48 protein-coding genes (2 of these 48 running past the window's edge) are annotated in these 56933 nt (G+C 73.1%); 15 read left to right on the top strand and 33 right to left on the bottom strand.

Features of this window, described 5'->3' with window-relative positions; all coding sequences use genetic code 11:
• The 4 genes from R7226_RS04785 to R7226_RS04800 form a co-directional block, all read right to left on the bottom strand.
• A protein-coding gene (locus R7226_RS04785; RefSeq protein WP_318595897.1) for a hypothetical protein crosses the window boundary here: on the bottom strand, positions 1-571 show its 5' end (the start). Its footprint begins 1136 nt before the window's first position; 571 of the gene's 1707 nt are visible here — the first part of the coding sequence; its start codon is at positions 569-571; its stop codon lies beyond the left edge, outside the window.
• 207 nt (positions 572-778) lie between these two features.
• Positions 779-1621 carry a WecB/TagA/CpsF family glycosyltransferase gene (locus R7226_RS04790; protein ID WP_318595898.1) on the bottom strand — a complete coding sequence of 281 codons (843 nt, stop codon included), beginning with the start codon at positions 1619-1621 and terminating at the stop codon, positions 779-781.
• A 191-nt stretch (positions 1622-1812) separates the two neighbouring features.
• Positions 1813-3291, bottom strand: coding sequence for a glycosyltransferase family 39 protein (locus R7226_RS04795; RefSeq protein WP_318595899.1), 1479 nt, complete (start codon positions 3289-3291; stop codon positions 1813-1815).
• Positions 3292-3322: 31 nt separating this feature from the next.
• Entirely contained in the window at positions 3323-4159 is an 837-nt protein-coding gene (locus R7226_RS04800) for an FkbM family methyltransferase (RefSeq protein WP_318595900.1), read from the bottom strand.
• Positions 4160-4244: 85 nt separating this feature from the next.
• Here R7226_RS04800 and R7226_RS04805 point away from each other — a divergent pair, with 85 nt between their 5' ends.
• Positions 4245-5390, top strand: a complete 1146-nt coding sequence (locus R7226_RS04805; RefSeq protein WP_318595901.1) for a glycosyltransferase family 4 protein — start codon at positions 4245-4247, stop codon at positions 5388-5390.
• Between the two features lie 33 nt (positions 5391-5423).
• Positions 5424-6395, top strand: coding sequence for a GDP-mannose 4,6-dehydratase (gene gmd / locus R7226_RS04810; protein WP_318595902.1), 972 nt, complete (start codon positions 5424-5426; stop codon positions 6393-6395).
• On the opposite strand, the gene R7226_RS04815 is transcribed toward gmd, so the two are convergent.
• From R7226_RS04815 to R7226_RS04830, 4 genes are all read right to left on the bottom strand, one after another.
• The gene (locus R7226_RS04815; RefSeq protein WP_318595903.1) at positions 6392-7231 is read right to left on the bottom strand and encodes a methyltransferase domain-containing protein; all 840 of its coding nucleotides are present in this window, start codon (positions 7229-7231) and stop codon (positions 6392-6394) included. The genes gmd and R7226_RS04815 overlap by 4 nt on opposite strands.
• 62 nt (positions 7232-7293) lie before the next feature.
• Entirely contained in the window at positions 7294-8430 is a 1137-nt protein-coding gene (locus R7226_RS04820) for a glycosyltransferase family 4 protein (protein ID WP_318595904.1), read from the bottom strand.
• Complete coding sequence (locus tag R7226_RS04825) at positions 8415-9404, bottom strand: GDP-mannose 4,6-dehydratase (protein ID WP_318595905.1); 990 nt, start codon at positions 9402-9404, stop codon at positions 8415-8417. The genes R7226_RS04820 and R7226_RS04825 overlap by 16 nt, the downstream gene beginning before the upstream one ends.
• Complete coding sequence (locus tag R7226_RS04830; RefSeq protein WP_318595906.1) at positions 9401-10384, bottom strand: glycosyltransferase family 2 protein; 984 nt, start codon at positions 10382-10384, stop codon at positions 9401-9403. The genes R7226_RS04825 and R7226_RS04830 overlap by 4 nt, the downstream gene beginning before the upstream one ends.
• A gap of 23 nt (positions 10385-10407) precedes the next feature.
• On the opposite strand from R7226_RS04830, the gene R7226_RS04835 reads away from it, so the two are divergent.
• Genes R7226_RS04835 through R7226_RS04845 form a run of 3 tightly spaced genes read left to right on the top strand, consistent with a single transcriptional unit; the run spans position 10408 to position 13897 of the window.
• Positions 10408-11205: a hypothetical protein gene (locus R7226_RS04835; RefSeq protein WP_318595907.1), complete on the top strand. Its 798-nt coding sequence runs from the start codon at positions 10408-10410 to the stop codon at positions 11203-11205.
• A complete protein-coding gene (locus tag R7226_RS04840) occupies positions 11202-12719 on the top strand; it encodes an oligosaccharide flippase family protein (protein ID WP_318595908.1) in 1518 nt (505 codons plus the stop codon). The genes R7226_RS04835 and R7226_RS04840 overlap by 4 nt, the downstream gene beginning before the upstream one ends.
• A 20-nt stretch (positions 12720-12739) precedes the next feature.
• Positions 12740-13897: a glycosyltransferase family 4 protein gene (locus tag R7226_RS04845; RefSeq protein ID WP_318595909.1), complete on the top strand. Its 1158-nt coding sequence runs from the start codon at positions 12740-12742 to the stop codon at positions 13895-13897.
• A 31-nt stretch (positions 13898-13928) separates the two neighbouring features.
• Here R7226_RS04845 and R7226_RS04850 read toward each other — a convergent pair whose 3' ends face one another.
• From R7226_RS04850 to R7226_RS04870, 5 genes are read right to left on the bottom strand one after another with little or no spacing between them, the layout of a single operon-like run.
• Complete coding sequence (locus R7226_RS04850; RefSeq protein ID WP_318595910.1) at positions 13929-14846, bottom strand: class I SAM-dependent methyltransferase; 918 nt, start codon at positions 14844-14846, stop codon at positions 13929-13931.
• Entirely contained in the window at positions 14843-17050 is a 2208-nt protein-coding gene (locus R7226_RS04855) for a hypothetical protein (protein ID WP_318595911.1), read from the bottom strand. Before R7226_RS04855 ends, R7226_RS04850 begins: the two co-directional genes overlap by 4 nt.
• Before the next feature lie 19 nt (positions 17051-17069).
• Entirely contained in the window at positions 17070-18218 is a 1149-nt protein-coding gene (locus tag R7226_RS04860) for a glycosyltransferase family 4 protein (RefSeq protein WP_318595947.1), read from the bottom strand.
• A gap of 5 nt (positions 18219-18223) precedes the next feature.
• Positions 18224-18934 carry a hypothetical protein gene (locus R7226_RS04865; protein ID WP_318595912.1) on the bottom strand — a complete coding sequence of 237 codons (711 nt, stop codon included), beginning with the start codon at positions 18932-18934 and terminating at the stop codon, positions 18224-18226.
• The gene (locus R7226_RS04870; RefSeq protein ID WP_318595913.1) at positions 18927-20405 is read right to left on the bottom strand and encodes a DUF2142 domain-containing protein; all 1479 of its coding nucleotides are present in this window, start codon (positions 20403-20405) and stop codon (positions 18927-18929) included. The genes R7226_RS04865 and R7226_RS04870 overlap by 8 nt, the downstream gene beginning before the upstream one ends.
• A 223-nt stretch (positions 20406-20628) precedes the next feature.
• Between R7226_RS04870 and R7226_RS04875 the strand changes: the two genes are divergently transcribed.
• Positions 20629-21810, top strand: a complete 1182-nt coding sequence (locus R7226_RS04875; RefSeq protein ID WP_318595914.1) for a glycosyltransferase family 2 protein — start codon at positions 20629-20631, stop codon at positions 21808-21810.
• Between the two features lie 13 nt (positions 21811-21823).
• On the opposite strand, the gene R7226_RS04880 is transcribed toward R7226_RS04875, so the two are convergent.
• The 3 genes from R7226_RS04880 to R7226_RS04890 are packed head-to-tail and all read right to left on the bottom strand — an operon-like array spanning position 21824 to position 25184.
• Positions 21824-23017, bottom strand: coding sequence for a glycosyltransferase family 4 protein (locus tag R7226_RS04880; RefSeq protein ID WP_318595915.1), 1194 nt, complete (start codon positions 23015-23017; stop codon positions 21824-21826).
• A gap of 11 nt (positions 23018-23028) precedes the next feature.
• A complete protein-coding gene (locus tag R7226_RS04885) occupies positions 23029-24282 on the bottom strand; it encodes a glycosyltransferase family 4 protein (RefSeq protein WP_318595916.1) in 1254 nt (417 codons plus the stop codon).
• Positions 24279-25184 carry a methyltransferase domain-containing protein gene (locus R7226_RS04890; RefSeq protein WP_318595917.1) on the bottom strand — a complete coding sequence of 302 codons (906 nt, stop codon included), beginning with the start codon at positions 25182-25184 and terminating at the stop codon, positions 24279-24281. Before R7226_RS04890 ends, R7226_RS04885 begins: the two co-directional genes overlap by 4 nt.
• Before the next feature lie 108 nt (positions 25185-25292).
• On the opposite strand from R7226_RS04890, the gene R7226_RS04895 reads away from it, so the two are divergent.
• Complete coding sequence (locus tag R7226_RS04895) at positions 25293-26270, top strand: hypothetical protein (protein WP_318595918.1); 978 nt, start codon at positions 25293-25295, stop codon at positions 26268-26270.
• Between the two features lie 18 nt (positions 26271-26288).
• Here the strand turns inward: R7226_RS04895 and R7226_RS04900 are convergent, their stop codons facing one another.
• The 3 genes from R7226_RS04900 to R7226_RS04910 form a co-directional block, all read right to left on the bottom strand.
• The gene (locus tag R7226_RS04900) at positions 26289-29138 is read right to left on the bottom strand and encodes a glycosyltransferase (RefSeq protein ID WP_318595919.1); all 2850 of its coding nucleotides are present in this window, start codon (positions 29136-29138) and stop codon (positions 26289-26291) included.
• Complete coding sequence (locus R7226_RS04905; protein WP_318595920.1) at positions 29135-31957, bottom strand: glycosyltransferase; 2823 nt, start codon at positions 31955-31957, stop codon at positions 29135-29137. Before R7226_RS04905 ends, R7226_RS04900 begins: the two co-directional genes overlap by 4 nt.
• Positions 31958-32087: 130 nt before the next feature.
• Positions 32088-33311: a sulfotransferase gene (locus R7226_RS04910; RefSeq protein WP_318595921.1), complete on the bottom strand. Its 1224-nt coding sequence runs from the start codon at positions 33309-33311 to the stop codon at positions 32088-32090.
• A gap of 222 nt (positions 33312-33533) precedes the next feature.
• Here R7226_RS04910 and R7226_RS04915 point away from each other — a divergent pair, with 222 nt between their 5' ends.
• A complete protein-coding gene (locus R7226_RS04915; RefSeq protein WP_318595922.1) occupies positions 33534-34946 on the top strand; it encodes an ArnT family glycosyltransferase in 1413 nt (470 codons plus the stop codon).
• Positions 34947-34959: 13 nt separating this feature from the next.
• Here R7226_RS04915 and R7226_RS04920 read toward each other — a convergent pair whose 3' ends face one another.
• From R7226_RS04920 to R7226_RS04940, 5 genes are read right to left on the bottom strand one after another with little or no spacing between them, the layout of a single operon-like run.
• Entirely contained in the window at positions 34960-35520 is a 561-nt protein-coding gene (locus R7226_RS04920; RefSeq protein WP_318595923.1) for an acyltransferase, read from the bottom strand.
• Positions 35501-36643, bottom strand: a complete 1143-nt coding sequence (locus tag R7226_RS04925; RefSeq protein ID WP_318595924.1) for a DegT/DnrJ/EryC1/StrS family aminotransferase — start codon at positions 36641-36643, stop codon at positions 35501-35503. The genes R7226_RS04920 and R7226_RS04925 overlap by 20 nt, the downstream gene beginning before the upstream one ends.
• Entirely contained in the window at positions 36636-37634 is a 999-nt protein-coding gene (locus tag R7226_RS04930; protein WP_318595925.1) for a hypothetical protein, read from the bottom strand. The genes R7226_RS04925 and R7226_RS04930 overlap by 8 nt, the downstream gene beginning before the upstream one ends.
• Positions 37635-37642: 8 nt before the next feature.
• Positions 37643-38527: an ABC transporter permease gene (locus R7226_RS04935; protein WP_318595926.1), complete on the bottom strand. Its 885-nt coding sequence runs from the start codon at positions 38525-38527 to the stop codon at positions 37643-37645.
• Positions 38524-39786, bottom strand: coding sequence for an ABC transporter ATP-binding protein (locus R7226_RS04940; RefSeq protein ID WP_318595927.1), 1263 nt, complete (start codon positions 39784-39786; stop codon positions 38524-38526). The genes R7226_RS04935 and R7226_RS04940 overlap by 4 nt, the downstream gene beginning before the upstream one ends.
• A gap of 98 nt (positions 39787-39884) precedes the next feature.
• On the opposite strand from R7226_RS04940, the gene R7226_RS04945 reads away from it, so the two are divergent.
• The gene (locus R7226_RS04945) at positions 39885-40886 is read left to right on the top strand and encodes a COX15/CtaA family protein (RefSeq protein WP_318595928.1); all 1002 of its coding nucleotides are present in this window, start codon (positions 39885-39887) and stop codon (positions 40884-40886) included.
• Between the two features lie 200 nt (positions 40887-41086).
• On the opposite strand, the gene R7226_RS04950 is transcribed toward R7226_RS04945, so the two are convergent.
• Positions 41087-41752: a class I SAM-dependent methyltransferase gene (locus R7226_RS04950; RefSeq protein WP_318595929.1), complete on the bottom strand. Its 666-nt coding sequence runs from the start codon at positions 41750-41752 to the stop codon at positions 41087-41089.
• Positions 41753-41837: 85 nt separating this feature from the next.
• On the opposite strand from R7226_RS04950, the gene R7226_RS04955 reads away from it, so the two are divergent.
• The 3 genes from R7226_RS04955 to R7226_RS04965 are packed head-to-tail and all read left to right on the top strand — an operon-like array spanning position 41838 to position 46250.
• Positions 41838-42602 (top strand): response regulator transcription factor, encoded by a 765-nt coding sequence (locus tag R7226_RS04955; protein ID WP_318595930.1) that lies wholly within the window; start codon positions 41838-41840, stop codon positions 42600-42602.
• Positions 42603-42621: 19 nt separating this feature from the next.
• The gene (locus R7226_RS04960) at positions 42622-44103 is read left to right on the top strand and encodes a HAMP domain-containing sensor histidine kinase (protein WP_318595931.1); all 1482 of its coding nucleotides are present in this window, start codon (positions 42622-42624) and stop codon (positions 44101-44103) included.
• A 2-nt stretch (positions 44104-44105) separates the two neighbouring features.
• A complete protein-coding gene (locus R7226_RS04965; RefSeq protein WP_318595932.1) occupies positions 44106-46250 on the top strand; it encodes a hypothetical protein in 2145 nt (714 codons plus the stop codon).
• Here R7226_RS04965 and R7226_RS04970 read toward each other — a convergent pair.
• Together R7226_RS04970 and ftsH are read right to left on the bottom strand one after the other, a co-directional pair.
• On the bottom strand, positions 46157-46843 hold the full coding sequence (locus tag R7226_RS04970; protein ID WP_318595933.1) for an RDD family protein: 687 nt from the start codon (positions 46841-46843) through the stop codon (positions 46157-46159). The two genes, R7226_RS04965 and R7226_RS04970, sit on opposite strands and share 94 nt — an antisense overlap.
• The gene (gene ftsH, locus R7226_RS04975; RefSeq protein ID WP_318595934.1) at positions 46840-48966 is read right to left on the bottom strand and encodes an ATP-dependent zinc metalloprotease FtsH; all 2127 of its coding nucleotides are present in this window, start codon (positions 48964-48966) and stop codon (positions 46840-46842) included. Before ftsH ends, R7226_RS04970 begins: the two co-directional genes overlap by 4 nt.
• 111 nt (positions 48967-49077) lie before the next feature.
• On the opposite strand from ftsH, the gene R7226_RS04980 reads away from it, so the two are divergent.
• Positions 49078-49470, top strand: coding sequence for a cupin domain-containing protein (locus tag R7226_RS04980; protein ID WP_318595935.1), 393 nt, complete (start codon positions 49078-49080; stop codon positions 49468-49470).
• 1 nt (position 49471) lies between these two features.
• Here R7226_RS04980 and R7226_RS04985 read toward each other — a convergent pair whose 3' ends face one another.
• From R7226_RS04985 to R7226_RS05000, 4 genes are all read right to left on the bottom strand, one after another.
• On the bottom strand, positions 49472-50722 hold the full coding sequence (locus R7226_RS04985; protein ID WP_318595936.1) for an MFS transporter: 1251 nt from the start codon (positions 50720-50722) through the stop codon (positions 49472-49474).
• Positions 50719-51150: a MarR family winged helix-turn-helix transcriptional regulator gene (locus tag R7226_RS04990; protein WP_318595937.1), complete on the bottom strand. Its 432-nt coding sequence runs from the start codon at positions 51148-51150 to the stop codon at positions 50719-50721. Before R7226_RS04990 ends, R7226_RS04985 begins: the two co-directional genes overlap by 4 nt.
• A gap of 155 nt (positions 51151-51305) precedes the next feature.
• Complete coding sequence (gene msrB / locus R7226_RS04995) at positions 51306-51707, bottom strand: peptide-methionine (R)-S-oxide reductase MsrB (protein ID WP_318595938.1); 402 nt, start codon at positions 51705-51707, stop codon at positions 51306-51308.
• Between the two features lie 291 nt (positions 51708-51998).
• Positions 51999-52817 (bottom strand): SigB/SigF/SigG family RNA polymerase sigma factor, encoded by an 819-nt coding sequence (locus R7226_RS05000; protein WP_318595939.1) that lies wholly within the window; start codon positions 52815-52817, stop codon positions 51999-52001.
• Positions 52818-52866: 49 nt separating this feature from the next.
• On the opposite strand from R7226_RS05000, the gene R7226_RS05005 reads away from it, so the two are divergent.
• Together R7226_RS05005 and R7226_RS05010 are read left to right on the top strand one after the other, a co-directional pair.
• Positions 52867-53472, top strand: a complete 606-nt coding sequence (locus R7226_RS05005) for an ANTAR domain-containing response regulator (RefSeq protein WP_318595940.1) — start codon at positions 52867-52869, stop codon at positions 53470-53472.
• A 39-nt stretch (positions 53473-53511) separates the two neighbouring features.
• The gene (locus R7226_RS05010) at positions 53512-53811 is read left to right on the top strand and encodes a hypothetical protein (RefSeq protein WP_318595941.1); all 300 of its coding nucleotides are present in this window, start codon (positions 53512-53514) and stop codon (positions 53809-53811) included.
• A 131-nt stretch (positions 53812-53942) separates the two neighbouring features.
• On the opposite strand, the gene R7226_RS05015 is transcribed toward R7226_RS05010, so the two are convergent.
• Together R7226_RS05015 and R7226_RS05020 are read right to left on the bottom strand one after the other, a co-directional pair.
• Entirely contained in the window at positions 53943-54566 is a 624-nt protein-coding gene (locus R7226_RS05015) for a DoxX family membrane protein (RefSeq protein ID WP_318595942.1), read from the bottom strand.
• Between the two features lie 222 nt (positions 54567-54788).
• Positions 54789-56933 carry the 3' portion of a vitamin B12-dependent ribonucleotide reductase gene (locus R7226_RS05020; protein WP_318595943.1) on the bottom strand. It continues 747 nt past the right edge of the window, so the window shows 2145 of its 2892 coding nt (coding positions 748-2892); its start codon lies off the right edge, out of view; the stop codon is at positions 54789-54791.

A 56933-nucleotide genomic window follows, 5' to 3' on the forward strand; every position in this document is an offset into this window, starting at 1 on the left:
CGTCGAGCATGTCGCCGGCGGCGACGGTGCAGGTCGCTCCGGTCCCGCAGATTCTGTCGAGCGCGTTCCAGAATTGGGCCGCGAGCTGAGCGTCGTTCGCGGTCGGGTTGTTCTCGGTGCCCGTGCTCGAGAGCAGGTGATGGTTGGGCTCATTCCACGCGGTGAACTCGGTGACATCTCTGAAGGTTGAGCGGAACGTCGCCACGGCCTCCTCGTACTGATCGAGCGTCGGGCCGGTGCAGGGCGGGGCCCCTTTGCCGCAGGCCGGCCCGAATGAGATCAACGGTCTCTTGCCCAGCGATCTGACCGAGTCCAGCCAGTTCTGCGTCGCCTGCCGGGCCGGATGGGTCGTCGGCAGCTGAGCGACGTCCCAGCGGGTGATGTGGCGCATCTGTCTGACGTGCCCGAGCGACGTCGACCACCAGACGGCCGTCGGCGACCACGTGGCGACGTTCTCGTCCGCGATCCCGGTGAGCCACGTGGCCTGAGCAGAGCCCGACCACGTGAGCGCGACCGCTCCGAGCAGCAGCACCGACAGTGCGCACGAGCGCGCACGGCGAAGCGATGCCATTCCTTCTCCTGTGTTCGGCCGTCGCCGACGCCCCCATGGGTCGGCACCACGGCGGCGCGAACGTATGCGCCGCTACGTCGCCGCTTTACGGCGCAACACAAAGACGATGCGCTCGGCAGCTCCGAGCGCAGGAAAACGATCGGTGCGACCAGTGATCTGCGGTCTCACGGGTCAGCGACCCGCTCCTGCGCGGCGGCTGCGGCTTCGCTACGGGCGGGTGCGTCGGGCCGCGGCCCACTGCTTCGCAAAACCCGTGACGAAGCGGGGGTTGTGGCGCGCGTAGCGCTTCCACAGCCGTCTCGGCTCCTGCTTGAGGCGGTAGAGCCACTCGAGGCCGCTGCGCTGCATCCAGCCGGGCGCCTGCGGCACGAGGCCGGCGTGGAAGTCGAAGGCGGCGCCGACGCCGACCAGCACGGGAGCGTCGAGGCGGTCGCGCATCGCGGCCATCCACTTCTCCTGCTTCGGCACGCCGATGCCGACCCAGACGACGTCCGGGCGGGCGCGGTTGATGTCGACCGCGACCGCGTCCAGCTCGGCCTCCGACATCGCGCGGAAGGGCGGCGAGTAGCCGCCGACGATGCGCAGGCCGGGGAACCGCTGCCGCAGCCTCAGCGTCAGCTTGAAGAGCGCGCTCTGGTCGCGCCCGCCGTAGAGGTAGTGGCGCTGGCCGGTGCGGGCGGCACGCTCGCAGGCGCGGGCCATCAGCTCGGGGCCGTACACGCGGCTGTCGATGTCGTGGCCGAGCGCGCGCAGGGCCCAGGCCAGCGGCTGGCCGTCGGGGACGGTGAAGGCCGCCCCTTCGACGGCGCTGCGCAGCGCCTCGTCCTCGCGCGACTCCATCACCGTGTGGACGGCGGCGACGCAGACGTACTCACGCGCTCCGGTGGCGACGGCGGCGTCGATCCAGTCGAGCGCGCGCTCGTAGTCGGTCAGCGCGAGCGGGACGTCGAGCACCGAGATCTGCTCGACGACCGGCAGCGCCGACGCCGCCACGGGCTGCGGGGCGGAGGCGGGGGAAGGAGGGATGACTTCGAAGGAGGAAGTGGACATACGGTGGTCGCCGCGGAGACGATTTGGTGGAGAGTTCCGCCAACGTCAACGGGCCAAACAACAGAAGGTTGCGAAGTTGATCTGCGATTTCGTGAAAACCGCCCCGCGCGGATGCGAAATCGCTTGTGTGACCGAAGTTTAGGGCATGCGGAGGCGCGCGGCCGCAAGGCTGCGCCCAGCGTGCGGCGTCGTCATCTGCTCGCCGGCAGCAGGTTGACCGCGGGCGGCAGCACCGAGAAGCGCACCGTCGCGATCGGCTCGGGCTGCAGCAGCGACGGCGTCGGCTGGCGGAATCTCAGCATCACGTAGGTGTCGGTCTGCGTCCGCTCCGGCGGCCCGTAGGCGCCCACCGACGGGGCGGTGCCGACCTGCTGCGGCAGTCTCGGCGGGTCGCCGGGGCCGGTCGAGCCGGCGACCGAGACGACGTCGACCTCGCGCAGCTCTCTGCCGCCGTACGGCAGCATGTGCATCGGCCGCCGGTAGTACTGCAGCGCGACCTCGCCGTTGGCCGGCGAGATGACGATCGCGCGATCCTCGTCGGAGTCGCCGAGCGCGCGTGCGAGCCCCTTCCAATCTGGCCGCTGGTACTCCTTGTCGACCGCGACGGCGACGACGATCGCGACCGACAGCAGGGACAGCAGCGTCGCCAAGGCCGCGCCGACGCGCCAGCCGTGGCGCGGCTCGACCGTCGCGAAGCCGGCCCCGAGCGTCGCAGCCAGCGGCACCAGCGCGGGGATCAGGTTGCGCGCGTTGAGATAGTCGGCGCCGACGACCGCGCCCGCCAGCGGCAGCGCCAGGCCGCAGAGGCCGATCGCGCCGACCAGCAGCGCCCGCTCGCGCGTGCGGCGCTCCGCGTGCCGCAGCAGCAGCCACAGCGCGCCCGCTATCAGCGCGGTGCCGAGCAGGATGCTGGCGACCGCCAGCGGGCCGCGGTAGCCGAGCAGGAACTGCTTCGGGATCTGCGCGAGCCGCGTCACGATCGAGGCGCCGGCGATGTCGTAGGGGTTGTCGCGCTGCGCCAGCAGCATCGGCAGCAGCGCGAGCGCGACGACGGCGAGCGCGCCGATCGCGGCGAGCACGGCACGCCGCCGCGGGTGTCTCCACAGCAGCCAGAGCAGCTGCGGCGCGAGCACGAAGCAGGCGAAGTAGTGGCTGCACAGCGCCAACGCCGACAGCAGCGCCCACCAGCCCAGCCAGCGCGGCCGCTCGTCGTCGAGCGCGCGCAGGAACAGCAGCAGCGAGGCGGCGCTCAGCAGCGCGACCAGCTCGTAGCTGCGCGCCTCCTGCGAGAACCACACCAGCAGCGGGTTGACGGCGATGAGCAGCGCCGTCGCGAGCCCGGCGCGGTCGCCGCCGATCCGCCGCCCGAGTGCGAAGGCGACCGGCACCAGCAGCATGCCCGCGATCGCCGAGACCAGCCGCAGACCGAACTCGCTGTCACCGACGACTCTCGTCGTGAGCCATTCGAGCACGTAGAAGAGCGGCGGGTTGCTCTCTCTGTCGGGCAGCGCGCTGAGCATGTCGCCGAACGGCAGCTGCGTCAGCTGCCACGTCGCGGCCTCGTCGAACCAGATGCTCTGCTGCCCCAGCGTCGGGATCCGCAGCAGCGCCGCGAGCAGGACGATCGCGCCGAGCGGCAGCCACGGCGGAGCGGGCGGACGACGGCTCACGGGCGGACCGGGCTCCGGCTCATCGGACGAATCACGCCGGCGCGTCGCCGTCGTCGTCCGGCCGGTCGACTCGCATGAACAGCGCGTCCTGCGGCGACAGCTGCTCCACGAAGCGGTAGCGGGCGCCGAGCAGCGCCGACATCGACGCGCGGTCGTCGTCGTCCCACGCCTCGGTCAGCAGGTAGCGCGGCGCGTGACGGGAGAAGTCGAGTCCGCGCAACGCGTTCGCCTCGTAGCCCTCGAGGTCCAGCGACATGAAGTCGATCTGCGGCGCGCCGGCTTCGTCCAGCAGCGCTGAGAGGGTGCGGCCCGGAGCAGTCACGAGCATCTCCGGCTCGAGCCCCAGCCGGAAGGCGCTCTTGACGTAGTCGCGCTCCTCGGCGACGGAGCCCTTCGAGCCGCTGACGACCGTCATCAGCCCGCCGTAGCGCAGCTCGACCTCGGTTCCCTCCAGCTCAGGCGCCACCAGCGCGGCGTGGACGACGCGCGACGCGGGACGTTCGAGCTGCGCCTCGCGGTGGAGGTGCGGGACCGGCTCGACCAGCAGGCCGCGCCAGCCGCGGAAGCGCTCGAGGTAGTACGTGTTCGACTGGTCGAAGCCGTCGTTGGCCCCTGCCTCGACGAAGTACCCGCCCTCGATCGGGCCGAGGTACGGCTCCAGCTTGGCGTCGAGGTCGTACAGCGCCGGCCGTGAGAGGTGCTGCTCGCCGCGCGCCTCGGCCGCCCGGCGGGCGGCGCGTCTGCGGCGTCGCTGCCAGCGCATGTAGTCCGGTCCGAGACCAGACCGCTCGAACAGACGTGAGCGGCTGAGCGCCGCGCCGACCCGCAGCTTCCAGGGCGGGATCTCGTTCGGGTTCGTCGCGGTCATCGGCGCACGGTATCGGCTCTCCGCGACAGGGCACCGGCACGCACGCCCACCGCCGCGCCGCGCGGTCGTCTGCAACCCTTCCGCTGTGTTCGGAAGACGACAGCGAGCGGACGCGGCCGGCGGCCTGGCGATCGGGCTCGACTGCCGCGCGGCGGTCGAGGAGCGCGGCGGGCGCGGGACGGTCGTGCGCGAGCAGTTGCGCACGCTCGCCGCCGGCGACGCCGACCACCGCTTCCTGCTCTACGCCCGCGAGCGCTGGGACGAGGTCGAGCTCGACGAGCGCTTCACCTGGGTCCTGCTGCCCGGGCCGGACCCGCTCTGGCACGTGCGCGCGGCCGACCACGCCAACGGCCGCTGCGACGTCTACCTCTCGACCAACAGCTACCTGACCGCCTGGTTCCTGCGGATCCCGGCGGTGCTGATGGCGATGGACATGACGACCTTCGACCGCCGCCTGTCGCCGAAGCGCAGCTCGATGGTGATCGAACGCGCGACGCTGCCGTGGGCGCTGCGCCGCGCGGCCGCCGTGATCGCGATCTCGCAGGCGACCGCCGACGACCTCGTCGCGCGCTTCCCGCGCGCCGCGCCGCTGGTCGTCGTCGCGCCGCTGGCCGCCTCCGACGGCTTCCGCGGCGCGACCGGCGCCGACGTCGCGCGCGTCCGCGAGCGCCACGCGCTCGAAGGCCCGTACGTGCTGTCGGTCGGCACGCTGGAGCCGCGCAAGAACCTGCCGCGACTGATCGAGGCGTTCGCGGGACTGACCGACACCGAGCGGCGCGGGGCGCGGCTGGCGCTGGTCGGGGCGCGCGGCTGGGAGCGCGACGAGCTCGACGTGGTGCTCGCGCGCCATCCCGACCTCGTGCAGGTGCTCGGCTTCGTCGACGAGGAGGACCTCGCCGGCCTCTACAGCGGCGCCGAGCTGTTCGCGTACCCGTCGATCTACGAGGGCTTCGGGCTGCCGCTGCTGGAGGCGATGCACGCCGGCACGGCGGTGCTGACCTCGCCGGTCTCGAGCCTGCCGGAGGTCGCCGGCGAGGCGGCGATCTACGCCGATCCGCACGACGTCGCGGCGCTGCGCGCGGCGCTCGCGCGCGGGCTCGGCGACGAGGAGCTGGTCGCGCGGCTGGCGCGGGAGGGCCGTCGGCGGGCCGCCGGCTTCTCGTGGGAGCGCCACGTCGAGACGACGCTGGAGACGCTCGTCGCGGCCGCGCGCCGCGCGCCGTCGCGGTGACGGCCCGCTGCGCCGTTTCGTAGGCTGCTGGCCATGTCATCCCCCAAGAGAGCGCTCATCACCGGGATCACCGGCCAGGACGGCTCCTACCTCGCCGAGCTGCTGCTCGAGCAGGGGTACGAGGTGCATGGGATGGTGCGCCGCGCCTCCACCGAGAAGTTCGACCGCATCGAGCACCTGCGCGACCGCATCACCCTCCACCAGGGCGATCTGCTCGACCAGCGCTCGCTCGTCGACACGCTCCGCGCCTCCGCGCCTGAGGAGATCTACAACCTCGCGGCGATGAGCTTCGTGGCGCTCTCGTGGGTGCAGCCGACGCTGACCGCCGACTTCACCGGCGTCGGCGTCACGCGGATGCTCGAAGCGGTTCGCGAGGCGGCGCCGGAGGCGCGCTTCTACCAGGCCTCCAGCTCCGAGATGTTCGGCAAGGTGCGCGAGGTTCCGCAGAACGAGGAGACGCCGCTCTACCCGCGCTCGCCCTACGGCGTCGCGAAGGTCTACGGCCACTTCATCACGATCAACTACCGCGAGTCGTACGACCTGCACGCGACCAGCGGCATCCTCTTCAATCACGAGTCGCCGCGTCGCGGGCTGGAGTTCGTGACGCGCAAGATCACGTGGCACGCCGCCGCGATCAAGCACGGCCTCAGAGACGAGCTGGCGCTCGGCAACCTCGACGCCAAGCGCGACTGGGGCTACGCGAAGGACTACGTGCAGGCGATGTGGCTGATGCTGCAGCAGGACACGCCCGAGGACTTCGTGATCGCGACCGGGCAGACCAACACCGTGCGCGAGTGCGTCGAGGTCGCGTTCGACGAGGCCGGTCTCGGCGACTGGGAGAGATACGTGCGGATCGACCCGAGATTCGTGCGCCCGGCCGAGGTCGACCTGCTGATCGGCGATCCGACGAAGGCGAAGGAGAGACTCGGCTGGGTCCCCGAGACGACCTTCGAGGAGCTGATCCGCCTGATGACGCGCGCCGACCTGGCGCTGCTGGCCCCCTAGGGCCGGCGGTCGCAGGCGAACGGGCTGCGCCGGCGCCACGGGGCGTCGGCGGCCAGCACGGCCGCGTTGTCGGGCGTCGCGCCGTCGGCGACGAAGCGGCCGAGCACGAAGGTGTCGTGCGGGTGGCGCACGGCCATCCGGTGGACCTGCACGCCGGCGCGGTCGAGCAGGCGCAGGAGCGCCTCGCCGTCGAAGACGTGGTGGTGCAGCAGCCGCGTGTTGAGGTTGTCCCGTCGTGCCGCCTCCCACTGCTCGCGCGGCGAGTCGTCGGCGTCGCGTGCGCGGTCGTGCAGCCGCAGCGTCTCGTCGAGGTGCGTGAGGTCGTCCTCGCCGGTGCCGGCCGTCTGGTCGGCGACGATGTGGTCGAGCGTCGTGACCGCGCGCCGATGGTCGAACGTTCCGGCGTAGTGGGGCGCGACCATCAGGACCCAGCCCTCCGGCACGAGCACGCGCCGCCAGGCGGCCAGCTCAGCCAGCGGGTTGGCGAAGTGCTCGATCACGTGCGACGTCAGCAGCACGTCCCAATTGGCGTCCGGCAGGCCCTCCAGCTCACCGCGCTCGACGACGACGAGCTTGCCGGCGGGCGTGCCGTCGGGCGCGTAGGGAGCCGCTTCGTCGAGTCTGTGCCAGGCCGTGTCGGCCCGCCACTGGACCGCGTCGCAGCTCGCCAGCCGCGGGTAGACGGGGCAGATGCCGTCGCGCTTGAAGCGATCGGTCGGGCCGCCGACCTCGAGCCCGCGCAGCCCGCCGAGCGGTGCGACGAAGCCGTCCGGCAGCGGACGGCGGTGACCCGCGAGGCGCCAGCGCGCGTTGACGGCCGCGTCCTTCAGACCCATGCGATGCGAGCGAGTCGGTGCATTGAGAGGACCACCGTAGCGATGTCGCCCCGGGCGGGTCGTCAGCCGCCGGCGAGCGCCAGCTCGTAGCTGCGGACGGTCTCGCGCGCCGTTCGCTCCCACGAGAAGGCGGCGGCCCGCGCGAGCCCGGCGTCGCGCAGCCGCGCGCGCAGCGGCTCGTCATCGAGCAGCCGCTCGATCGCGCGGCGGATCGCGGCCGGGTCGGCCGGGTCGAACAGCAGCGCGGCGTCGCCGGCGACCTCCGGCATCGACGCGCGGTCCGAGCAGGCGCCCGGCACGCCACGCGCCATCGCCTCCAGCACCGGCAGGCCGAAGCCCTCGTAGAAGGAGGGGAAGAGGTGCGCGGTGCAGGCGCGCCACAGCCCCTCGACGTCGGCGCGCGAGAGCCAGCCGGGGAAGCGCAGCTGCTCCGCGACGCCGCGCTGCCGCGCCCGCTCCAGCAGCACCGCCTCGTGCTCGGTCTCGTAGCCAGGCACGACCAGCAGCGGGCGGCGCTCGTCCGGGATCAGCGCGAGCGCGTCGATCAGCCCCTCGACGTTCTTGTGCGGCCGCTTGGCGGCGAGGCTCAGCAGCAGCGGCCGCGCGCCGAGGCCGAGCCGCTCGCGCAGCTCGGCCTCCGGCGTGACCGGCGCGTCGGCCGGCGGCAGCGTCGTCGCGAGGTGGACGACGTCGACCTGGTCGGCGGCGGTGCCGATGAATCTGACGACGTCGTCCTTCGTCGACCGCGAGTCGGCGATCACGCGCCGCGAGGCGCGCACCGCGGCCGGCACGAGCACTCTCATGCCGAGGCCGCGGAGGCCGAAGTGGGCCTCCGGCGCGACGGCGTAGTGGAGGTCGTGGACGGTCGTCACGCGCGGCGGTCCGCCGCTGAGGCGGCCGGGCCCGGTCGAGGCGAGCGAGTGGACGAGGTCGGCTCTGACCCAGCGCGCCAGCTTCGGCACGTGCCACTGCTCGCCCCACACCCACTGCTTGCGATCGCTGGCGTCGACCGGCGCCAGCACCGACTGGACGACGCCGTTCCAGGGCGCGTCGCGGTCCTCGGCCGCCCGTCTGCTGACGATCGCGACCGGCTCCAGGCCGGGCAGCGCGGCCAACCGCGGCAGCAGCTCGCGGGCGTAGACCTCCATCCCGCCGGTCTCGCCGGGGACGAGGTAGACGAGGTTCAGCGCGACGCGCACGCGCGCTCCAGGTCGGCCGCGACCATCTCGCCGACGAGCTGCTCGAACGACGTCCGCGGCTGCCAGCCGAGCAGCTCGCGCGCCTTCGCCGGGTCGCCGACCGGCGGCCACTGCTCCGGCGGGCGCACGAAGCGCGGGTCGACCAGCACGCGGTCGCCGCCGTCGGGCGCGCGGCTCTCGACGCCGGCGGCGGCGAAGGCGGCGTCGACGAGGTCTCCGACGGTGTGCGGGACGCCGGAGGCGAAGACGTAGTCGCCGGGCTCGTCGTGGCGCAGCGCCAGCACCATTCCCGCGACGACGTCGCGGGCGTGCGACCAGTCGCGCACCGCCGCCTGGTCGCCGAGCGTGAGCGTCTCGGCGCGGCCGGCGGCGATCGCCGCGACGCCCGCGGTCACCTTGCGCGGCAGGAAGCGCTCGGGCCGGCGCGGCGACTCGTGGTTGAAGGTGATCGCGGAGACGAGGAAGCGGTCGTGACGGGCGCGCAGCGCGCCGACGAGGCCGTGCGCGGCCAGCTTCGCGACGCCGTAGGGGCTGCGCGGGCGCATCGGCGCCGTCTCGGACTGCGGCGAGACGCCGGCGTCGCCGAAGACCTCGCTGGAGGCCGCGACCAGCACGCGCACGTCGCGCGCCAGCGCGCCGGCCGCCGCGAGCACGGCCGCGGTGCCGCCGGCGACGGCGGCCACGACCTCGGTCGGGTCCTCCCACGAGTCGGGCACGAACGTCGGCGCCGCGAGGTGGTAGATCTCGTCCGGCTGCGTCGCGGCGATCGCCGCGCGCACCGTCTCGGGCACCAGCAGGTCGGCCGGCAGCAGCGCGACGCGCCCCTCGAGCTGCGGCAGCCCGGCGGCCGCGAACGTCTGCGCGGTCGGCGCGCGGACGGTTCCGATCACCTCGTCGCCGCCGGCCAGCAGCTGCTCGGCGAGGTACCCGCCGTCCTGGCCGGTGACGCCGGTGATGAGGACGCGGCGGCTCACCTGTCGGCCTCGCCGGGCGGAGGCGTCAGCACGCCGTCGCCGCCGAAACGACGGCGCACGGCCGCCAGTGCGCGCGAGGTCCAGCGCAGCCCCGGCAGCCGCCCGGCGCGCTCGATCAGCGGGCCGAACGCGTGGTAGGCGAGCGAGCGCCAGTTGATCGCGCCGAGCGCGGACAGGAGCGCCGTGCGCAGCCGCTGCGCGCGCGGCAGCGACGCGAACGCCGGCGAGCGCCAGCCGACGTCGGCCAGCACCTGCCACGCGACCGTGAGGTGCGGCAGCCGCGCCTGCAGCTTCGAGATCCCGAACGTCTGCACGATCTTCTCGACGCTCGCGCTCGTGCCGCCGACGGCGCGGTCGACGTGCGTCCGCTCGATCGTCGCGATCTTGCCGGCGGCCGCGACCCGCCCCATCAGCAGCCAGTCGTTGCCGAGCACGTTGGGCATCGGCAGCGCGCCGCGCAGCGCGTCGGCGCGCATCAGGCCGTACATCACGCCGTTGTCGTCGACGGTGCGGTAGTAGGTCGTCACACGCGCCGCCGGTGCCTCCTCGAGGTGATCGTGGAGACGGCCGTCGGCGACGTGGCGGTCGCCGTCGAAGTAGCGCGCGCGGCCGTAGGCGACGGCCAGCTCCGGGCGCTCGACGAGCAGCCGCAGGCAGCGCTCGACGTAGTCTGGCTGGAGCCAGTCGTCGTCCGCGAGCAGCATCGCGTACGGGCCGCGCAGCTCGGCGGCGAGCAGGTTGAAGTTGGCCGTCGAACCGCCGGCGTTGGTCGGCTGGCGCAGGTAGCGCACGCGCGCGTCGGCGGCGGCCAGCGCGCGGCAGAGCCGCTCGGTGCCGTCGGTCGAGGCCTGGTCGGAGACGACCAGCTCCAGCTCGCGATGGGTCTGGCCGAGCGCGGAGGCGAGCGTGCGCTCGAGCGTCGCCGCGCGGTTGTACGTCGGCACGGCGATCGTGACGAGCGGCTGGCCGGGGGCGCTCACGCCGCCGATGCGATCATGTCGGTGTGTCCCCTGTCTGTCTGGTGCATCTCGTCTGGGCGCCGCTCGGCGTCGAGCCGCTCCAACGCTTCCTGCGATCGTATAACGATCGCCCGCCGGGCCTCGATCACCGCCTCGTCGTCGTGCTCAACGGCTTCGAGCCCGGGCCGCTGCCGGCGCCCTTCGCGGCCGCGCTCGACGAGCTGCCGCACGAGGCGCTGCGGCCGGCGCGGAGCATCCAGGACCTCGCCGCCTACCGGCTCGCGGCCGGCCACGTCGCCTGGGCCGAGAGCATCTGCTTCGTCAACTCCCACTCCGAGCCGCTCGCCGACGGCTGGCTGGCGCTGCTGCACGAGCAGCTGCACGCGCCCGGCGTCGGCATCGTCGGCGCGACCGGCTCACACGAGAGCACCTTCTCGGCGGCGCCGCGGCCGCTGAAGCCGCTGCGCGCGCTGCAGTACCCGCCGTTCCCCAACCCCCACCTGCGCACCAACGGCTTCATGCTGCGGCGCGACGACATGCTCGCGCTCGACTGGCGGATCGGCCGCTCCAAGAGCGCGGCCCACCAGCTCGAGAGCGGCAAGCGCGGGATCACGCGGCAGCTCGCCGCGCGCGATCGCGCCGCCCGCGTCGTCGACCGCGACGGCCGCGCCCACCCACCGGAGGAGTGGCCGGCGAGCGGCACCTTCCGCAGCGGCGCGCAGGAGCGCCTGCTGATCGCCGACAACCGCACGCGCCAGTACGCCGACGCCGCGCCGCGGGAGCGCGAACGGCTGGCGCGGATGGCCTGGGGCGCGGCTGCCGGTACCGTCACCGGCCGATGAACACGGACGATCCCAGTGCGCCGGAGCAGGCGCCGAGCCCCGCTGGCACGGGACGGGCGGCGCCCGAGGAGGCGCTGACCGCGCCCGACGCCGGCCACCGCGCGATCCGCGGCGGCATGATCCGCGTGCTCGGCTACGGCGCCGGGCTCTTCCTGACAGCGCTCGTGACGCCGTTCCTGCTGCGCCACCTCGGCGTCGCGGAGTTCGGTCAGTACACGACGGTGATCGCGATCGTGACGATGGTGCAGGGGCTGACCGACGCCGGCCTGACCGTCGTCGGGCAGCGCGTCTACGTTCACGCTGACGCCGAACGCCGCCGCACGCTGCTCGCCGACCTGCTCGGGATCCGGCTGGTGCTGACGCCGATCGGGATCGCGTTCGGCGTGCTCTTCGCGGTGCTCGCCGGCTATCCGAACGCGCTCGTCGCCGGCACCGTCGTCGCAGGCGTCGGCGTGATCCTCGGCGTGACCGCGGCGGCGTTGGCGATGCCGCTGAGCGTCGAGCTGCGGCTCGGCGCGGTGACCGCGATCGACTTCGCGCGCCAGCTCGTGATCGTGATCGGGATCGCCGTGCTGATCGCCGCCGGCGCCGGTCTGCTGCCGTTCTTCGGCATCTACGCCGTCGCCGGGGCCGTCGCGGTCGCGGCGGCGCTCGTCTTCCTCGGCACCAGCAGCTGGGTCATGCCGCGCTTCGCCTGGAGCGAGTGGCGGCCGCTGCTGAGAGAGGCGCTGCCGGTCGCCTTCAGCCTCGTCGTCACCAGCACCTACGTGCGCGCGCTGATCGTGATCTGCTCGCTGTTGGCGAGTGAGCACGAGACCGGCCTCTTCGCCGCCTCCTACCGCGTCTCGGAGATCCTCCTCGGGGTGCCCCAGATGATGCTGGGGGCAGCCTTCCCGATCCTCGCGCACGCCCATGCCGCCAACCGTGACCGGCTCGCCTATGCGCTGCAGCGGATGGGCGAGGCGGCGCTGCTGGTCGGCCTCGGGATCGGGCTCGTGCTCGCCGTCGGCGCCGTCCCGATCATCGCCGTGCTCGGCGGCAGCGAGTTCGCCGGCGCCGACGACGCGCTGCGGATCCAGTCGGTCGCGATCGCCGGCGCGTTCGTGACGCAGCTGGCGACCGCCTCGCTGATCGCGGTGCAGCGCAACCGTGAGCTGCTGCTCGTCAACCTGCTGGCGCTGATCGTCGTCGTCGTGCTCGGCTTCACGCTGATCCCGCTGTGGGGCGCCAACGGCGCGGCGCTGGCGGCGAGCATCGGCGAGGTCGTGCTGGCGTTCGCGGGGATGACGCTGCTGGTGCGGGCGCAGCCCGACCTGCGGCCCGACCTGCGCTACGTGCCCAAGCTGCTGCTGGCCGCCGGGGCCGGCTGCCTCTGCCTGCTGCTGCCCGGCTCCGACGCGATAGCCGCGGTTGCCGCGGTCGTCGTCTACGGCGTGCTCGCATGGCTGATGAGAACGATCCCGGACGAGCTGGTCGACGCGCTGCTGAGACGCCAGCCGCTCGCCGCCGAGTAGAGATCGCTACGCTGCCGGCGATGGGCGATTCCGCTGCACCGGCTGGGGGCTCCGCGGCGCGGCGACGGCGCGTCGTGCTGCTGCGCGGCAACGCCGCCAACATCCCCGAGCTGCAGGCGTGGGAGGGCGTCGACGGCTACGACGTCGACGTGCTCGTGCCGGGCTCCAACGACCGCGACGTCTCGGCGCTGGCGCTGGGTCAGATCCCGGCCAGAACCGTCGGCGAGCGGATGCCGGGCGGGCGGTTCGGGCAGCTCGCCACGCGCGCCGTCGGCGACCGCTACCTGGGCCTCGCCGAGCAGCTGAGCGGCGCCGACGTGGTGCACGCGGCCGAGCTGAGCTTCTGGTTCTCGTGGCAGGCGGCGAAGCTGAAGCGGCAGCTCGACTACAGACTCGTGCTGACCGTCTGGGAGACGCTGCCGTTCGTCGACGCCTACCGCAACGTGCGCACGCGGCGCTACCGCCGCGAGGTGCTCGCCGCGACCGACCTCTACCTCGCGACGACCGCGCGAGCACGCGACGCGCTGGTGCTCGAAGGCGTCCCGGCCGCGCGGATCGAGGTCGCGCCGCCGGGGATCGCGATCGACAGATTCGCGACCGCGCGCGTCGCGCAGCCGCCCGCCGACGGGCGCCACCTGATCCTCTCGATCGGACGGCTCGTGTGGGAGAAGGGCCATCAGGATCTGCTGCGCGCCGTCGCGTTGCTGCGCTCCCGCGGCCGCGACGACGTGCGCGTGATGATCCTCGGCGTCGGGCCGGAGGAGAAGCGGCTGCGGGGCGTCGCGCATGACCTCGGGCTCGACGACGTGGTCGAGTTCCGCGGCTACGTCGACAACGAGCAGATGCCGCAGATCTACGCGCAGGCGTCGTGCCTGGTGCTCGCGTCGATCGCGATCCGCTACTGGGAGGAGCAGTTCGGCCTCGTGCTCGCCGAGGCGATGGCCGCGCACGTGCCGGTCGTCGCGGCCGCCAGCGGCGCGATCCCGGAGGTCGTCGGCGACGACGGCACGCTCTTCTCCTCCGGCGACTGGGCCGGCCTCGCCGACGTGCTCGCCGACGGCCCGCTGGCCGCCGCTCCCGGCACCCGTCACGTGCCGGACGCGAGACGACTCGAGCGCTACTCGCACGCCGCCCAGGCGGCGCGCCTGAGCGCCGCCTACGACGGCCTGTTCGCCTGAACGCGGCGGGCCGTCGCCGCGCCGCCGCCGCTCAGCGCGACGGCTTGCGCAGCGCGATCGTGTAGCTGGCGCCGCGCTGCCCGCGCCGCTCGACCGGCGCGACGGCGATTCGCACCAGCTCGCCGCCGAGACGCAGCCCGCGCGCGACCGTCTCGTTCTGCGTCGAGGCGGCCAGCGAGCCGCTCCAGCCAAAGTTGTTCGAGCGCAGCGCGTCCTCGTCCGCCGTCGTCGACCAGGCGACCTCGAGGCCGTGCTTCGCGCCTTCGCCCGCCAGCGCCGCGAGCGGAATCAGCGCGAGGTGGCGCGGCGCGTCGACGTGCGCCCAGCGCCCCCCGAGCAGCTTCAGCTGCAGCGACTCGGGGTTCGGCGCGATCGCGATCAGCATGCCGCCCGGCGCGAGCGCCGCGGCGGCGCTCGCGATCAGCGCGGCGGGGTCGGCGAGGTGCTCCAGCACATGCCACATCACGATCGCGTCGTAGGGGCCCGTGAGCGCCGCGGCGGGATCGTCGGACTGCGTCACCGGCAGCCTCAGCTGCTCGGAGATGAAGCGGCAGCAGCCGGCGTCCAGCTCGATCGCGCTGACGTCGTAGCCGGCACGGCGCGCCAGCTCGAGGAAGCCGCCGTAGGAGGGGCCGATCTCGACCAGCCGGCCCTGCGGCACCAGCCCGCGCAGCAGCTCCAGCCGGTGGGCGGCGTTCTCGTCGCGGGCGACCGCGGCGTCGGCGGAGTCCGGCACGCCGTAGTAGCTGGCGGGGTAGTAGCGGCCGAGGTCGGCCGGCACGTCGGCGAGCGTCAACGTCCCGCAGGCCGCGCACGAGACGTAGCGGAACGACTCGGGCGAGATGCGGTGGTTGCGATCGCGCGCGCTGAAGGCGGGAGCGGTCGGGCCGCCGCAGAGGCGGCACGGCGTCGCGCCCGCGGCGCCGTCGCGCGTCGGTTCGTTCGTCATCGTCTGCATTCTGCGAGCGTCAGGTTGAACAGCCCGGGCCGGCGCGCGCTGCCGTCGGCCAGCGTGCCGGCGCCGCTGCGCAACGTCAGCGTCGTCGGTCTGTCCGCCAGCCGCACGGTGAACGGTCTCGGCGTGCCGGGGACGACGGTGCCGCTGATCGTTCTCGGCGCGCCGGTGAGGCGATAGCGCAGCGGCTCGGGCGTCAGCGGATGGGCGTTGACGAGCCCGTAGAGGCAGCGGTCGGCGCCGTGCGGGAAGACGCGCACCTGCTGCGGTCTGTCGCCGGGACCGAAGCGGTCGGGCAGGGCGTTGCGCACGAGCCACTCGATCCGCAGCGGCGAGGCGAGCCGCTCGAGGCCCGCCCACGCGTACAGCGCGGGGCTTCTGAGCGGCTCCCCGTCGAAGCCGACCGTCGCCTGCCCGGCGGAGGTGACGAGCACGTCGGGCGCGGCACGTCCTCGCAGCTCGACCTCGCCGGTCTCCCAGTCGACGATCGCCTGCGGCGCCGGCGCGCCGGGGACGGCGTCGCTGCCGTCGTTCTCGACGTCGACGGCGAAGCGGTAGCCGAGCGACTCGTTGAAGACCTGCAGGAAGGCCATCTGGGCGGCGAGGTCGGGGTGGATCGTGCCGTCGACCGAGAGCGGCTCGCTGGTCGTGATGTTGGTCGCCGGGGTGGTCGGCGCGACCGCCTCGTCGATGAACTCGAGGTCGCGCGTCGGCACGTCCTTCATGCCGACGACGTTGATGAACTTCTTCGACGGGTGGTAGAGCGCCGCCAGCTGGAACGCGAGCAGGCCGGCCAGCACGACCGCCCCGAGGCCGAAGCGGACGCGTCGCGGCAGCGGTCGCGCGACGATGAACGCGAGCGCCAATGCGATGGCCGCCGCGCCCGCCACCGTGACGTACGCCAGCAGCTCTCTGCTGACCGATATGCGCTGCTCGAGCTTGCCGAGGACGACGTCGCCGAAGAAGTGCGAGGTCGGCGCTATGAAGTATCTGTAGACGTCGCCGACCGGCCACTCGTAGGAGGTCGCGACGAGCCAGGTGACGGCGACGCCGCTGACGGCGATCGACCACAGCGGCGGCGGCTTCTTGAAGACGGCGAGCGCGCCGGCGAGCACGAACGGGGCCGCCAGCACGGCGAAGTAGCGGTCCTCGTTCATCGAGAAGTAGTAGGCGTACGAGAAGATCAGGACGTACGCGAGCACGAGCCACGAGAAGCCGCCCGCGACCGGGTCGGTCGGGCGCCACAGGCCGCGCACCAGCAGCGGCAGCGCGAGCACGAACGGCACGATCGCCGTCCCGATCGCGAGGTGGGAGGCGAGTATCCGCGTGTTGTCCCACAGCACCGGCAGCTCCAGCGGCGGGCGCAGGCGGACGCCGCCGTACATGCTGCCGCCGACGAGCGGATCGGTGCCGACGACCAGCAGCGCGAGCAGCAGCGCGACGGCGCCGAGCGTCAGCAGCGGGTGACGTGTGAACAGCCGCTTCGGCAGCGCTTTGAGCCATGCGACGAGCTGCTCGCCGGCGGGGCGCGCGAACCAGATCGTCGCGAGCGCGGCCGGCGCCATCGCGCCGACCAGCGGCGCCCAGCCGATCCGTGCGATCACCGTCAGCGCGAGCGTCGCGATGACGAGCAGGTCCGAGACGAGGCTGGGGCTGCGCAGCGCGCGCAGCATCGCCCACAGCATGAAGCCGCAGGCGAGCGTGCCGACGGTCGTGTTGAGCGTCGTCGTGCCGTAGAAGGCGAAGCTGCCGGCGGAGGCGATCGTCGCCGGCGCGAGCGCCTGCCAGCGCCCGAGGCCGAGCTGCCGCCCGGCGAGCCAGATCGGCACGACGACGAGACCCTGCGCCAGCGCCGTGATGAAGTGCAGCAGCGCGAACTGATCGGTCGGGTCGTCGTCGAGCAGGACGGAGATCGCGGCAAGCCAGCTGGTCAGCCGCTCAGGCCCGCGCGCGACCGTTCCCTGGAAGAGGTTGGCGGGGTCGCCCTCGATGAAGCGCCCCAGCAGGACCGCGTTCGACTCGTCGATCATCACGAGCCGGCTGTCGAGGCTGAAGTGCGCGACGAGGGCGGTGATCAGCGCCGTCCACGCGGCCAGCACGAGGAGCGGGCCGTGACGCAGCAGCAGGTCGGGAAGTCCGGACTGCGCGGGCGCGGCGTCGGGTGCTGCGGGGGAGCTGTCGCTGACGGAAGCGGCCATTGCGTCTGGCTGCCGGAGGCTAGCGGAGCGTGCGGTAGGCGGCCGCAACCGTGTCGAGCGAACCGTCGAGCGAGAGCCGGCGGGCGTTGCGGCCGAACCAGGCGGCGGTGCTGTCGCGCAGTTCCGGGCCGGCGGCGTGCACGCGCAGGATCGCGGCGGCCAGCTGCTCGGGCTCGACCGAGTCGGCGACGACGCCGTTCTCGCCGTCGTCGACCAGCTCGACGGCGGCGTTGTCGGGCTCGCGCACGACGACGCTCGGGACACCGCGCGCGGAGGCCTCGACGACGACCATCCCGTAGCCCTCGCGCGAGGACGGCAGCACCATGCAGAGGGCGCCGGCGAGCGTCTCCTCGACCTCCTCGCTGGAGACGAAGCCGGGCGCGACGGCGATCTCCTCCAGCCCTTCCTGCGCGATCGCCGCCAGCACCTGCGGCCGCTCCGGGCCGTCGCCGAGCACGGTCAGGCGCAGCTCCGGCGCCTCGCGCCGCGCGCGTGCGAAGGCGCGCACCAGCGCCGGGACGCGCTTTTCGGGGATGTGGCGGCCGGCGAAGGCGACGACCGGCTGCGCCGGCACCGGCACCGGCTGCTCCAGCGAGCCGGCGTACTCGCCGGTGAGGATCGTCGGCTCGCTGCGCAGCCCCTCGTCGCGCAGGCGGCCGGCGTGCAGGCGCGAGAAGCAGAAGGCCTGCTGCGGGACGCGCGCGCAGAGCCGCTGCACGAGCGCGCCGACCGTCCCGCCGGCGCGGCCGAGGTACTCCTCCCAGTAGCTGCGCGACCACACCTCGTGCCAGTCGACGACGAGGCGGAAGCGGTGCAGCGGCCGCGTGACCGCCGCCGCCAGCAGGGAGAAGTACGGGAACGAGGCGGTGTGCACGACGTCGTAGCGGCGGCCGTGGCGCAGCAGATGCCACAGCACCCCGGCGCCGAAGACCAGCGGCGGCAGGATCCGCCGGCGGCCCTCGCCGGCGTAGAGCGCCATCCGCGGCCCGACGACGCGCACGTCGACGCCGTCGACGCCCGGGGAGACGCCGCGATTCCACTGCCGCAGGGTCAGGTAGGTGACCTCGTGACCGTCGGCGGTCAGCCGCTCGGCGAGGTTGCGGTACCAGCGCTCCGCGCCGCCGACGGTGTGCGGGAAGAGGCAGTCGTAGACGAGGCAGATGCGCATCGGCGTCACGTCCCGGCGTCGTCGTCGGAGCCGCCCGGGCGGCGCAGCGCGAGGTAGTACGCGCCCAGCAGCAGCGCGGGGACGCCGAGCCCCAGCAGCGGCAGCAGCAGCCACAGCGCCCACGGCCCCAGCGCGTTGAAGGTCGCGGCGCGCTCGGCGGTCGTGTCGAGGCTGCCGAGCATGCTGCGCGGCTCGGCCTCCGTGAAGGTCGCCTGGAAGGCGACCGCCAGCGGATAGCCGCCGTAGGGCGTCGCGCGGGTGCGCTGCAGCACGCGCGGGTCGGCGGTCGCCGCGAGCGTCGCGGTCCGGCGGCCTCTGTTGGCGACGCAGACGGCGGCCGCCAGCGTCTCGTCGGGCGGATCGAGCGGCACTCGCAGCGTGTGCTCGTCCGCTCTGACGGTCGCCGCGGCGTCGTAGCCGATCCCGTTCACGGTCACGCGCAGCGGCGGCGCCGGCAGCGGCTCGGCGGGATCGAGCATCAGCTGCAGCACCTCGCTGTCAGGGCTGACCACGACGCCGTCGAGGCAGACTCTCTGACCGGGCTCCAGCGGCAGCGTCGTGGCGTTGCGGGCGCCGGTCGGGACCGGCGTCGAGGCGATCCCGCGCTGGTCTCTGGTCAGCCGCGGCAGCAGCTCGACGAAGAAGGCGAGCAGCAGCACCGCCGCGGCGCAGAGGACGACCGCCTGCGCGGTCCGACGCGGGAAGCGATCAGACATAGAAGCGCTCCACCGTGATCAGCAGGCCCGACAGCTGCAGCACGATCCCGACCGTCACGACGAGCACGCCGAAGTACGCGCCGACGCGACGCGGCAGCGACGTCGCGACGAAGGCGATCGCGAGCGCGAACGGCACGATCAGCGGCAGCGCGTAGCGGCCGACGATCAGCGGGTCGCCCGAGCCCAGCAGCGCGAGGTAGGAGACGAGGTGCAGCAGCGCCAGCAGCGAGCCGCAGATCGCGACCAGGCCGAGCACGACGTGGAGCTGCTCGCGCAGCATCCGCCGCCGCGACCAGGCGGCGATGAGCAGGCCCGCGAGGCCGAGCAGCGCGGCGATCCGCAGCCCGCTGTAGACGCGCGCCGGGAAGCGCACCTCCAGCCATCCGAAGGAGCCGAAGAAGGTCTCGACGAACATCTGCCGGAAGCCGTAGTCGGGGCCGACCCGAGTCGGCAGGAAGGGCAGCTTCGGCAGGTAGAACTGCCACACGTGGGAGGCGAACTGCCCGACCCCGAAGCCGCCCTGGTGGATGTAGTTCGTCTGGTCGCCGTAGAGGCTCCCGCCGCTGCCGCCGCCGGCCGCGAACAGCCTGAACAGGATCAGCCCCGCGGCCAGCACGAGCGCGCTCGCGCCGCTCCAGCGCAGCGCGGCGCGCAGCGCCGGCCGGTGACGCCAGCAGGCCAGCGCGAGCACGACCACGAGCGGCGGCAGCAGCGCGAGGCCGCGGCCGTGCGTGAGCGCGGAGCCGGCCGCGAGCGCGCTGAGGCCGGCGAAGCGCGCCAGGCTGGGACCGCGCACGAGCGTCCGCAGCGCCAGCGCCGTGAAGGCCGACCAGATCGTCACGAGCAGCGTGTCGGCGTTGACGATCCCCGCCATCGAGGTCAGCTGCGGCTGCACGGCCACGATCGCCGCGGTCAGGGTTCGGACCCACACGCGCGCCGTCAGCTCGGCCGCCGCGAGCCAGGCGCAGGCGACCGCGACGAGGAACAGCACGATGTTGGCGAAGCGCGACGCGAGCAGATGGTCGTAGAGCGAGTCGCCCGGCACGGCGCGGTAGGCGATCGCCTCGTAGGCGTAGTAGAGCGGCGGGTTCTTCGCGATCGGGTTGGCACCCTCGCCGTCGGCGCGCTGGCGCTTGGTCACCTCCTGCTCGAACTCGCGCCAGCGCTGCTGGTCGATCGAGTTCCACAGCGGGCGCGCGGCGGGTGAGGCCATCAGCATCCGCAGCCCGAGCGCGTCCATCGCGAACGTCTGCTCGCTGGAGTGGCTGCCGGCACCGCCGAACGTCGTCGAAGAGGGTGCGCTGCCGGTCTCGGCGACATGCTGCACGTAGGCGAAGTGCTCGGACTCGTCAGGTCCCTGGAACGGCGGCATCAGCAGCGCCCAGGCGGTCGCCATGATCGCCGCGGCGACGAGCACGAGCGCGAGCGGTGCGGGGACTGCACGCAGTCGCCGGAGAAGCCTTCGGGGCATCCCTCGGAGCGACTCCGTGCGCTGGTTCGCGCGGGGGGCGCGCGGGTCGCGAGAAGCTGCCATGCGGGGCGTCAGCGTACCGGGTGCGCCCGTCCGTCACGGTGCACGGGCGACGGCGCGAGAAAGGAGCGGCCGGCGGTTTCGCTAGCATCAGCGCAACTCGACGGGTCGATTCCCGTCTCAAGTGGTGCCCCGATCCGGTTGCATCCGACCCGACGAGCACATGACGACAGCCCAGAAAGAGAACGCCCTCGGGCGGACAGAGCCTGAGACCGCCGAGCTGCGCGTCTCCGTGGTGATCCCGTGCCTCAACGAGGCCGAGAACATCGAGCAGTGCGTCGCCGCCGCCCTTGGCGTGCTGGAGCGCAACGGCATCGCCGGCGAGGTCGTCGTCGCCGACAACAACTCCGACGACGGCAGCGCCGCGCTGGCCGAGGCCGCCGGCGCCCGCGTCGTCGTCGAGCCCCGCCGCGGCTACGGCAGCGCCTACCTGGCCGGCTTCTCGGCGGCGCGCGGCAAGTACATCGTGATGGGCGACGCCGACCTCACGTACGACTTCAACGAGATCCCCCGCTTCCTCAGAGAGCTGGACGACGGCGCCGACATGGTGATCGGCGACCGGATGAAGAACATCCATCCGGGCGCGATGCCGTGGCTGCACCAGTACGTCGGCAACCCGCTGCTGTCGGGCTTCCTCAACCTGCTGTTCAGAACCGGCGTCAGTGACGCCCACTGCGGCATGCGCGCGGTCCGTCGCTCGACGCTGCCGCAGCTGGCGCTGCGCACGACCGGCATGGAGTTCGCCTCCGAGATGGTGATCCGGGCGGCGAAGGAGAAGCTCGACATCCGCCAGTTCGACATCGAGTACCACCCGCGCGGTGGCGAGTCGAAGCTGTCGAGCTTCCGCGACGGCTGGCGCCACCTGCGCTTCCTGCTCGTCCACTCGCCGAACCACCTCTTCATCTTCCCGGGCGCGCTGATGGCGCTGGTCGGCGCGCTGATCGCCTTGACGGTCGTCGCCAACATCAACGTCTTCGGCCGCGAGTGGGACCTGCACGCGCTGATCGCCGGCTCCCTGCTGCTGGTCGTCGGCACGCAGGTCGTCGCCCTCGGCCTCTGCGCCCACGCCTACGGCACGTACTTCATGAACGAGCGCGATCCGTGGTTCGACCGCATGCGGGCCCGCTTCAGACTCGAGCACGGCCTGCTGCTCGGCGGCGGGATCGTGATCGCCGGCCTCGTGATCGCCGCGATCATCGTGATCGAGTGGATCGACCGCGGCTTCGGCTCGCTCGGCGAGGAGAGACTGGCGATCCTGGCGCTGACGTTCGTGATCGTCGGCATCCAGGTCTTCTTCTCCTCGTTCCTGCTCAGCATCCTCGGCCTGCGCCGCAGCAACGACTGAGCGCCGGACGCGCTCAGCGCGCGGCCAGCGCGGCGCGGAGGCCGGCTTCGACCTGCTCGCCGGCGTGCGACCACGTCCGCCGCGCCGCCCAGGCGACCCCCGCGGCGCTGCGGCGCTCCCACAGCGCGCGGTCGTCGAGCAGCCGCTCCAGCGCTGAGGCGAGCGCCCCCGGATCGAACGCCGCCAGCTCGACGGCGCCGTCGGCGCCCCATTCGGCGCGCGTGCTGGCGACGTCGACGTCGACGCACGGCAGGCCGCACGCGACCATCTCCTGCGGCACCAGCGACGGGTTCGTCAGCGACAGCACCATGCCGGCGGTGGCCGTCGCGTAGGCCTCGGCGAGCTGCGCCGGCGACAGCAGCCCGAGCTGCTCGCAGGGGAAGGGCGTCGCGACCGGCGCGGGCGAGCCGAACAGCGCCAGCTCGACCTCGGGCCGCCGCCGGCGCAGCTCGGCGAGCGCGAACAACCCCAGCGGGACGGCCCGCCGCGGCGTGCTGGCGCGCGCGTAGAAGAGCACGCGCGCGGGCCGGCGCGCACCCGTCGCGGGGCGGTAGCGGGCGTGGTCGATGCCGAGGTCGAAGTGGCTGCTGGCGGCGCCGTAGCGGTCGCGCAGCAGCCGCGCCAGCCACGCCGAGGCGGCGATGCAGTGAAGGCCGGCGCGGTAGGTCGCCGCCGCCCACTCCGACTCGGCCGAGGTCGGGTGGAACTCCGGCTCGTGGTCCTGCACCAGGTACGCGCGCGCGCGGCAGCCGGGCAGCAGCTGGGCGCGGTAGGCGGTCGGCCAGCTGGTCGCGAGCACGACGTCGGCGCCCGCCCAGGCGGCGAAGCCCTTGCGGACGGGGCCGGCGCAGCCGCCGAACTGCTCGCGCAGCCGCTGCCCGACGGCGGCCTCGTCGAGCGCGGCGTGGCGGCCGGTCGGGTCGTCGAGCCAGATCGAGCAGGCGTGGCCGCGCGCCTCCAGCGCCCGCACGAGGTTGAAGATCGTCGCGTGGCCGCCGCTGCCGGTCGGGAACCACGGGATCACCACGGCGACCGTCAGCGGCCCGTCGGCCGCGCCCGTCGCGGCGTCGAGCGGCGCCAGCGGCGCGGCGCCTCTGCGCGCCAGCTCCGCGACCGCGGCGTAGGCGGTGAAGGCCGACTCGTCGACCGGCGCCGGCCGGCCGCGCAGCCGCCGCACCGCACGGTCGATCAGCGGGTGCCGGTCCATCCGCGGGCCCCTCAGCCGGTCAGCTTCGAGCGCACCCGGCGCGTGAACGGGCGCATCAGCTTCCACACCGGCTGCATCGCGGGATGCTCGCGCAGGCGCTTCAACCGCCGCCACGCCGTCGTCTGCTTGACCCGCAGCGCCGGTTTGGCGAGCCGTCTGTACTCGTTGCGCTCGTGCATCAGCAGCCGCTGCGTCTCCAGCGCCAGGCGGCTGTCGGCGACGAGCTGGCGGGCGCCGGCGTAGGGCGGGGGCGGCGGGTCGCGATGGATCTTCTCCAGCGCCGCGGCCATGAACGTGCCGGACTGCTCCCAGGTCGGCCATGAGCGCGCCGTCTCCAGCGCGTTGGTGCGCAGGAACGTCAGCAGCCGCCGGTCGCGCGCCAGCAGGTCGAGCGCGCGCGCCGTGCCGGCCGGGTCGTCCCAGTCGACGACGAGGCCGTTCCAACCATGCTCGATGTACTCGTCGAAGCCGGTGACGGGGGCCACGACGCAGGTCGCGCCCATGTGGAAGCCCTCCAGCGGAGGTCCGAACATGCCCTCGACCTTCGACAGCTTGAGCACGACGTCGCTCGAGCCGTAGAGCGCGGCCATCTCGCGATGCGTGAGCGGGCCGACGACGGCGTCGGCGGAGCCGGGCTCGATCTTCGAGGCGTCGCCGGTGACGACCGTCAGGTGGCGCGGCTCGCGCATCGCTCTGACGACGCCGATCGACTCGTAGACGCCCTTGAACCAGACGTCGGGGTTGCCCTCGACGACGATCCGCAGCGGCTCGTCGAGCCGCACGTCGAGCGTCTCGGGCGAGCGGAAGACGTCCTTGTCGATCCCGTTGCGGACGAACAGGCAGGGCGCGTCGGGCCGCACGCGCGCGAGCGTCTCGGCGATCCACGTCGCCTCCGTCACGTAGCTGACGGGCAGGTCGAGGATCGCGGCGGCTGCCGGCCGCTCGGCGGTGAGGCGGTCGTAGAAGCGGTCCTCGAAGCTCTGGAGGAAGTGGACGTATCGATCGGCCTCCAGCTCGAACAGCGAGTAGGCCGTCTCCCACCAGGTCGCGATCGCGACGTCGAAGCGCTCTCGGCGCGCGTCGTCGAGCCCCTCGACGTGCAGGTGGGCGAGTCCGTCGAACTCCCACGGCGCCGCCTCCTGCTCGCGCACGAGCACGAGCGTCACGTCGTGGCCGTGTCTGAGGACCAGCTCGCGCGCGTGCTGGACGACGACGCCGACGCCGCCGGACAGCTGCAGGTCGTTGAGGAGGAAGGCGACCTTCACGCGTGGCCGCTGGCGGCGGGCGCGTCGGAGGCCTCGTCGTCGCTCGCGGGCGCCGGCGCAGCGGCGGCAGCCGCCTCCGCGGCGGCCTGCTCGGCCGCGGCGAGACGCTCCTCGAGCGCCTTCACGGCGGTCGCGTAGTAGAGCAGGTCGCTCTCGCGCTGCCGCTCCCAGCGGCGCTGCGCCTCGACGTCGGACTGGACGACGCGCGCGACCGGCGCGCCGGCGAACTGCTCGGCGCCGTCGCCGAAGGCGAGCAGCACGTGCGAGGGGACGCCGGGCGCGAGCGCGAACGCGGCGCTGCCGTCGGCGCTCTCGGCCGGGTCGGCGATCGCCGAGCCGTTCAACGCGAACTGGTGCAGCACGACGTGGTCGGCGGGCAGCAGCGCGCGCAGCTCCTCGACAGCGCCCTCGCCCCAACTGGTCGTGTGATGCGGGTTCTCGATCGCCCAGAAGGCGTCGTTGGGAACGCTCAGCACGACCGTCGCGCCGGGACGGGCGGCCAGCTCGACCAGCAGCGCGACGAGCGGCGCGAAGTCGTCGAGGTGCTCGATCGTCTCGAAGCAGGTGACCAGCAGCGGATCGTCTCTGTCGCCGAGCGCCCCGCGCACCTGCGCGACGCCCTCCGGCGTGGCGAGGTCGGCGGCGAGCGCGACCGCTCTTCTTCTGCCGATCGCCGCGGCGGCGCGGTCGGCGACCGCCTGCTCGCGGTCGACCAGCAGCGCGCGGCCGGCGTAGGCCTTGCCGGCGAGCGCCGCGGCGGCCCCGATCCCGCTGCCGCAGCCGAGGTCGCACCAGCGCGTGCTGGCACGGATCAGCGGCGCGGCGAGCGCGTACCGCAGCTCGTGCTCGGCGCGGATGGAGGGGCGGGTGTCGTCGGCGATGCGTTCTTGCCAATCGGGCATGCGAAGGCTCCTGCTCGCCGCGGAAGGCTACCTGGCGGCCCCGCTGTCCGCGTGACGCTGGCCGTCTCCGTACCATCAGCGCATGCGCCAGCGACCCGCCCGCCGCCTGTGAAGCCCGCGTTCGCCCGCTCAGGACTGCCCTACACGGCGCCTGCGGAGCACGAGCCGCTGCGGCTCGCCTTCGTCGGTCAGGGGACGTTCTTCGAAGCGTGCGCGCTGATGCGCGGGACGCCCGAGCTGGAGACCCGCTTCATCGAGTTCCGCGAGGGCGCCGAGCTGGGCCGGCTGCTCGCCGAGCTGCACGCGTGGCGGCCGCACGTGGTGCTGGTGTTCCGTCCCGAGATCGTGCCGGCGGGGGCGTTCGCCGAGCTCGACGCCGCGACGCTCGGGTTCCTCACCGAGCCGCTGCCGCGCGGCGCCGGCGCGCACGCCGACCTCGAGACGCGGCTCGCGTCGCTGCGCAAGGTCGACCGCGGCAACTTCGACCGGATCGTCGCGTTCGACCCCAACATCGTCGGCGCCGCCGAAGAGGTGCTGCCGGTCTGGCGCTCGCTGCCGCTGCCGGTCGACGACCGCTTCTTCGCCGACGTCGAGCCGATCCGGGCGCGGCCGGGCGTGATGTTCGTCGGCCGCTCGACGGCCCACCGCGAGCAGCTGCTGATCCCCTCCAAGCACAGCTTCGACGTGCTGCACCTCGCCTTCGGCGTCGACGCCGCGCGGCTCGACGCGCTGATGCGCGAGCACCACGTCGGGATCAACCTCCACAACGAGCCGTACCCGTCGTTCGAGAACCGCGTCTCGCTCCACCTCGCGGCCGGCCACCTCGTGCTGAGCGAGCCGCTCGACCCGCTGCACGGGCTGGAGCCGGGGATCGACTTCATCGAGGTCGGCACGGCCGGCGAGCTGCACAACCGGATCGAGCTGCTGCAGCGGCTCCCCGACGCCTACCACCGCGTCCGCGTGCGCGGTCGCATGAAGGCCGAGGGCTTCCGCGCCTCACGCGTCTACCCGCGCCTCGTCCACGACCTGCTGCTCGACCTGCGCGCCTTCGGGACCGAGCGGGCGGCCGTCGCCGCAGCCGCCTGAGCCGGCCCGGCGGCCGCCTCAGCGGTTGACGCGGCGGCGAACCTGCTTGCCGACGTCGCGGACGGTTCTGACGGCGAGCTGGGCGGCGCTCTGCGACAGCTCCGCGTTGAGCGCCCGCAGCCGGCCGCTCTCGTCCTTCAGCGCCTTGATCTCCGCCAGCAGCACCTCTTGGTCGGCGCGCCACCGCGCGGCCTTGCCCTCGAGGTCGTCGATCCAGGCGCGGTGCTCGGCCAGGCGCGCCTCGTAGACCTCGCGCTGCTCCTCGACGACGGCGCGCAGCTGCGCGCGCTCACCGCGCGCTCCGCGCAGCAGCCCGGTCAGGTCACCGCTCGCGAGCGTCCCGTCGGCGGCGAGCGGGCGCTCGACCCGCAGCCACTGCTCGGCGTCGTACGGCGGCTCGTTGGTCACGCGCGGCCAGTCGGCGCGGAAGCCGGCCCAGCGGCCGGGCCGGCGCTTGGCCGCCAGCGGTTCGGGCACGACCTGCAGTCGCAGGCCGGCGGCGACGGCGCGGTTGAGCAGCTCGTCGTCGACCTCGTCGCCGTCCGCGTCGGCGGCGAAGCCGCCGAGCCGCTCGAGCGCGGCGCGCCGGATCGCGTACGGGCCGGCGGTGAAGGCGGCGCCGTCGAGCCCGGCCAGCGGCGGGCCAGGCAGCGGCACGAAGGCGTGCCAGGCGGCGTCGCGCTCGTCACCGTCGGCGGCGGCGACGCCGTCCGGGCCGTCGCTGCCCGTGCCGTCGCGCCCCTCGTCGTCCGCGACCGCGCCGTCAGCGCCGCCGAGCTGGTCGAGCACCGCGCACGCGCAGAGGTCGGCCTCCGTCGCGGCGACCGCCCGTCGCAGCCCGTCGGCGAACGACGGCAGCGGCACGTCGCCAACCGGCACGAGCGCGAACAGCTCGCCGCTGGATGCCTCCAGCGCGGCGGTCCGCGCGTCGGCGGCATGGCCGGGGCGGGCAGGGCGGACGACCGTCACGCCGTCCGCGACGGGGCCGGCGCCGGTCACGTCCGCGGCGCGCAGATCGGCGACGACCAGTTCGACGCCGTCGCCGTCGCGCAGCGCCGCGAGCTGCTCCGCGAGCAGCTCCTCGTCGCCGTCGAACAGCAGGCAGGCGGTCACCGTCGGCAGCGCGGGCGCGGCTGCCCCGGGCGCCTCCTCCGCGACGTCGTTGGTCCGCCGCACGGCGCGGTGCCAGCGGTCGTAGGCCGCGTCGACGGCGGCCGTCGTGGCGGGCGGCCGCGCCGGGGCGACCGGCGTCGTCAGCCGGTGCGCCAGCAGCTCCGCCAGCGGCGCCGGGTCGACGGCGACCGTCGGCGCCGTCAGCGGGACCGGGAGCGGCGGACCGGCGGCGGCGAACATGTGGTCATCACGCTGCCGAGCGTCGATCAGCTCGCCGCTGCCGCCCGACTGCGCCGCGACGAACGGCACGCCGAGCGCGATCGCCTCGCTGACGGTGTTGGGAGCGTTGTCGACGAGCGACGGCATCGCCGCCAGCACGCCGGGGCGGGCGAGGTACTCGGCGGCGCCCTGCTGGTCGCGGTCGCTGACGACCTCACAGCCCCATGGCCAGCGCTCGGCGCGCTCGGCGACGTAGGCGTCGGCCGGCTGTCCGAGCACTTCCGCGACCGGTCCGAGGAAGGTGACGGAGAAGCGCGGGAGGTCGTCGCGGGCGGCCAGCAGGTCGAGCGCGTCGCAGAGCGTCACGACGCCCTTGCGCGTCTCGATGCGACCGAAGAAGACGATCTCGTCCGGCAGCGTCGCCGCGTCGGCGGAGGCGGGGTGGCCGGGGGCGGCGACCGCGGCGCCGCCGTTGCTGCGGGCGCGGACGGCGCGCGGCACGCGCGTCGTGCTCGGTCGCACCGCGGCCGGCGTCGCGTATGGCTGCACGTGCACACGGTCGGGCAACGTCCAGCCGTGCTCGCGCATGTAGCGGTGGAGGTAGCGGCTGGGGCCGAGCAGCACGTCGGCGAGCGCGACGCTGACACGCTCCAGCGCCTCGTTGACGAGGAACTCCTCGCGCGTCAGCGCGACGCGGTTGGCCTCCGCCGCCCAGCGCGTCGGCCCGTGCGTGCCGATCGCGAAGGTCGTGCGCGCGAACGCCGCGCCCTGGCGCTTGGCGAGCTGCGCGTAGGCGCCGTGGCCCATGTTCTCGGGCAGGTGGACGACGTCGAACGGCTGCTCGTCGCGCAGCCAGCAATAGACCTCGTAGGAGACGCGGGCCGGATAATGCAGGTTCTTGACCGATCCGCCGCCCGGCGCTCGGATGACCTCCAGGCGCACGTCGCGCTCGGCGTAGTGGCGCCGCCAGCGCTCGTTCGACGTCTCGGCGCCGGCCTCCTGCCAGCCCGTGAAGAGCAGCGTCACATCGTGACCGCCGCGCGCGAGCGACTCGGCGAGCGACGTCGCGGCGGTGCCGATGCCGCCGCCGGTCATGCCGGAGGCCTCGAAGCTGACGACGCAGACGCGTGCCGGCGCGTCCGCCGCGGTGATCGTCGCGGTCTCGACGGTCGCGTCGAGCGCGAGCGAGTGGGGGCCGGCGGCGAGCAGCTCCGGCACCTGCGGCGAGCCGGGAGGGGCGGCGACGACCAGCGGCAGCTCGGCGCCCGGCTGCCCGGGAGCCGCCGCGAACGTCGCGAGGGCGGTCGCGAGGCCGTGCGCCTCGACGCGCTCGCGCAGCGCGGTCAGGCCCGCGCTCGACGCCTCCGCGGCGCTTCCGGCGATGACGGTGGCCGCGGCTCTCGCCGGCGCGCCGAGCTGCTCGGCCGTCGCCAGCAGCACGTCGCCGTCGCCGGCCTCGACGGGATCGGTGACGACCGCGCCGCCGAGCGAGGCCGCGAGCCGCTCGGCGATCGCGAGAGGCTCGTCCCAGTTCACCGCAGCTTCCGCCGCATCAGCTCGATCCGCCATCTCGCGAACCGTACGCCTCGGCGCGGCCACTCGCTCACCGGGCCGCGCGCGGCGCGCGGCATCCGCTGCTGAGCGCGCGCGAGCGCCGACGGCGCACGCATCGCCGCCAGCGCGGCGTCGCGGTCGCGCAGCACCGCGCCCAGCTCCTCCTTCTGATGCTCGTACAGCTCGACGAGGTCGCGATACTCCTTCAGGCGCGCCTCGTAGGCGTCGACGAGCTCCTGCTGGCGCGCGATCTGCACCAGCACGCGGTCCGTGCTCTCGCCGACGGTGCGGTGCGCGCCCGTCAGCAGCGCTGGGAGGTCGGCGAGCTGACCCTCGAGCCGCCGGCGGAACGGCCGCAGGCGACGGATCTCCGCCTCGCCCTCGGGCAGCGGGAAGGGGGCGCTGCCGATGAAGCGCGAGCGCAGCTCGGTCCAGGCGTCGTCGCGGATCGTCGTCAGCAGCGGCTCGGGGTGGACCTCCAGCCGCAGGCCGTCGAGCGCGGCGCGCGCGAGCAGCTCGTGATCGGTCGTCTCGCCCCACGTGTCGCTGGCGTAGCCGCCGAGCCCGCTGAGCGCCGTGCGCCGGATCGCGTACGACCCGACGCTGAGCGCCGGGTAGACGGCGGCCGCGATCGCCGGTCCCGCGATCGGCACGAACGCGAGCAGGTCGGCGGGCACGTCCTTGCGGCTCAGCGCTCTCGGGATGCCGGTGTCGCGGTCGGCGGCCGGGTCCCGCGAGATCAGCGTGAGCAGATCCGCTCCACTGGCGGCGGCCGCTGTGCAGACCTGCTCGACGAAGGCCGCGTCGGGCTGCTCGTGGCCACGCAGCACGAACAGCAGGTCGGCGTCGAGCCGCTCGGCGAGCGCACGCCGCGCCGGGCCGGCGTCGCGACCGGCGGCGCGCACCAGCTCGACGTCGGCAGGCGCGTCGTCCAGCTCGGCGTCCGGTGCGACCACGGCGGCGATCTGCAGCGGCTGCTGCGTGCCGTCGCGCAGCGCGGCACTGAGGCGCCGCAGGTCGTCGCCGTCGGCGTCGACGATGCAGACGGCGGCGGTCAGGGCGGAGGTCTTGGCAGCGGCCGGCGGCGTCGCGGGGCGCGCGGCGATCGCGCGATGCCAGCGGTCGTAGACGGCGTCGCCGGCGGCGTCGCCGACGGCCGGCGCGACGCTCCCGGCGGCGTCGGCCGCCTTCGCGCGCAGCGCCGTCGCGAGCGCCCGTGCGTCGAACGGCTCCTCCTGGGCCGCGAAGGTCGGCGGCTCGAGCGTCGTGGCGTTGCGCCAGCCGTCGAAGGTCGAGCCCGCGAGGTCCTCGGTCGCGATGATCTCCGCCGTGCCGCCGGAGCGCGAGGCGATGAACGGGACGCCGAGCGCGACGGCCTCGTAGACGGTGTTCGGCGAGTTGTCGACGAGCGACGGGATCGCCACGACGCACGGCGTCTCGCGCAGGTGCGCGATCGCCTCGTCGTGGCCGAGGTCGGGCAGGATCGTCCAGTCGAGGCCCCAGTCGGCGGCGCGCCGCTCGACGAACGCCGTCGAGTCCTCGCCGAGCACGCGCTCCGGCCGGCCGACGAAGGTGACGCGGTCGAACGGGCAGTCGCCGTCGGCGACGAGCAGGTCGACGGCGTCGCAGAACGCCTCCAGGCCCTTGCGCGTCTCCAGCCGTCCGAAGAAGACCAGCTCGCGCGGCGCGGGACCGGCGGCCTCGCCGGCGCTGTCCTCCGCCATCCGCCGGACCGACTGCGGACGCGAGTACTGCTGCACGAAGGTGCGCTCCGGCAGCTCCCAGGCGCGGTCGCGCATGTAGTCGACGAGGTAGGCGCTGGGGCTCAGGATGACGTCGGCACGAGCGACGCTGAGCCGCTCCAGCCGCTCGGTCACGAGCATGTCGATCTGCTCGATCCCCTCGCGGTTGCACTCCGCGACCCAGCGCGTCGAGGAGTGCGTGCCGATCACGAACTCGACGTCCTGGTAGGCGAGGCCCATCGCCTTCGCGGTCTGCGCGAAGGCGCCGTGGCCGAGCGTCTCCGGCAGGTGCACGATGTCGAACGGCCGCTCCGCGTGCGCCGCGGAGAGCCAGCGGTGGAACTCGTAGGCGCGCCGCACCGCGTGGTGGGGGCTGCGCACCGGCGGATCCCACGGCGTGCCGAGCAGCGCGAACTCGATCCCGCTGGCCGCGAACCGCGCGCGCCACTCCGGCTCGCGCGCGGCGGCCGGCGGGTCCATCCAGCCGGTGAAGAGGACGGTGACGTCGTTGCCGGCGGCGGCGAGCGTGTGCGCGAGCGAGTGGTAGGCGGTGCCGATGCCGCCGTTGCCGGTCGGCCCGGTGATCTCGTACGAGGCGATCAGCACGCGGGCCGGGCCGGCGGCGTCGACGCCCGCGATCGCGGGGTCGAGCGCGAGGCTCAGCGGTCCGGTCTCCAGCAGCGGCTCGACGTCGTCACCGGCTCTGCAGGCGACGACGAGCGACCCTTCGGTGCGCCCGCCGCCCGCCTCGCCGTGGACGATGCCGGAATACGGCGTGCTCCAGCCGGCGGCCGCGGCGGTCGCGCGGGCGGCCGCGATCGCGTCGAGCGACGAGCCTGCGGGCGCGAGGTCGACGGCGACGACGATGCGCGCGTCGGCGAGCCCCTCCCACGTCGCGTCGCCGGTCAGCAGGACGATGCTGTCGCGCAGTTCGCCGTCCGCGAGCGCGCCTGCTGATGCTGCCGCGCTCGCGGTCAGCTCGCTGGGGAGCGCGACCTCCGTCCTGCCGAGCACGACGACCCGCTCGAGTCCGGCGGCCGCCGCGACGCGGCTCAGCACGAGCGTCAGATTGGACGTCCGAGCCGCGGACGCATTGCCTTTACTAGAAATGAGGGCACCCCCTGCCATGTGGCCGCATCGTAGGGAACCGGCGTCCGAGATGCCGGCACCTCGGGTCCGTCGATCCCTGTTACGAGCGAGCGCGAACGCGCCCGGCAAGGTGACGCAGCGGTGCGGTCACTCTCCAGCTGCGTGATTCCGCGTAGACCGTGATCGCGGCGTCTCGCGCGGCGATCGTGGCGTGCAGCTCCTCGATCAGCGCTCCCTGCTCGGCCGCTCGCGCGGCAGTCTGCTCGGCCTCCGCGGCAGCGACCTGCTCGCGCTCGCGCAGCTCGGCGTCGAGCCGCTCGACCTGGGCGGACAGCCCCCCTGCGCGGGCGACGGCCGCGGCCTGCTCCTGCTCGACGGCGATCAGCCTGCGGTCGCGCTCCTCGAGCTGCTCGCGGACGTAGGCGTGCTCGCCCGCGGCGCGGGCCGCCTCGCTGTGCAGCAGGCGCAGATCAGGACCGATCCGGTCGAGCGCGGCGAGCAGCCGGTCGCGCGCCGCGCCGGCGGCGTCTGCGTCGGCCGGCGTCTCGAGGTCGCGACGGGCGCGCAGCAGCAGGTAGAGCGCCCGCGTCTCGACCGGGAGGCCGGGATCGACGGCGACGTCGAGCGGGTTGGTGACGTGATGGCGCAGCTCGGGGTCGACGCTCTCGACCGCGGCGGCGAGCTGCTCGGCGTCCGGCTGCTCCAGCCCGAGGAACGCGCCGAGCCGGCGCGTCTCGCGCTCCGGCTGGTTGAGCGCGTCCTCGTAGAAGACGAGCGTGCGGGGGGCGCCCTCGGTGTGCGCGAGCGCGGCGGCGGTGTAGTCGAGCCAGCGCTCGGCGTACGACCAGCGATGGAGGTCGGTGACGCCGCGCTTGAGCGCCGAGGCGACGGCATCGGCCGGATTGCGCATGCAGATCACGAACGACAGGTCGGCGTCGACCAGCTGGCGCCAGAACGGCAGCGTCAGCGAGGTGCGAGGGTCTTTCCAACCCCACGTCCGCGCACTGCCGAACTGTGCTGCGAGCAGCGTGCGCGCGCGTTCGCGCAGCGGCTCCAGCTCGGGCGCGTCCTCCCAGCCCGGCTCCGGCGCGAAGGGCGCGAACGTGCCGGAACCGAGTTGCGTCAGCAGCTCCTCGTTCAGCTCGTTCATCCAGCGCGGTTCCCAGTACCCGCGGGCGTTGTCGCGCTCCTCGGGCGGCAGCAGCTCGCGCTCGTCGCCGAGTTCGACGCCGAGCAGGTTGAGCATGCGTGTCACCATCGAGGTGCCGCTGCGATGGAACCCGAGCACGACCACGGCTCTGCCGCTGACGGGACAGTCTCTCACCGCGCCGATGCTAGTCACTCTGTGAAGAACGTGTGACGCGTCGTGCGCCGGCGCGAGAGCCTGGTGCCGAGATGCCAGGTTGGCAGGACCGGCAGGCGCAGCGTGAAAGTCAACAAACCAGCAAGTGAAAGATTTCGTGGAGTTCTTGTATAACTTGGCGCGTTCGTGTTCAGGTCAGGGGTGAAGCCATCTGGGGAGCGCATCGCGCTCCTCCTGCTCGGAGTGTTCGTCGTGGTCGGCGCCGGCCTGCGCGCACTCGCGCTCGCCGCCTGGTGGCCGGTCTCGACGACGCTCGCCGACTCGTGGCCGTACGCGTACTACGCGACCGCCGACGAGTTCGGCAACCCTCAGCATCCAGCCGGCTACTCGCTCTTCCTGTCCGCCGGCGGATGGATCACGAGAGACGTCGGCGCCTACACGATCGTTCAGCACCTCCTCGCGATCGGCGCGGCGGTCCTCCTGTACTTCGCCGTCAAGCGGATGTGCGGCTCGCCGTGGCCGGGGCTGGTCGGCGCCGCCGTGATCCTGCTCGGGCCCGACCAGATCTACCTCGAGCACACGATCATGTCGGAGGCGCTGTTCGTGCCGCTGATGGTCGCCGGCATCTACGCCGTCGCACGTTCGTTCGACGCTCCGGAGCGCTGGTGGCCGTGGCCGATCCTGGCGGCGGCGCTCATCTGCGCCTCCGCGATAACGCGCTCCGCGGGCCTGTTCCTGCTGCCAGTCGTCGCGATCGCCTTCGTCTTCGTGCGGCCGCGGCCGTGGCTCCCGCGCTGGCGTCCGATCGTCGCCTTCGTCGGGACCGCCACCGTGCTCATGCTCGGCTTCGCGACCGCCAACACGATCTCGCACGATCGCTTCGAGTTCGCGCCGACGACCGGCTGGCATCTCTACGCGCGCGTCGCGCCGTTCGCCTGGTGCGGTGACTTCGAGCCGCCGAAGGGCACGGCCTGGCTGTGCGAGAGATCGACCCCCGAGACTCGTCCCGGTGCCGACTGGTACCTCTACGACCCCGCCTCGCCGGTCAACAGAAGATACGAGGGCGGGATCGGCGTCCAGCAGGGCGCCGGCGACGACCTCCTCAACGAGTGGGCGCAGGCGGTCGTGCTGCATCAGCCGAAGACGTACATCGAGAACGTCTGGCCAGACATCTGGGCCTACTTCTTCCCCGGCAGCTACAGATGGGCGCCCGGCAAGGGCACCGACCTCGACGGCCAGCTCGACTGGACCGGCCCGATCAACGCCGTCGGCGAGAAGGCGACCGAGAGAGGCATGCAGTCGTTCTTCAACCACTTCACGGTGACGCGCGACCAGGACCTGCTGGGGATCCTGCACGACTACCAGCGCAAGATCCGCTTCGGCGCGACAGCGCTGACGATCTCGACGCTGCTGATCTTCGCCGGGTTGCTGGTCGGCCCGCGGCGCAACCGCATCGCCGCGTTCGTGCTCGGGATCGGCGGGCTCGCGACGTTCGTGCTGTCGAGCCTCTCGATCATCTACATCGGCCGCTACATGATCCCGTCGGCCGGCCTCGTCGCGGCGGGCGGAGCGGTCGGGCTGCTCTCGCTGATCGGCATCGTGCGCGGGCGCCTGCAGAGACGCCGCCCGGCACCGGTCGCGACCGCGTCCGCCTGAGCGCGCGCGGCGCTCAGCGCGCGTCGGCGATCCGCTCCAGCTCCAGCAGCCTGCGGTCGCGCGTTCCGACCGGTCGCGCCGGGCTGCCGACGACGATCGTGAACGGCTCAACGTCACGGCGCACCAGGCTCTGCGCGCCGACGCCGGCGCCGTCGCCGATCGTGACGCCGGGGAGGATCACGGTGCCGGCGCCGACGATCACGTGGCGCCCGACCCGCACCGGCCGGCTGTCGACGTCGCGCAGGTCGTCGGGGACGGTCGGCCCGGTCAGGCTGCGCCCTGAGAAGTCGTCGGTCGACGAGTAGACCGAGGTGCGCCCGGAGATGCCCGCCCAGTCGTCGAGCACGATCCGCGCCGCGCCGGCGACGAAGCAGTGCGCGGCGACGTGGACGTGGTCGCCGATCGCGATCCCATCCTCGCCGGCGCTGATCACCGCGAAGGCGTCGATCCGCACGTGCGAGCCGATCGTGATCCGCTGCGCGCCGATCAGGCGGGCGTCGGCGTCGATGCGGACGTCCTCGCCGATGGCGGCGAGCCCGAGCGCCCGCAGGCCCTCAGCGTCGAGAAAGGCCATGCTCCTCCTTGGTCGTCGTCAGCGCGGCGGTCAGCAGCCCCGCGAGCAGCTCCAGCTCGCCGGGCTCCAGCCGCGAGTACACCGGCAGGCAGAGCATCCGCTCCGACAGCTCGTCGGTGACCGGCAGCGCCTCGTCGGCGCAGCGGGCGAAGGCGCGCGTGCGCTGGAGGCCCGGGGCGTAGTACGGGCGCGCCTCGACACCGGCACGCCGCAGCTCGCTCAGCGCGCCGTCGCGCGCCGCGGCGCTCGGCAGCAGCAGCGGCAGACCCTGCCACGGCGGCTGGCCGATCCCGTCGGGGAGCGTGAACGGGAGTCCGGACGCGCGCGCGGCGGCGAGCAGCGCGGCGGCCGTCGCGCGCCGTCGCTCGACGACGTCGTCGAGCTGCTCCAGCGCGGCCAGCATCACGGCCGCGCTCAGCTCGCTCAGCTTCGCGTTCAGCCCGCGCCCGGTCACCTCGAGCCCGTCCAGCGCGAAGTTGCCCGCCCGCCGGACGGCGGCTGCCAGCTCCGGCGCGGCGAGCACGAAGCCTCCCTCGCCGGCGGCGAAGACCTTCGTCGCATGGGCCGAGAAGACCTCGGCGATGCCGGCGCGGCCGAGCGGCTCCCTGCCGGCGGTCGCGCCCCCGTAGGCCGCGGCGCTGTCGACCACCAGCGGGACGCCGGCGGCGTCGGCGACACGCTCGATCGCGGCCAGGTCGCGGCAGAGGCCGAAGGCGCGCACGTGCATGATCGCGACGCAGCCGTGCTCGCGCACCGCGTGCGCGGCCGCCGCGGGCGACAGCTCCCACGTCAGCGGGTCGACGTCGCAGAGCACCGGCGTGCAGCCCGCCATCGCGACCGCGTGCGCGGAGGCGGGGAAGGTGAAGGCCGGCAGCGCGACCGGCCCGTCGAGGCCGAGCGCGATCAACGTCGCCACGAGCCCGGCGGTCGCGCTGGCGACGACGACCGCGTCGCGGCCGCCCGCGGGGTCGCGTCGCGCCAGCTCGCCCTCGAGCCGTCGCACGAGCGGTCCGCCGTTGGAGAACCAGCGCTGCTCGTAGGAGAGCTGCAGGTCGTCGAGCCACGCGGCCGGCGGCGGCAGATCCGGCCGCGCGAAGGGAAAGCGCGGGCGTCCGTCAGGCATCGATCGAGAGCTGGTCGGCGAGCGCGGCGATGCGGCTGCGCAGCAGCTCGTTGGAGGGTGAGAGGTCCGTGCGGGCGAGGAACGCGTCGAGCTGCGCGCGGCTGGTCGCGAGCGACCCTCGATCGATCTCGTCGCCGCGCAGGTAGTGGAGAATCCGCACGTCGGCGGCATCGCCGGGGTAGGCGGCGGCGAAGCGCTCGTCGTTGGGGTAGTTCAGCCGCGGCGGCAGCTCGCGCCACGCGACCCCCGTGCGGCTGAGCGCAAGCGTGACGGCGAGCTGACAGCGGAAGACGCTGTCGACGTAGCGGTCGACCTCCGCCATCTCGGCGTAGATCCGCGACCCGAGACGGGCGACGACGTCGCGGGTGCCGGCGAGCACGCCGAGGTTGAAGTACGGCGGGCAGTCGCGGCGCGCCGGATCGCCGTCCATGACGCTCCAGCCGGTGTGGCGACAGGCGAGCGGGGGCGTTCCGAGCCCCGCGCTCGCGTACAAGCCATCCCAGAAGCGCGCGTCGTCGGTGATCGCGCCGGTGTAGGCGGGGGTGCCCGCCCAAGCCGGCGAGACGTGCGCCACGAGGCCGGCGAGCGCTCTGTCACCCAGTTCGAGCAGCTCGTCGAGCGGGCCGGTGCAGAAGGTGTCGGCATCGAGCAGCACGACGAACGGCGCCTCGAAGTCGTAGGTGAAGCGCTGCACGGCGGTGCCGAAGATGCCCGTCCGCGCGAACTGCTGCTCGTCCATCCAGCGCCACTCGATCCCGTAGCGGCGCGCCCACGGCAGGTGCGCGTCGAGGTCGTAGGGCTCGCAGTCGCGGCTGACCGTCACGACGATGCGGGCGTCGGCGAGGGCGCCGCCGTACGTCCGCAACGACGCTGCCAGCAGCTGCAGCTGCGCGAAGAACCCCGGTGTGGGCGACAGCGGGACGTGGACCTCGCAGAGCGGGCCGGAGGCCTGTCCGCCGCGGTTGCCGAGCAGACGACGAAGCGACCGCAACGCGCTGCTCAGAGGTCTTCCGCGATCCGCGGCGCTTCGCGGTTGAAGTAGCGGTAGCCGACGACGACCAGCAGGGTCAGGACACCGGCCGGCGCGAGCACGAACAGCCAGCCGCCGCCGGCCTCGACGATGCTGGGATGGCTGTGGTCGATCACCGCGTGACGGAACTGCTGGATCAGCGCCGCGAGCGGGTTGACCAGCATCAGGCGCTCGATCGTCGTGTTGTTGATGACGTCGATCGTGTAGAAGATCGGCGTCCCGTAGAACATCATCTGCAGCAGCACGTCCCACACCGGTCTGACGTCGCGGTAGCGCACGTACAGGGCGGACAGCAGCGTCGAGATCGCGGCGGAGAAGAGCGCCAGCAGCACCAGGATGATGGGGATCTCCAGCCACGTCAGCAGCACGCTGCCGCCGGAGATCAGCAGGAAGACGACGACCACGACGGTGTTCAGCGCCAGGTTCATCAGGCCGGTTGCGACGACCGACAGCGGGATCACCAGGCGCGGGAACTGCACCTTGCGGACGAGCGGCTCGCGGTCGACGAGGCTCGTGACGGCGGTCGTCGTGCACTCCGACAGGAAGGTGAAGATGACGACGCCGCTGAGCAGCGCGACGGGATAGAACTCCGAGTCGCTCTCGAACTTGAGCACCTGCGTGAAGACGACGTAGAGGACGCCGAACAGCAGCAGCGGCCGCATCAGCTGCCACAGATAGCCGAGCGCGGAGCCGAAGAAGCGCAGCTTGAACTCGGTCACCGCGAGCGTGCGCGTGAGGTTGAAGAAGCGCTTCGCGTCGACGCCTATCGCGACCGGGCCGGGGATCTTCGCGCCGCGCTCCAGCGGCTCACGCGCGGCGATCGGCTCCGGCGTCGCCGGGGTCTCGACGCTCATGACTCGACCTCGGCGGCCGGCTGCGCCGCGCTGCGCTCGACGGCGGAGGCGTAGGGCAGCTCCAGCAGGGCGCCGGAGGCGTGGGTGCCGGAGACGACCGTCGAGATGAAGCGCTCGCGACGGTCCATCACGGCCGTGCCGCTGCCGCGCTGGGAGACCGACGGCGTCGCGTCGTAGCGGCCGGGCGCGAGCACGTTGGTGAACTGCACGCGGAAGACCGCCTCCTCACCGGCGGCGAAGTGGCCGGTCTCGGCTTCCTGCCACTGCGTCGAGGCGGTGAAGACGTTGTCGTGGGCGGCGTTCTCCAGCGTCACGCCGAAGACGGGGTGGTCGACCGCCGCGGTGAAGCGGATGCGCGCGGCGAATCTGCAGTCGCGCTCCAGCTCCAGGTTCGACGCTCTCGCGCCGTGCTGGTCCTCGAACCACGCCTCGACGATCTCGGCGCCGCCGATCCCGGAGCGCTGCGCGTCGCTGCCGTCGGCCGCCTCCGCGGCGACGATCGCGGGCGCGCGGCCGAAGTTCAGCTCGAGGTACTCGACGCCGATCCGGTGCGAGTCGCCCTGGCTGACCATGTCGCCCTTCTCGAACAGCACCGCGCTGTCGCAGAAGCGCTCGACGGCGCCCATGTCGTGCGTCACGAGGATCACCGTGCGGTTCTCGTCGCGCAGCCGGTAGAACTCGTCGAAGCACTTCTGCTGGAAGGCGGCGTCGCCGACCGCCAGCACCTCGTCGACGAGCAGGATCTCCGCGTCGACGTGGATCATCACGGCGAAGGCGAGCCGCACGAGCATGCCCGAGGAGTAGTTCTTGACCTTCAGGTGCTCGAACTCGCGCAGCTCGGCGAAGTCGATCACGCTGTCGTAGCGGCGGCGCGCTTCGCGCGGAGAGAGGCCGAGCATCGTGCCGTTGATCAGCACGTTGTCGCGCGCCGGCAGGTCGGGGTTGAAGCCGACGCCCAGCTCGATGAAGGCCGACAGGCGGCCGTCGACGTAGATCCCACCCGTGTCGACGCGGTAGATGCCGGCCATGCACTTCAGCAGCGTGCTCTTGCCCGAGCCGTTGCGGCCGACGATCCCGAGGAACTCGCCGTGCCCGACGTCGAACGAGATGTCCTTGAGCGCGACGAACTCGTCGTACGTCGAGCGGCGGAAGGGGTGGAGGGCGGTCTCCTTGAGCGTATGGACGCGCTCTGTCGGCACGCGGAACGTCTTGGAGACGTTGTCCACCGCGACGGCCGCGACTGCTCGTTTCGGCGACATCACGCATGAAAGGTACCGAGAAGGCCGCCGGGGGCGGGCGGCGCTCGCTCCACGACCGTCATCGCGCCGATCCGCGCGGTGCGTCATCCTTAGGGGTCGTGTCGGACCGTCTGCCCACCTTCACGGCTGAGCGCTACCGCAAGCTCACCTGGGTCGCGCTCTTCTTCCTCACCGCCGTCGTGCTGACCGGCGCGGCGGTGCGGCTGACCGGCTCCGGCCTCGGCTGCCCGGACTGGCCGCAGTGCCACGGCAGAGCGGTCCCGCCGCTCGGCTTCAACACCTTCGTCGAGTACGGCAACCGCCTCTTCTCGGCCGCGATCGGCTTCATCTCGCTGTTCGTCTGGTTCGCCGCCTGGCGCCGCCGGCCGTTCCGCCGCGACCTCTTCCTGATCTCGGGGCTGCTGCCACTCGGCTGCCTGGCGCAGGGAGTCCTCGGCGGCTTCACGGTCAAGAACCACCTCGCGCCCGGCTTCGTGATGGCCCACTTCCTGCTCTCGATGGTGATCCTGATCGCCGTCGTCTGGCTGATCTGGCGGGCGCGCTACGAGGACGATGCCGAACGGCCGCGCACCGAGGACCGCTGGACCGTCTACCTCGTCCGCGCCGCCGCCGTGCTCGGCGCCGTCGTGATCGCGCTGGGTTCGCTCGCGACGGCCGCCGGCCCGCACCCGGGCGACAACGACGGCGAGCTGGTCCACCGGCTCGACTTCAAGGGCGCCGAGACGCTCGTCTGGCTGATCCACCGCCACGGCGTGACCGCGACCGTGCTCGGCCTCTCGGTGATCACCGCCTGGTTCATGGCACGGCGGCTGACGACCAACGCCCAGCTCGTCGAGGCGCTGACGCTGAGCGGCGTGCTGATGGCCGCGCAGGGGCTCGTCGGCAGCGTCCAGTACGCGCTCAAGCTGCCGGCCGACTTCGTCTGGGTCCACGTCACGCTCGCGACGATCACCTGGATATCGCTGCTGTGGGCCGTCGGCGCGGCCGGTCGCGTCGGGGTTCCCGTCCCGCGCAGCGGCGACGACGAGGCGAACGGCCGCCACACGCTGATCGGCGCTGAGTCGATCGCCGCGCCCGTGCCGCCGAACGCGCTGCGCTAGCGGCAACGCGCCCCGTCGGGCCCGCGCGAGAGCGCCATCGCGCGAGGGCGGCGCCAAGACCGCCCTGGAGCTGGTCGCCGCGATCGAGGCCGAGCACGCCGGCAACGCGTCGATCGAGATGTGCGCGGGGCAGACCCGCGAGGTGATCGAACGCCGCCGGCGCCGCTGGTGGCGACCGCGGACGTGGCGGTCGCGCTAGATCACTTCTGCCGGACCGCGACCATGCGGTACGACGAGGCGAGCGAGTGCACGTGGTTGGTGCTGGTGAGCGCCTTGCGCTTGATCACCGGGTAGGTCAGCCAGCGCAGCAGCCGGCCCTTCCAACCGGGGAACGGGCGCAGCCACTCGATGAAGATCCAGCCGAGCGTCGAGTAGACGGAGTGGACGCCGGTGACCTCTCTGACCTCGAAGCCGTGGACGCGCGCGAGCGTCGCGAGGCCGTCGCTGGTGTAGCGCTGGAAGTCGGTCGGGTCGAGGTGCTCGGGCTGCATGAACGGCACGCAGAGGTAGAGCACGCCGCCGGGGCGCAGGACGCGGTGGAACTCCGCGACGACCTCGTGCGGGTTCTCGACGTGCTCCAGCACCGCGTTGCAGATGATCGCGTCGAAGTGACCGTCGTCGAACGGGATCTCGTGCAGCGGCGAGAAGACGTGGATGTTCTCGTTGTGCAGCCCGGTCTCGATGTCCTGGTTGGTGAGCGTGCCGGGGATCACGTGCGAGATGTCGCGATGCCCGGCACCGGCGTTGAGAACCTTGCCCGCGAACAGGTGCTCATAGCCGACGAGCTCGCTCTCGAGCGGCGGGAACAGATCCCCGACTTCGAGCTTGGGCTCGATTCCTTGGATTCTTCTGAGAAGTGCGCGCATGAAGGCGCCGACAATAGTCGATCAATCAGCGGAACATGGCGTGCCCGCGACCGCACGCGCGCGATCATCTAGCATCGACAGACCGATGCAGGAGACACCGCCCGGCACAGGCAACGGGTCGGCGCCGTGGCACGACGGCCCCGACACGTCGCTGACGATCCTCGTCGTCGACGACGAGTCAGATCTGCGCGACCTGCTGATGCGCTCGTTCTCGCGCGAAGGCCATCGCGTGCAGGCCGTTTCCGACGGCCGCGCCGCGATCGAGCGCGCCTCCAACGAGCCGTTCGACGTCGTGCTGCTCGACGTCGCGCTCGGACCGGGACCGGACGGGTACGAGGTCTGCCGCACGCTGCGCGCGCGGCACAACGTCGTGCCGATCATCATGCTGACGGCGCTCGACAGCGAGGCCGACGCGGTGCTCGGGCTGGAGGCCGGCGCCGACGACTACGTCACCAAGCCGTTCGGGCTGGCGGAGCTGCGCAGCCGCATCCGCGCCGTCCTGCGCCGCGCCCGCGCGCAGCCGCCGGCCGCCGGCGGCGGCGCCGCCGACGTCGTCACGGTCGGGCCGATCCAGCTCGACAAAGCGCGCCGCGAGGTGCGCATGAACGGCGATCCCGTGCACGTCACCTTCTCCGAGTTCGAGCTGCTCGACGCGCTGATGGCCGATCCCGGCCGGCTGCGCAACCGCCAGGAGCTGCTGCGCGCGATCTGGGGCGACAGCGCCTACCGCGACCCGCGCGCGATCGACGTGCACGTGCGCCACCTGCGCGAGAAGCTCGAACCGGAGCCCGACCACCCGCGCCACATCGTCACCGTGCGCGGCGCGGGCTACCGGCTGCAGGCCGGCTGACCAGGAGGTCGCGGAGCTCGTGAACATCGGTGCGCTGGGCCTCCGCGGGCGCATCGTCGGCGCGCTCGTGCTGACCGCGGCGGTGACGCTCGCGGTCGCCGCGATGGGGTTGCTGGGACCGCTCGAACGGCGGCTGGAGAAGGCCGAGCTGGACGCGCTCGTGCAGAAGGCGCACGAGACCAGAGACGCCTTCGCCGCGCTCAGCACCCGGCAGCTGGCGATCAGATCGAACGCGCTCCAGCAGATCGGCCTCGCGCTGACCCGCACCAGCGGCGCCTCCGAGGTCTACGTGCTCGATGCCGCGCACGCGCTGCGGCTCAGCACGACCGACGCCGCGACCGCCGCCGCCGACCCGTTCGACGACGTCGCGAAGGCGCTGGAGCAGGGCAGAGTGATCGGCAGCGCCGGCACCTTCGAGGGCGACGAGGTCGTGCGCGTCGCGCTGCCGGTGCGGATCGACGGCCAGCGCTACGTGCTGGCGGCGCGCAAGCAGGTCAGCGAGATCCGCGACGCGGTCGCGGTCGTGCGGCGCGCCTTCCTGACCGCCGCGCTGAGCGGGCTCGTGATCGCGCTGCTGCTGGGGCTCGGCTTCGCCGCGACGCTCGTGCGGCGGCTGCGCCGCCTGCGTGACGCGACCGTGCGGCTGGCCGAGCATGGCCCCGTCGAGGAGGTGCCGGCCGATCGCAACCGCGACGAGGTTGGCGACCTCACGCGCGCCTTCGCGCGGATGCAGGAGCGGCTGCACCAGCAGGAGGAGGCGCGGCGCGCCTTCGTCGCGACCGCCTCGCACGAGCTGCGCACGCCGGTCGCCTCGCTGCGCGGGATGCTGGAGCTGCTCGACGAGGAGCTGGAGCACGGCGAGGTCAGCTCCGAGCAGGCGCGCGAGCAGGTCGCGCGGGCGCTGGCGCAGGCACGCCGGCTCGGCCGCCTCGCCGCCGACCTGCTCGACCTCAGCCGGATCGACGCCGAGGTCGCGCTGCGCAGCGAGCCGGTCGAGCTGAACGAGCTGTCGCGCGCCGTGATCGCCGAGTTCGAGCTGGGCGCTCCGACCGGCGAGGGGCGGACCGTCCCACAGCTCGACGAGCCCGGCGAGCCGGTGTGGGCGAGCGGCGACCCGGGCGCCGTCGCGCAGATCCTGCGGATCCTCTTCGACAACGCCGTCCGCGCCAGCCCGCCCGGCGAGCCGGTGCACGTGCGCGTGCGGCCGCCGGCGCCCGACGGCGGCGCCGCCGAGCTGAGCGTCAGCGACGCCGGCCCCGGCGTGCCCGCGCACGAGCGCGAACAGGTCTTCCAGCGCTTCGCCCGCGGCAGCGGCGTCGCCGGCGCCGGCTTCGGGCTCGGCCTCGCGATCGGCCGCGAGCTGGCCGAGCGGATGGGCGGGTCGCTGGTGCTGGAGGAGGACGTGGCCGCACGCGACGGCGACGGTCCCTCAGGGCCCGCCGCGCACGGCGCCACCTTCACGCTGCGGCTGCCGCCGACCGACGACCATTACCCTTTCTGACGATGCAGTCCCCCGCCCGCGCGAGCCGTCTCCGCCTGCGCGCGCTCCTGCTCCTGACCGTCGTCGCCAGCATCGCGTGCCTCGCCGCCGCGCTGCCGGCTCGCGCCGGCGCGGAGTCGAGCGCGGTGCTGGCGCTGATGCCGCTCTCGCCCGACACCCCCGCCGGCGTCGAGCCGCTGCCCGACAGCGACCCGCCGGCCGACGCCGCCGGCCTGCCGGAGGTGCTCGGCTACCTCGCCGGCCATCCGCAGCTGGCGCTCGGCGCGCTCAGCGCGACCCAGTCGGGCTACAGCCAGACGCAGGCGCTGCTCGACATCACGGCCGGCACACGCACGTCGAAGAGCACCTACACGCCGAAGGACCCGCCCGACCTGCGCTTCATCCGCGGCGACGAGGACAGCGGCCTGATCGTCAACTGGCTGGCGGCGGTGCAGCGCGCCGAGACGGCGCCGGCCGACATCACGCCCGGCCTGCTCGCCAGCTCGATCCCGGGCGGCGTCGGCTTCGTCGGGATCACCGAGAACCCCAACCTCGAGGCGGTCGCGGCCGCCGACAGAGACGGCGCGATCCCGTCGGTCTCGATCGGGACGCCGCTGACGGTCGCGGCGCGCACGCGCGAGATGCTGAGATCGCACCGCTTCGTCGTGACGCTGCTGCCGCCCGGCAACGTCGGCGACGGGGAGCTCGACAAGCTGATCGCCGAGCGCGCCCCGGACGAGCTGCTGATCGCCGAGCAGGCGCCGCCGCCGTTCCGCGGCCCGCAGCTGCTGTGGACCGGCATCATCGGCCTCAGAAACGGCTCCGGCGGCAGCTTCACCTCCGCGACGACCCACCTCGACGGCGTCGCGGCCGGAATCGACCTGCTGCCGACGATCCTCGACCACCTCGGCGTCGCGGTCCCCGACGGCGTCCGCGGCCAGCCGATCCGCCTCTCCGGCGAGCGCGACGCGGCCGCGATCAACGCGCTCGACGAGCGTCTCAGCGTGATCGCCGCGCGCCGCATGCCGGCGCTGCAGACCTTCCTCTTCGCATGGCTGGCGATCGTCCTGCTCGCCGGGATCGTGCGCGACCGCAGCGGCGTCCGCTTCGCGCTGCGGCTCGGCGGGCTGGCGATGATGTGGCTGCCGACGATGGTGCTGGCGGCGGCGGCGCTGGCGCCCTCGCGCCAGGCGGAGCTGTTCACGATCGCCGGCGGCTCGTTCGCGCTCGCGCTGCTGACCGACCGCTTCGTGCGCTGGCCGCGCGGCCCCGCGATCCCGTGCACCGTCGGCCTGATCGCCTACGCGGTCGACCTCGCCAACCACTCGCACCTCATCATCCGCTCGCTGCTCGGTCCCAGCCCGCGCTCGGGCTCGCGCTTCTACGGCCTCGGCAACGAGCTGGAGATCGTCCTGACGGTGATGCTGCTGATCGCGATCGCCGCCTGGCTGCGGCGGCGCGAGCGGACGCGCGGCGGCGCGCTCGCGTTCGCGCTCGGCGGCTGCGTGCTGGCGCTCGTGATGGGCTCCGGCCGGCTCGGCGCCGACGTCGGCGGGATCTTCACCGTCGCGGGCGGCGCGGCCGTCGCGACGCTGTTGATGCTGCCCGGCGGGATCACGCGCAAGGCGCTGGGGCTCGCGCTGCTGACGCCGGTCGCCGGCCTCGCGGCGCTGGCCGCCGTCGATCTCGTCACCAGCGGCGACGGCCACTTCACGCGCACGGTCCTGAACGGCTCGCTGTCAGACCAGGTCGACACCTTCCAACGCCGCTACGAGCTGGCGTGGAACATCCTCCGCAGCGGCTACGGCCCGCTGCTGGTGCTGCTGTGCGTGCTCGCGGTCACCTACGCCGTCAAGCACCGCAGGCGGATCTACGGCGGCGTCGAGACCGACCCGGTCTGGCGCGCGGCGCTGCTCGGCGGCCTCGGCGCGTCGATCTCCGGCTCGCTCTTCAACGACTCCGGTCCGACGCTGCTGTTCATCGGCGTCGTCGCGCTCGTCTTCCTCACGACCTACCTGCGCGCCGGCCCCGACGGGCCGGCGGCCGGCGGGCCCGCGACCGCGGCCGGCGGCGCTCAGGAGGAGGCGCGCGGCGGCAGCCAGCCGTCGCGCACGGGAGCGTCGTCGGCCGGCGCGGGCGGCGGTGCGGTCGAGCCGGTCGCCGGCTGAGCGGGCTCGGCCGGCTCGACGGGCTCCAGCGGCGGCTGAGGCGCGTGCGCGTCGAGGCCGGTCGTGAAGGTGCCGGCCGCGCTGTTGCGGACCGGCTCCGCCAGCACGACGCGCGTCTGCGCGACCTTGTCGTGCAGCGCCTGTCTCGATCTGTCCCACAGCGGCCACGCGTAGTCGATGACGGCGTAGACGCCGTAGGTGAAGGCGATCAGCAGCTGACGACCGACGACCTCGCGCATCAGCGCGTTGCCGAGCGTGACCGGTTCGCCGCTCTCGCGCACGACGCGGATTCTCATCGCCTGCTTGCCGAGCGTCTGTCCGTTGCGCGCCCCTCTGCGGATCAGCAGCAGCGGCGCGTACAGCAGCGTCAGCGGGATCCCGAGCGCGAGCGCGAGCGTTCTCGTCAGCTCTCTCGCATCGTCGCTGTCGGTGCTGCCCTCGCCGACCGAGACGCCGATCGCGATCAGCAGGCCGAGCGCGACGAACGGCAGCAGGTCGATCAGGAAGGCCCAGACGCGCGTGCTGTACGCGGCCAGCTCGTAGGTCACCTGGCCCTGCTCCCCCGTCAGCTCGCCGGGGCGGGCGTCGATCACGACGGCAGCTCCGGCCGCTCGAGGTTCTCCGGCAGGCCGTTGCCGTTGGAGGCCGAGGCGTCTCTGAGGACTCTCTCGCCCGGCGGCAGCTCTCTGCGCTCGGGCCGTCTGTCGGAGAGGCCGGCCGCTCTGTAGGCGTCGGCCTCGTCGAGCGTCTCGCGCTCGAGCAGCTCGGCGACGAGCGAGTCGAGGTTGGCGCGGTACTCGCGCAGCAGCCGCGTGACGTCGGCGTGGGCGCCGTCGACGATCCGCCGCACCTCCTCGTCGACCAGGCGCTGCGTCGACTCCGACGTCTCCTGGACGCCCGGCAGCAGCATCCCGTTGCCCTCGGAGGCGAGCACGGCGATCGGGCCGATCGCGGGGCTCATGCCCCAGCGGCCGACCATCTGGCGCGCGATCCCGGTCAGCTGCTGGATGTCGGACTCGGCGCCGGTCGTGAGGTCGCCGAAGACGACCTCCTCGGCGACGCGCCCGCCGAGCGCGACCTTGATCTTGCCGACGAGGTAGCGCTCGTCGTAGTTGTACTTGTCGGCGTCGGGCGAGGAGAAGGTGACGCCGAGCGCCTGGCCGCGCGGGATGATCGAGACCTTGCGGACCGGGTCGGCGCCGGCGGTGAGCATGCCGACGACGGCGTGGCCGGCCTCGTGGTAGGCGGTGCGGCGACGGTCGTCGTCGCTCATCATCACCTTGCGCTCGGCGCCGAGCACGACCTTCTCCAGCGCGTCGGCGAAGTCGGCGCCGTTGACGGTCGTGTGGCCGCGGCGGGCGGCCAGCAGCGCGCCCTCGTTGACGAGGTTGGCGAGGTCGGCGCCGACCATGCCGGGGGTCGTCGAGGCGATCGCGTCGAGGTCGATGTCGTCGGCGAGCGGGACCGAGCGCGTGTGCACCTTGAGGATCTTCAGGCGGCCGACGCGGTCCGGTGCGGCGACGGTGACGCGGCGGTCGAAGCGGCCGGGGCGCAGCAGCGCCTGGTCGAGGATCTCGGGCCGGTTGGTCGCCGCGATCACGATCACGGCGGTCGACGGCTCGAAGCCGTCCATCTCGGTGAGGATCTGGTTGAGCGTCTGCTCGCGCTCGTCGTTGCCGCCGAAGGAGCCGCGGCCGCCGCCGCGCGCGCGGCCGATCGCGTCGAGCTCGTCGATGAAGATGATCGCGGGCGCCGCTTCCTTCGCCTGTCTGAAGAGGTCTCGCACGCGGGATGCGCCGACGCCGACGATCATCTCGACGAACTCCGACGCCGACATCGAGAAGAACGGCACGCCGGCCTCACCGGCGACGGCGCGCGCCAACAGCGTCTTGCCGGTGCCGGGCTGGCCGCTCAGCAGCACGCCCTTCGGGATCTTGCCGCCCAGTCTCTGGTACTTCTGCGGGTTCTTGAGGAAGTCGACGATCTCGTGCAGCTCGTTCTCGGCCTCGTCGATGCCGGCGACGTCTCTGAAGGTGACGCGCACGTCGCCGTCCTCGGCGCGGCGCGCTCTGGAGCGCCCGAACGACATCATCCCCCCGCCGGCGCCGGCCATCCGCCGCGACAGCATCACGAACAGCAGGATGATCAGCAGCACCGGGCCGAAGCCGAGCAGGATCGAGACGAACAGCGACGGCCCCGAGTCCGGCGGCTTGGCGTTGATGACGACGTCGTTCTCCTCCAGCAGGTCCGACAGCGCGTCGGTGTTCGCGAACGCCGGCACCTCGGTCGAGAACTTCGTCGAGGTGACGGAGTCCTTGTCGTCTCTGGCGGGGTAGGTGACGTCTCTCTTGAAGTCACCCTGAATCGAGGCGCCGGTCGAGGAGATCTCTCTGACGTTGCCGTCTCTGACCTCTTGCAGGAACTGCGGGTTGTACGGCACCTGCACCCGCTCGCCCGGCGACAGCGCGCGCGAGGAGATCCACCAGTTGAGGCCGAGCAGCACGACGACGAAGGCGAGGATCCCCCAGCGCCCGCCGGGCATGCGGGGACCTCTGTAGCCGCCCCCTCTGGCTCTCTGCTGTGTGCCGCGTCCGTCGGGCGCCGGCGTCACTCTCCAGCCGGGCGGGCGCGGCGGCGTTCTGGGGTCGCTCGGCGGGGTGCGCTCGGTGGGGAGGCGATCGCCGACCTGGCGGCGATCTGACGGATCGGCGGGCATCTACGTGAGAATTCTGTCAGGCAGGGCTACGTAAGGGATAAAGCCCAACGTAGCGGGTTCGTTGTCGCGTTCTTCCAAGACCTGGACGCCGGGGACCCGTACGGTGACAGCATGAGCCCCGAAACGACCTACACCCACGTCAATCTGGAGTCCGTCGAGGACAGCGCGGCAGCGCACGGCTTCGGCGAGATGGGCGAGGCCCGCTTCGCCACCGGCGACCTCGAGGCGCAGCGCACCGGCGTCAGCTTCCACCGACTGCGGCCGGGCAGACGGCAGTCGTTCGGCCACCGGCACGAGCAGGCTGAGGAGGTCTACGTCGTGCTCTCCGGCAGCGGCCGCGTGAAGCTCGACGAGGAGGTGCGCGAGCTGGTCGCGCACGACGCGCTGCGCGTCGCGCCTCCGGTCGCGCGCTGCTTCGAGGCCGGCGACGACGGCATGGAGCTGCTCGCCGTCGGCGCCCGTCACGAGGGCGATGGCGAGATCCTGCCCGGGTGGTGGAGCTGACTCAGGCGGTGACGCCGCCGACGCGCGTTATCGGCGTCCGCGCCTCGATGCCGTTGCGCGCGAAGGCGGCGCGGGCGCCGAGGCCGGCCGCCAGCGCGACGACGCCGCCGAGCGCGAACGCGGCGCGCGGTCCGGCCGCGTTCGCCAGCCAGCCCATCAGCGGCGCGCCGATCGGCGTCGAGCCGAGGAAGACGACCGAGTAGAGCGCCATCACGCGCCCGCGCATCGCGGGCGCGACGGCGAGCTGGAGCGCCGAGTTGACGCTCGCCGAGAAGGCGACGCTGGCGGCGCCGACCGGGACCAGCACGATCGCCGCCAGCACTTCGCTCGGCGCCGCCGACAGCGCCAGCATCAGCGCGCCGAAGGCGAGCGAGGCGGCGACCAGCAGCGACGGGCGCACACGGGCGCGGGAGCCGTTGGCGATCGCGCCGACGATCGCGCCGACGCCCATCGCCGTCGTCAGCGTCGCGTAGACGCCGGCCTCGCCATGGAAGGTGAACGAGGCCATCAGCGGCAGCAGGATCTGGAAGTTGAACGTGAAGGTGCCGACGACGGCCGTCAGCCCCAGCGGGATCCACAGCTCCGGCGTGGCGCGCACGTAGCGCAGCGCGCTGCGCACCTGGCCGGGCGCGCGCTCGGCGACCGGCGCCGGCAGCAGCGCCGAGCGGTCCATGCCGCGCAGCGCGACGATCATCGCGAGGAAGGAGACGGCGTTGACGGCGAAGCAGGGCGCGACGCCGACGGTCGTGATCAGCACGCCGGCGATCGCCGGGCCGATGATGCGCGCCGAGTTGATCAGCGCGCTGTTGAGGCTGACGGCGTTGAGGACGCCGTCGGAGCCGACCAGCTCGACCAGGAACGACTGCCGCGCCGGGTTGTCGATCGCCAGCACGAGGCCGCGCGCGAAGATCAGCAGGTAGAGCATCCACAGCGTGATCGCGCCGCCGGCGGTGAGCGCGAACAGCAGCAGCGCCGGGATCGCCATCGCGACCTGCGTGACGATCAGCAGGCGGCGCTTCGGCAGGCGGTCGGCGACGGCGCCGCCCCAGGCGCCGGCGAGCAGCATCGGCGCGAACTGCAGCGCGGCGGCGACGCCGACGGCGAAGCCGCTGTGGGTCAGCTGCAGCACCAGCCACGTCTCGGCGACCGTCTGCACCCAGGTGCCGCTGACGGAGACGATCTGGCCGGTGAAGTAGCGGCGGTAGTTGGGGATCCGCAGCGAGCTGAAGGAGCGGCGCAGCGCGCTGCTCACCGCGGCACCGCGGCGGCCTTCTGACTCGCCGTCGCCGCCGGGTCCTCCAGCAGCCGCTCCAGCAGCTCCGCGGCCGCGGTCAGCGTCTCCCGCTCCTGCGGCGTCAGCGTGCGCAGCCGCTTGGCGAGGTACTCGTTCTTGCGCGAGCGGATCCGCTTCATCAGCGCCCGTCCCTCGCGGGTGATCTCGACCAGCGAGACGCGCCCGTCGTCGGGGTCGGAGGCGCGCGAGACCAGCCCGTGCTGCTCCAGTCTCGCGACGATCCGCGTCGCCGTCGGGCGCTGGATGCGCTCCGCCTCGGCGAGCGCGCTCGGTGTCAGCGGGCCGCAGCGGTCGATCGTCGCGAGCGCCGCCGTCAGCGTCGGGGAGAGCTCCGGCCCGACCCCGCCGGACTCCTGCCGCAGCCGTCGCGCTGTGCGGACGACCACCAGCCGCAGTCGGCTGGCCAGTTCGGGGTCGGGTGTCGGAGGTGGAGTGCGTGGTGTCTCGGGCGTGGCCATCGCAGATGGTTAGCGTGGCTAGTTAGCGTTGCTAACTACTTTAGCAAAAGGAGAGGGCGGCCTTTGAAGGGCCGCCCTCGGGGCTACTGGTCGTCGGGGTCGAGCTGCAGCGCGGCCGAGTTGATGCAGTAGCGCAGGCCGGTCGGCGCCGGGCCGTCGTCGAAGACGTGGCCGAGGTGGCCGCCGCATCTGTTGCAGACCACCTCGGTGCGCACCATGAAATGGCTGGTGTCACGCTCGACGGCGACCGCGTCGTCGTCGGCGGGGGAGTGGAAGCTCGGCCAGCCCGAACCCGAGTCGTACTTCGTCTCGGAGGCGAACAGCTCGGCACCGCAGCCCGCGCAGCGGTAGGTGCCGTCCTGTCTCGCGTCGACGTACTCGCCGGTGAAGGGCCGCTCCGTGCCCTTCTGGCGCAGCACGGTGTACTGCTCCGGGCTGAGCTGCTCGCGCCACTCGGCGTCGCTCTTGGTCACCCTGCTCGCCATGTCGTCACCGTTCCTCTTCGAAATGTCGTCGCATTCGAAGATAGCGGGGCGCGACAGGGGGCCGGCGGGCCTCAGGAGCGGTGCGCGGACGCCCAGATCATGAGCGCGTATGTGGCCGCCGCGAGCGATATGACGAGCGCGGCGACGATCGTGATGGCGGTCTCTTGCATGCGAGAGATATTCGCCCCCCTCACCCAACTCGTGCTCAACGTCACATCAAGCATCTCTAAAAGGGTCTGACCGGTGGGGACGGGCGCGCCGCGGGTGCGGGCGTGCGCCCGCCCCGCTCGCTCAGCCGCGCGTCGGGTTCGCCTGCGACTCCAGCCGCATCCGCATCAGCGCCGTGCGGATCAGCCGCGAGACGTGCATCTGCGAGACGCCGATTCGCTCGCCGATCTCTGACTGCGTCAGGTCCTCCTCGAAGCGCAGCCGCAGGATCTCTCTCTCACGCGGTTCGAGCGCGCGCGCCAGCTGCTCCAGCGTCGCGCGGTCGCGCGCGCGGGCGAGCTCCGCGTCGTTGCCGCCGAGGCGGTCGGCCATCGTCGCCTGTTCGTCCTCGCCGCCGCCGCGCGCGGGCGCGTCGAGCGACAGCGCGCGGTGGGCTCCGGAGACCTCCAGCGCCTCCAGCACGGCCTCGACGTCGAGGCCGGTGGCGCGCGCCAGCTCAGCCGGCGTCGGCGCTCTGCCGACGTGCGCTCTGAGCGCCTTGTCGACGCGCAGCGACGCCTCCTTCAGGTCGCGCGGGACGTGGATCGCCCAGCCGCGGTCGCGGAAATGGCGGCGCAGCTCGCCGAGGATCGTCGGGACCGCGTAGGAGCTGAAGTTGACGCCGCGCTCGGGGTCGAAGCGGTCGACCGCCTTCAGCAGGCCGATCGAGGCGACCTGCACGAGGTCGTCGAGCGGCTCCCCGCTGTCGGCGTAACGGCGGGCGAGATGCCGAGCGAGGCCGAGGTGCTTTTCGACCATCTGCTGGCGCTCAGCGTCAGGACGCCGTCTGTAAGCTGCCGAGCTGCGATGCGTGCGCCCATCTCTCTCGAGCTCGTCGTCGTTCGTGATCACCGTCGCGGCCCCTTCGGCTGCAGCTTCGAGCGCCAGGGGTCTGGGGCGCATCAGTGGCACCAGCGCAGAGCGCCGGTGTGTGGCCTGGATGATACCCGCCATGACGGGACATGGTGAGCAGATGATGGCCAGCGGGCTGCGAATTCTCGTCGCCGACGAGGACCGCGCGGCGCTGGAGCGTCTCAGCGCCACGTTGCGTGATCTCGGTCATACGGTCGCCGCGTACGCGATCAAGGTCTCGGAGGTCGCGGCAAAGGTCGTCGGCGAGGATCCGGACGCCTCGATGGTCGTCCTGCACGAGGACGACGACCACGCGCTCGCGCTGATCGAGGAGATCGCCGCCTACGCCTCCGGCCCCGTCATCGTGCTGACGTTGAGGGAGGACCCGGAGTTCGTCGCGCGCGCCGCCGACCGCGGCATCGACGCCTACGCCCGGCCCGAGACGCCCGACGCCGTCCAGAGCGCGATCGAGCTGGCGCTGCGCCGCTACGCAGAGCTGGAGCGGCTGGAGACGAAGGTCGAGCAGCTGGAAGGGGCGCTGGAGCGCCGCGCCGTGATCGAGCGCGCGAAGGGGATCCTGATGGAGCGCCACGGGGTCGACGCGCTGACCGCGTTCGAGCGCCTGCGCACGCACGCCCGTGCCACTCGCCGCCGCGTCGTCGACGTCGCGCGCGAGGTCGCCGACGGCGTGCTGCAGCTGCCGTAGGGCCCGGGCCGCGCGGCGCACGGCGATACGATCGCGCCCATGGCCCTTCCCACCGCTCCCGTCGCCGCCGGCTCGCTCGTCGGCGGCTACCTCGTCGCCCGCGAGACCGGCGTCCGGCCGCTCGGCGGCGCCGTGCTCGGCGTCGCCGGTGCCTGGTGCACGCGCGAGTGGTCGCGCCGCGCCGGCGCGCCCGTCGCGACCGCGCTGCTCGCCACCTACCTCGCCGGCTTCGGCGCTTCGCACCCGCTCGCGAAGAGAATCGGCGCCTGGCCGTCGGTGCTGACGGTCGCGGCGGTCAGCGGCGCCGCGAGCTGGGCGCTCGCTGACCGGCGCGGCTGACCGTCAGACGCTGCCGGTCGAGCAGGCGGCGCCGGCGCTGGAGCCCTGCTCGCTGAGCGCATGTGCCGACGCCCCGGCGGGGTCGCCGGGGCGTCGGGGCGGGGACAGGGCTTTGGGGCTTTTGGGGAGCGTCAGCGCAGCCAGGGGAGGCGCTGCACCAGCTTCAGCTGCGACCAGCGGCGGCCGAGGCCGAGGGTGTCGCCGGCGCTGACGAGCGCGAGGCCGACGAGCACGATCGCGTAGACGAGGTGGTCGTCCATGAAGACGTGGTTGGCCGGCGGCAGCGAGGCGCTCCACATCAGCACCATCATCAGCGCGCCGGCGACGGCGGCGAAGCGCATCGCGATGCCGCCGATCAGGGCGACGCCGAGCGCCAGCAGGCCGCCCATGAAGAGGACGTTGACGACGACGTTGCCGGCGATCCCGTGGTAGATGCCGTCGAACGGCCCGACGGCGTTGGCGAGGAAGCCCTTGGTCGGGTTGCCGCCGTTGAGAACCGAGTCGGCCGACGCGGTCTCGTGGCCGAGCCCGAAGAACTTGTCGAGGAAGGCCCACAGGAAGATGCTGCCGAGCGCGATGCGGGCGGCGGCCCAGGTGTAGCGGGCGGCGACCTCGCGGCCGGCCTCGCGGACGGCAGCGGCGGCGGGTTTGTCGGCACGTGCCGACGGGCGGGCGCCGCCGCGCGAGCGGGAGGCGTGGCGGCTGCTGTCGGCGGCGGATGCGGCGGATGCTGAGAGCTGTGCGGAGCGAGGCATGGTGTCCCCCCGGGACGTTCACGTGGTCTGTTCTTCGATCTGTCCAGACCGTACGCCCGCGCCGCCGCCGCTCCATCGGGGACAGCCGCGCAACCGGCGTCCGTGGAAACCACCGAGGCGCCTCCGGGGGTGGCGCGAGGTCGCCCCGCGCGACGCGCGTAGAACGCAGTGAGGGCCGCCCTTGCGGGCGGCCCTCACGCACAACTCAGATGTGTCCGGCGATCAGCCGCAGCCGGTGTTGTTGCCGCAGCTGGAGCAGGTGTAGCAGGAGCCCGTGCGCTGCATCATGCCGCCGCACTGCTCGCAGGCGGGGCCGAGGTCGAGGCCGAAGTTGCCCATGCGGGCCGGCACGACCGGCGGCGTCTCGGTGAACGCGGCGGCGGCCGGCTGGACCGCGCCCGCGCCGGCTGACGGCGCGGCCGGCGCGGGCGCGGCGGAGGCCGACGGCAGCGACGGGCCGGAGGTGTCGCCGTTGACCGACATCGCCGTGTCCTGCGCGGTCTTGCGGGCGCGCACGGCCGGGGTCAGGATCCCCAGCTCCTCCTGGATCTCCTCGTCGAGGAAGCGGGAGGCGAGCCAGCGCATGATGTAGTCCGGCATCGACTTCGCGAAGGGGATCTCCGGATTGGTCGTCATGCCCTCCGGCTCGAAGCGCATGTAGCTGAACTTCTGCACGAGCGTCTCGAGCGGAACGCCGTACTGGAGCGCGATCGAGACCATCGTCGCGAACGAGTTCATCATGCCGCGGAGGGTCGAGCCCTCCTTGCCGATGTCGGTCAGGAAGATCTCCCCGACCGAGCCGTCCGGGTAGAGCCCGGCCGTGATGTAGCCCTCGTGCCCGGCGAGCGAGAACTTGTGCGTCAGCGACTGGCGCTCGCGCGGCATCCGTCTGCGCGCGGGCGCGGCGTCGGGCTTGGCGACCTTGGCGATCGCGTCGGCGACGGCCTTGTCGACGTCGGCCTGCGTGAAGCCGCCCGCGGCGGCGTCGGCGCCCTTTTCCTTCTGCGCGTCGGTGCGCAGCGCCTGTGCCGTCTTGGAGCCGTCGCGGTAGATCGCGAGCGCCTTGACGCCGAGCCGCCACGCCTGGATGTAAGCGTCGGCGATGTCCTCGACGGTCGCCGTCTGCGGCAGGTTGACCGTCTTGGAGATCGCGCCCGAGATGAACGGCTGGACCGCGCCCATCATCTTGATGTGGCCCATGTGCGAGATCGCGCGCTCGCCGACGGCGACGTCGAAGACGGGCAGGTGCTCGGCCGCGAGGCCGGGCGCGCCGACGATCGAGCCCTTGTCGTTGATGTACGCGACGATCTGCTCGATCTGGTCGTCGGAGTAGCCGAGCTCTCTCAGCGCCAGCGGGATCGTTCTGTTGACGATCGTCATCGAGCCGCCGCCGACCAGCTCCTTGAACTTGACGAGCGAGAAGTCCGGCTCGACGCCGGTCGTGTCGCAGTCCATCAGGAACGAGATCGTGCCGGTCGGCGCGAGCACCGTCGCCTGCGCGTTGCGGTAGCCGTTCTGCTCGCCGAGGTCGACGGCGTCGTCCCAGACGCGGCGTGCGGCGCTCAGCAGCGGCTCGTCCTTGCACGAGGCGTCCGGGATCGCGTACGACGCGTCGCGGTGCATCCGCATGACGGCGTTGTGCGGCTCGCGGTTCTCCTCGTAGCGCTCGAAGGTGCCGACGGCGCCGGCGATCTCCGCGGAGCGCTGGTAGGCGCGGCCGGTCATCAGCGCCGTGATCGCGGCGCTGATGCCGCGGCCGGCGTCGGAGTCGTACGGGAGGCCGTTCGACATCAGGTAGGCGCCGAGGTTGGCGTAGCCGAGGCCGAGCTGGCGGAAGGCGTTGGCGTTCTTGCCGATGCCCTCGGTCGGGTAGCTGGAGGCGCCGACGATGATCTCCTGCGCGAGGAAGACGACGTCGACGGCGTGCTCGAAGCTCGCGACGTCGAAGGAGCCGTCCGGGCGGCGGAACTTCATCAGGTTCAGCGAGGCGAGGTTGCAGGCCGAGTCGTCGACGTGCATGTACTCCGAGCACGGGTTCGACGCGTTGATGCGGCCGGAGACCGGGCTCGTGTGCCACTGGTTGATCGTCGTGTCGTACTGGACGCCCGGGTCGGCGCAGCGCCACGCGGCCTCGGCGATCTCGCGCATCAGCTCGCGCGCGTCGACCGTCTTGACCGACTCGCCGGTCGTGCGGGCGAGCAGGTTCCACTCTCTGCCGTGCTCGACCGCGTGCATGAACTCGTCCGAGACGCGGACGGAGTTGTTCGCGTTCTGGTACTGGATCGAGGTGAAGCCGTCACCGTCGATCGACATGTCGAAGCCGGCGTCTCGCAGCGCCTCGGCCTTGTCCTCTTCCCTCGCCTTGCA

The organism is Conexibacter stalactiti, assembly GCF_033542075.1.
Taxonomy (GTDB): domain Bacteria; phylum Actinomycetota; class Thermoleophilia; order Solirubrobacterales; family Solirubrobacteraceae; genus Conexibacter; species Conexibacter stalactiti.

What these genes read in the sequence shown, in the direction of transcription:
- R7226_RS04790 (WP_318595898.1), bottom strand. Translation starts at nt 1,621, where the DNA reads ATGTCCACTTCCTCCTTCGAAGTCATCCCTCCTTCCCCCGCCTCCGCC.
- R7226_RS04800 (WP_318595900.1), bottom strand. Translation starts at nt 4,159, where the DNA reads ATGACCGCGACGAACCCGAACGAGATCCCGCCCTGGAAGCTGCGGGTC.
- gmd (WP_318595902.1), top strand. Translation starts at nt 5,424, where the DNA reads ATGTCATCCCCCAAGAGAGCGCTCATCACCGGGATCACCGGCCAGGAC.
- R7226_RS04815 (WP_318595903.1), bottom strand. Translation starts at nt 7,231, where the DNA reads ATGGGTCTGAAGGACGCGGCCGTCAACGCGCGCTGGCGCCTCGCGGGT.
- R7226_RS04840 (WP_318595908.1), top strand. Translation starts at nt 11,202, where the DNA reads ATGAACACGGACGATCCCAGTGCGCCGGAGCAGGCGCCGAGCCCCGCT.
- R7226_RS04845 (WP_318595909.1), top strand. Translation starts at nt 12,740, where the DNA reads ATGGGCGATTCCGCTGCACCGGCTGGGGGCTCCGCGGCGCGGCGACGG.
- R7226_RS04850 (WP_318595910.1), bottom strand. Translation starts at nt 14,846, where the DNA reads ATGACGAACGAACCGACGCGCGACGGCGCCGCGGGCGCGACGCCGTGC.
- R7226_RS04855 (WP_318595911.1), bottom strand. Translation starts at nt 17,050, where the DNA reads ATGGCCGCTTCCGTCAGCGACAGCTCCCCCGCAGCACCCGACGCCGCG.
- R7226_RS04860 (WP_318595947.1), bottom strand. Translation starts at nt 18,218, where the DNA reads ATGCGCATCTGCCTCGTCTACGACTGCCTCTTCCCGCACACCGTCGGC.
- R7226_RS04865 (WP_318595912.1), bottom strand. Translation starts at nt 18,934, where the DNA reads ATGTCTGATCGCTTCCCGCGTCGGACCGCGCAGGCGGTCGTCCTCTGC.
- R7226_RS04870 (WP_318595913.1), bottom strand. Translation starts at nt 20,405, where the DNA reads ATGCCCCGAAGGCTTCTCCGGCGACTGCGTGCAGTCCCCGCACCGCTC.
- R7226_RS04875 (WP_318595914.1), top strand. Translation starts at nt 20,629, where the DNA reads ATGACGACAGCCCAGAAAGAGAACGCCCTCGGGCGGACAGAGCCTGAG.
- R7226_RS04880 (WP_318595915.1), bottom strand. Translation starts at nt 23,017, where the DNA reads ATGGACCGGCACCCGCTGATCGACCGTGCGGTGCGGCGGCTGCGCGGC.
- R7226_RS04890 (WP_318595917.1), bottom strand. Translation starts at nt 25,184, where the DNA reads ATGCCCGATTGGCAAGAACGCATCGCCGACGACACCCGCCCCTCCATC.
- R7226_RS04920 (WP_318595923.1), bottom strand. Translation starts at nt 35,520, where the DNA reads ATGGCCTTTCTCGACGCTGAGGGCCTGCGGGCGCTCGGGCTCGCCGCC.
- R7226_RS04925 (WP_318595924.1), bottom strand. Translation starts at nt 36,643, where the DNA reads ATGCCTGACGGACGCCCGCGCTTTCCCTTCGCGCGGCCGGATCTGCCG.
- R7226_RS04935 (WP_318595926.1), bottom strand. Translation starts at nt 38,527, where the DNA reads ATGAGCGTCGAGACCCCGGCGACGCCGGAGCCGATCGCCGCGCGTGAG.
- R7226_RS04940 (WP_318595927.1), bottom strand. Translation starts at nt 39,786, where the DNA reads ATGTCGCCGAAACGAGCAGTCGCGGCCGTCGCGGTGGACAACGTCTCC.
- R7226_RS04950 (WP_318595929.1), bottom strand. Translation starts at nt 41,752, where the DNA reads ATGCGCGCACTTCTCAGAAGAATCCAAGGAATCGAGCCCAAGCTCGAA.
- R7226_RS04955 (WP_318595930.1), top strand. Translation starts at nt 41,838, where the DNA reads ATGCAGGAGACACCGCCCGGCACAGGCAACGGGTCGGCGCCGTGGCAC.
- R7226_RS04965 (WP_318595932.1), top strand. Translation starts at nt 44,106, where the DNA reads ATGCAGTCCCCCGCCCGCGCGAGCCGTCTCCGCCTGCGCGCGCTCCTG.
- ftsH (WP_318595934.1), bottom strand. Translation starts at nt 48,966, where the DNA reads ATGCCCGCCGATCCGTCAGATCGCCGCCAGGTCGGCGATCGCCTCCCC.
- R7226_RS04980 (WP_318595935.1), top strand. Translation starts at nt 49,078, where the DNA reads ATGAGCCCCGAAACGACCTACACCCACGTCAATCTGGAGTCCGTCGAG.
- msrB (WP_318595938.1), bottom strand. Translation starts at nt 51,707, where the DNA reads ATGGCGAGCAGGGTGACCAAGAGCGACGCCGAGTGGCGCGAGCAGCTC.
- R7226_RS05000 (WP_318595939.1), bottom strand. Translation starts at nt 52,817, where the DNA reads ATGCGCCCCAGACCCCTGGCGCTCGAAGCTGCAGCCGAAGGGGCCGCG.
- R7226_RS05005 (WP_318595940.1), top strand. Translation starts at nt 52,867, where the DNA reads ATGACGGGACATGGTGAGCAGATGATGGCCAGCGGGCTGCGAATTCTC.
- R7226_RS05010 (WP_318595941.1), top strand. Translation starts at nt 53,512, where the DNA reads ATGGCCCTTCCCACCGCTCCCGTCGCCGCCGGCTCGCTCGTCGGCGGC.
- R7226_RS05015 (WP_318595942.1), bottom strand. Translation starts at nt 54,566, where the DNA reads ATGCCTCGCTCCGCACAGCTCTCAGCATCCGCCGCATCCGCCGCCGAC.